A 49,337-nucleotide genomic window follows, 5' to 3' on the forward strand; every position below is an offset into this window, starting at 1 on the left:
TGCGCGAGCGGGATGGTCACGTCGTCGTCGGTGGCGCGGGTCTGTCCGGCGTGCAGGTCGCCGGGGAGCTGGCGCAGGTCGCCGCGGACGACCGCGAGGCGGCGGCGCAGGCGGAGACGGCCGAACAGGAGGAGGTCCGTATCTCACTCGACGAGGCCGACGCGGAGCCCGCGACCGACGAGGCCGTCGACGACGAGTTCGACACCGAGTTCGAGGACTTCGGCGAGTTCGACGCGCTGCCCGAGGAGGGCGTGACCGTGACGCTGCTCGAACAGTTCGACAGCGTCGCGCCGAACTTCCCCGAGCGGTTCCAGCGCGCGGTCCACGACCAGCTCGTCGAGCGCGGCGTCGACGTGCGGACGGGCGCGACGGTCGAGCGCGCGACCGCGGATGCGGTCCACCTGACGGACGGCACGACCATCGAGTACGACCAGTTCATCTGGACCGGCGGCATCCGCGGGCCGGACGCGATGGCGGGCGACCGACCGGTGGTCCGGAGCACGCTCTCGCTCGACCGGACGACGTTCGTGGTCGGCGACGCCGCCCGGATGGTCGACGACGACGGCGAGGCGGCCCCGGCGAGCTCCCAGTCTGCCATCCGCGCTGCCCGCGTCGCTGCGGAGAACATCGACCGGATGGTCGACCACCTGCGCGACGGCGAGGCTGGCGACTTCGACCCGCGGCTCGACCGGTTCGACTTCGATTCACCGGGGTGGCTCGTCTCGGTCGGCGACGGCGCGGTCGCCCAGGTCGGACCGACGGTGTTCACCGGGCGCGCGGCACTGGCGCTGAAGGCGACGGTCGGCGGCGGCTACCTCTCCTCTGTCGGTGCCGTGCGGAACGCCGTCGACCTCGTGAATCGAGAGCTCGGAATCGACCCCGGCGACGAGTGAGAAGCGACCCGGGCTGCGACCGGCTCAGTACGGGATGACCCGGAAGCTCTCCGGCAGGACGAGCCCGAGCGTGAGGAACAGCAACGCGGCCACCCCGGCGCTGATGAGCGCGTAGGGAATCTGTGTCCGACGTGGACCATGTGGTCGCTGCCCGAGGTGGAGGACGCCAGCACCGTCGTGTCGCTGATGGGCGACGTGTGGTCACCGAAGATACCGCCGCTGAACACGGCCCCGAGCACGAGGTGCAGGTTCGCGCCCGTGGCGAAGGCGAGCGGGATGGCGATGGGGAACATGATGCCGTAGGTCGACCACGACGAACCGTCGGAGAAGCTGACGAAGCTGGTCGTCGCGAACACCGCGACCGGGACGATGAACGCGGGGATGTCGCCGAACGTCTCGGTGATGAACGCACCGATGCCGAGCAGGGAGACGGCGTTCTGGATGGACCTCGCGAACATCAGGATGACCGCCGCGAGCAGGATGCCCTTGAACCAGACGAGCGTCGCGTCGGCGCCGTCCTTCAGCGAAGGGACGTTCCCCTGGAGCCGGTACACGATGAATGCGACGGCGAGCGCCGGAACGACCGACAGCCAGCCCGCCTCGATCCCGGTCACCATAGGCTATAAACTCCGAGTTTTGGTAAAGAGTTCCCCGTCCCGTCGACTGCTTCGTTCCGCCCTGGTCTGGCAGTGAGCCGCGAAGCGACCGCCATCGACCGACTAATTAAAGTGAGGTTGTGCTAGATACGACGTAGTGATGTTTCGAGCGAGCTGGGACCGGGCCTGGGGCGAAGACGACCCGACACAGCGGGTAAAGTCGCCATGAGGCTCGTCGTCGTCGCGGGGTCGACGCAGACGGCGACCATCGACGGCATCAGCGCCGCCGGGGCCGACGCGGACGCCCTCCCTCACACACCGAGTGCTGACCTGGAGATCCTGGACTACGGCGAGCCGGTCCAGTCGCCGGTCGTCCCCGTCAGCCCGACGGGCTGTCCCACGCCGGCGGTCGTCACCCGCGCCGTGCGCGAACACGTCGGATTTGACGTGACCGCCGTCGACGCCGGACTGGCGCGACCGACCGCCGCACCGACCGTGGACATCGGGGACGAGCCGGGCGCTGATATCAGGGACGTCGACCCGGTGCCGGACGCGGACCGGCTGTTCGAGCGAGCGCGGTCGTTCGCCGCCGGGCTCCCCGACGACGAAATCGCGGTCGCAGAGACCATCCCCGGGGGCACGACCACGGCGCTCGGCGTGCTGACCGCGCTGGGCGAGCGGCCGGCCGTCTCCTCGTCGCTGCCGGAGAACCCGCTGCCGCGGAAGCGACGTGTCGTCGACGCGGCGCTCGCGACGAGCGACCTCGCGCCCGGTGGTGCAGCCGGCGAACCCGTCCGAGCCGTGCGACGCGTCGGGGACCCCGTACTCGCGGTCGTCGCCGGGGTCGTGGTCGGTGCGAGTGAGGCGGGCACCACGGTCAGGCTCGCCGGGGGAACCCAGCTCGCCGCCGCTGCAGCGCTCGCCCGGCACGCCGGCGTCGGCGGACCGCTGTCGCTCGAGACCACGTCGTTCGTAGCCGACGACGACAGCGCAGGAATCCACGGCCTCGCCGACGACCTCGACCTGATGCTCCGTGCGACCGACCCCGGTTTCACGGCACTGGACCACCCGGCGACGAACGCCTACGTCGCCGGCGAGGCGAAGGAGGGCGTCGGGATGGGCGGGGCACTCGCGATGGCCGCGCGCGACGACCTCCCGATGGCGACGGTCCGGGAGACGATGGTTGCACTCGTCGACGACCTGCTCGCCGCCGGTACCGCCAGGGGGTCACAGTCATGAGGGCCGTCCCGTGAGGGGCCTCGTCGTCGCCGGGACAAGCTCCGGTGTCGGCAAGACCGTCGCGACGCTCGCGACCATCCGCGCGCTCCAGCGTGCGGGCCACGACGTACAGCCGGCGAAGGCCGGAGCGGACTTCATCGACCCGAGCCACCACGCCCAGGTGGCCGGCAAGCCGTCACGCACGCTCGACACCTGGCTCGAAGGCCAGGACGGCTGCCGCCGGAACTACTACCGTGGCGAGGGCGACATCTGCGTCGTCGAGGGCGTCATGGGCATGTACGACGGCGACGTCTCCAGCACGGCGGCGGTCGCGGCCGCCCTCGACCTCCCGGTCGTTCTCGTCGTCGACGCGAGCGCGGGGATGGAGAGCGTCGCCGCCACGGCGCTCGGGTTCCGCACCTACGCCGACGAGCTGTCTATCGACGTGGACGTGGTCGGCGTCCTGGCACAGCGAGCCCACGGCGGCCGCCACGAGCGCGGCATCCGCGACGCGCTCCCCGACGACCTGACGTACCTCGGTCGGGTCCCACCACGGGAGGGGCTCGAGATTCCCGACCGTCACCTCGGACTCCACATGGGCGACGAGGCCCCGGTCGACGACGATGCGCTCGACGAGGCCGCCGACCACGTCCGGACGGACCGGCTCCTCGACCTCGCCCGCGACGCCCGGCGACCGGCGGCGACGGCCGACGGCGAACAGTCCCGCGCCGGCAGCGACCGGCGCCCGACGGTCGCCATCGCCCGCGACGCCGCCTTCCGGTTCGTCTACCCTGCGACGATGGAGCACCTTCGCACGCTCGCGGACGTGACCACCTTCGCCCCGGTCGCCGGTGACGACCTCCCCGACTGCGACGCAGTCTACCTGCCCGGCGGCTACCCGGAGCGCCACGCCGCCGCGCTCTCCGACGCGCCCGCTCTCGGGACGCTCGCCGAGCGCGCCGCCGACGGGATCCCCGTTCTGGGAGAGTGTGGCGGTCTGATGGCGCTAGCACGGTCGCTCACGACCGTCGATGGCGACCGGTACCGGATGGCCGATGTCCTGCCGGCGGCCGTCCGGCTGCACGAGCGCTACCAGGCACTCGACCACGTCGAACTGCGGGCGACGACCGACGGGCCGACCGCGGCAGCGAACGCCCGACTCCGTGGGCACGAGTTCCACTACTCCTCGGCGACGCCGGACAGCGACGCACGGTTCGCCTTCGAGCTGGTACGCGGCGAGGGAATCACCGACGGAAAAGACGGCCTGACCGAGTACCGGACCGTCGGGACCTACTGCCACTGCCACGGCGCAAGCGGCGCGTTCGACCGACTGGTCGAGGCCGCTGCCGGCGACCGCTGAGCGACCGCAGTCGTCGCCGTCGAGAATCGCCCGGATGCCGTCGTGAGCTTTCTCGGTCCCCGTGTCCTCCGGCCCGTCGCGCAAGACGTCGGGGTAGTCTTCGTCGAGGCCGTTCACCGCACCGACGAGACCGTTCCCGAGGCCCAACGTCCGCCAACGCTCGTTCGTGTAGACGACTGTTCCGGCCGCGCCCAGCATCGCGATCTACACCGGCACGAACTCGGCCACCCCGCGAAGTATCTCGTCGGAGACGGGGATTTAAATCGAGCAGCGCCAGAGCGATGAGAGAGACGCCCATTTTCGTCGTTCAGATACGTGTTCTCCCGCGGTTCTCGATTTCGATAGTGCCGGCCGGTCGACGGGTCATGGGTGGTGGGCTCTCTCTCGGAGGATTTAACCGTCGCTCCGACGTATTGAGAGTGTGAGTGAAAACGAAGAGCGGCGAAACCTGCGGATGCCCAACGACGACGAGCTGTTCGCGACAGTGACCGAGCACCTCGGTGGGAACCACGTGCGCGTCCACTGTCAGGACGGCGAGACGCGACTCGGCCGAATCCCCGGCCGGATGAAGTACCGGAACTGGATCGAAGTAGACGACGTCGTCCTCGTCGAGCCGTGGTCCTGGCAGGACGAGAAGGCCAACATCGAATGGCGCTACACCAGCCAGGACGCCGACCAGCTCCGCGCCGAAGGGCACATCCAGTAGACCCGCTGTCGCGTGTCGTCCGGGTGACCGACTTCTCCACCGAAGCCGACCCGAGAGCGACAGCGCCGGCCCCTACTCGTCGCCTCCAGTCGATACTGTTATCGGGTTGAATGGTCGACGGGTCTCATGACAACTCGTTCGAATGTATCGCGACGACGGGTCGTCGCTACCCTGGCTGCCGCGAGCCTCGCCGGTTGCCTCGGCGACAGCGACGGAGCGTCGGACGACGCCACGACCGGGACCACCGACCCTGCCGACACCTCGACTCCCGGAACGACGACCAGCGGACTCCCGACCGAGTCGGACGACTCGAGCGGAGACACCAGCCCTGCCGGCAGCTGTGCCGCCGCGTTCGGCGACACCGACCGCCGGTACGAGCCGGGCGACCGAGAGCTCGCCCACACGTTCGTCTACCCACTCGGCGGCGAGATCGTCGTCACGGACGCCGACGATTTCGGTGGCCCGTTGACCCGCTTTGGCTACCCACCATCCGACGACGGGCAGTACGAGCAGTACCTGAGTGTCCGCGAGCGGGTCGTGGACGACGGACGCGACTCCGGCGCAGCGTACACCGAGTCCGACTCGTGGTCCGCCACGACCGTCACCTACGAGGGCCGCGAGCGGACCGCCGCAGTCAACCGCATCACGGACACACAGGAGATCTGGATCTTCAGCGCCACCGACGGCGATACGACCTACGAGTTCGAGGTCTACGCCGAGCGCGGCACCGGTGACGCCTGCCCGGACGCCTACCGCAGCATCTGCCGCCGTGTCGCGGAGTCGTTCGAACCCCGATAACGTTCCCGAAGACAGGAGGAGTCACCCGACGGGAACGAGCGAACATACTCGCTTTCGGCACGCCCCCCACTGAGACCTACACGGCAGTAATCCCGGCTGTCAGGAGCGCTGGAATGAGAAGGAAGTAGATTGCATAGTCCCCGAAGAAGAGACCGACAAGCGTGAGAACAGCGGTGCGTTTGAACAGCCGACCGCCAAGCGCGTGGGTCCGGTCCCAAACCTCGTCGCTGCTGAGCGTCCACGGCGTCCGAATACCAGCGAACCAGTTCCGCTCGGCGTGTGGCAGGAAGACGCCGACGTAGTAGAACAGGCCAGCCGCGCCAAACAGAATCAGGCCCGTTCGACAGATAATCATCCCTCAGTCTGGTGGTTATCTCATACCAAATGTATGGGCGCTGCAGGAACGCGATTGTCGCGGATAAATCCCTTGCCTGATTGCGTTTTCCATAGTCATCGGAGGTGCTTCCAACGGCGGTTTGCTTTCTCGCGCTCCGAGGCGCGGTCGTAGTGCTTGTCGAGAATGAACTCCGAAGCGTCGAGTCGGTCGGAGACCACTTCACGAGGGACGCCGTCGTTGCGGTACTTCGTCACCCGTGCCTTCCGCACGTCGTGCGGTGACCGGGTCGAAGGGCACTTCGAGGCGTAGGTGTGGTCGACAGCCTCGCACTCGTCGATCTCGCGATTGTGCGGGCACCCGTTGTCAAGCCAGCACGGGCGAGTTACCTTGTAGAGCGTATTGCGGATACAGCTCGTGCTGACCCGTCCTTTTCGCGTCGTAATCAACGGATTCCGGCCATAGTCGTCTTCCTTATCCTTGCGTGGTCCATCGAGGTAGGCCTGAACGATTCGAGCGACACGCGGGGTGATTCGGTTGTAGCGTTCCCCGCCAGTCTGGTTCTTGAGTGGCGTGTCCGTCTCCGGTCTGTGGACGAACTCGACACCCGGCTGATCGCCGTCCAGGTCGATGTCCCGAAGGTCAAGTGCACGAATGCCACCAGTCCGCGCTCCACAGTGCCACAGCAACAGCAGTATGACGTGGGTGCGGCTGGCGTACTCGTAAGTTTCGAGGTATTCGAGAATCGGAGGGACTCGTTCGGGATCGATGCTCGAATCGCTCACGTCCCCACCCTTTTCGATGCTCGGGACGGGCACCTTGTCGTAGAGTTCCTCCGGAACTGCCTCGATGGTCGCCGCGAACTTGAGGAACCGACGAAGCGTGGTCATCGAGGATTTGAGCGTGGTACCAGCGAGCTGGTCGACCTTGCTTCCCGAGTAGTTCCCCTCCCGTCGCCACACGCGGTACTCGTAGAGATCTCGACCGTCGAGGTCAGCCAGGGTTCCCACGTCGTTCTCCTCGCACCACTCGATGAACGGCCGGAGACGGGCAGTCTGTGATGTTCGGGTCCACTGCGCAGTGTCGTCTTTCCGGCTGTCGATGTACAGGTCGACACCCAGCTCGGGAGGTAGCGGATCTAAGTCCTCAGTCATTTGCCCACCCCCGTCGGTCGCGAAGACCGCGCGAAGTGCGACAGGACTGGGACCAACTGTCGACAGGATATGGCGATACGGCTGTCTCGTGCGAGGGTTTAACCCTCGTGCTGTAATCGTCGGACATGGGTTTCGTACCGAAGATACGAGACCCCACGCGGGCCCGATGTGCCTGCATCGGGGGCCGCATTTTCAGACAGACCCTCACTCGGTGAGCTTTGGGTCCGTGTGGAGCCTTCAACAAACAATTGTTTGCTCGGAACTAATAACTGTTAGGTGTGAGGGGCTAACAATTATACTGGAACAACCAGATACACATTTAGCACTGTGTATATCCGGTTTCCACCTGAATCGAGGTGTATGCGGCTGGTCGCTGATTGGATGACAATCGCTGATGACCGGATTCTCGAATTCCTCTCAGAGGAAGGGCCACACCCACCTAGCAGAATGGCGAAAGATTCCCGCATGCGATTCGGAGCCGAGTACATCGGTCGACGGCTCCGTGAACAGCTGGTTCCGCACGGATTAGCTACGAATCTCGGGAATGGTGTCTACTCAATCTCCGAGACTGGACAGGATTACCTCGCCGGAGAAGTAGACGCTGCAGAGCTCGAAGCCGAGTAGCCAGATTCGAGTACGCCCTGGTCAACCCCGGTTCCCGTCATCCATCCCTCGCTGAAATCCCCTTGAAGTGCTGGTTCTCGTCGGATTATCTGTAGTATGTCGAGAAACCAGATCGACCTCGTCGACGTAGTAGCGTTGATTCTCGTCCCGTTCATGGGCGCTATCGCCCTCGGGACCATCGGGATGCAAGTAAACGTGTTCGGGAACTTCGCGTTCTCGGACGTGCTCTGGTCGGCCTCCAGCGTGGAGCTGACCGCCGCCGCGCTCCTCTCTATCGCGGGCACCGTCTGGATTGTCGCCACCAACGAGATCGACGGCAGTAGCTACGAGAACTACGAGCTCTTAATCCTCGCCGTCACTCTCGGTATCGTTCCGGCGTACGTGCTGATTCCGGCTGTCCGGGCTTTCGTCGGCATCGACGCCGTCTCGTTCATCCTCGCGATGGTCCAGTCCGGCGGCGCGATTCTCGTCAGCTACGTCGAGTAACCCCGCTACCCCTACCCATTCATGAGTACCAACCAACCCGCAGAACCCGGCAGAATCGTGCTCCAAGGCTTCGACCCGGATACTACCAAGCAGCTCGAACGCATCATCACCACGGCGGGCATCCGCCAGCGCGTCATCGACCGCCAACCCAACCGGGGTGAGAGTCGTGAGTGATCCGACCGCCCGCCTGGTCGGCCTCGCGTTCTGTGCGGTCGTGCTCGTCGGCTCGCTCGTCTGGTTCGGGGTGAGCCTCGCATGAAGCTCCGGGTCATGGTCATGGCGCTCCTGCTCGTCTCGACCGCCCTTGTCGCACCAGCTGCGGCTACGATGCCCGACGACGATGACGACGGCACCGGCTTCGCCGGAGACCCCTGTGGCCGCGACGTGATCGGTGTCGCCGTCGACATGCTCCAGGGCAACTTCGACAAGTCCACCGAGTGTCGTATCGAGCAGATTCGCCAAGGCAACAAAGAGCAGGAGATGCAGGACATCCACTCTCGTGCTGGAACGCTTGCTGTGTCGTCTGACAGCTTCCTCGACGGCACCACAACAGCCTCGAAAATGCCCGTACTGTGGCGTGGACGAAGGCCGAGGTGGCGACACTGAACGCGTTGGAGAACAACAGTTCGCAGGCAGAGACGCGCGTAGCGGCTCGGAATGCTGTCCGGCGGTACTACAGCCGGATGCTCCAGAACGTGATTGCAGACCGGAACGCGAAGTGGGAAGAGTTCGAGTATCTCGACGAGGTACGACGCAACGAATCCCTCAACAGCAGTACGTTCTACATCGACTGGGCAGCCAATGACGACCGACTTGACCTGAGCATCACCAACCGCACAGTCGTCGACCGCTATAACTACACGCTCCCCAACGGCTCCGTCGTCCAGTTCGCCGCGATGGACGCGAAGGGTGACGGTTCCCACGTCGGCGGCGGTGGCATCGGCCAGTACTACGGCCCGCTCGTCGAAGGTGCGACTCTCGTCGGGAACGACGACTACGGCAATGACGGCGTCGCCAACGTCGACGTGTTCTCCGAATACGACGGCCAGCAGGTCCACGTCTACAACGGCTCGCGCTGGTGGGCCATCGTCACCGAGATCGAGAGCCAGAACCAGCAGATGCTGGACAACATGAACAGCACCGTCAACGGGCTCTACGGCAGCTACGTCCGGGGCGAACTCGACATCGAGGAGTACCAGTCTGTCCAGGCGGCCGCGATGGACAGTAGCCAGAACCTCGACGAGACGGGCTACTCGTTCTACTCCGTCGTCGCGCTCGCCCAGGCCGGAGCGACGACCCCCAACCTGAACACGACGGGCTCGATGACGATCTCGACCGATGAGTTCACCGCGAACAACACCACCGAGGAGCTGACCGGGCTCGCCGTCGGTGACCCGCCGGACGGCTCCGGTAACTGGACCGTCGGCACGACCTACAACCCCGCCAACGGGAACGGCACGCTGACGTTCCACGTCGAAGCCTCCAACCGGAGCGTAGTACTGACTGAACCATTCGAACTCACCGGCGCGACCGACAAGGACGGCGATGCAATCGAAGTGGTCGAAGGCCAGGAGTACAACTACCGCACGAACGACTACGAGGAGCTCGGCGAGAAGCTCGACCGCATGATCGAGCTCCGTCAGGAAGAACAGGAGCGCATCGAAGAAGCCGCTAATGGTGGCAGTGGAGGAGGTATCGGCTGGCCCGATATCGGTGCGGGGGCAGGCTTTGCCCTCGGTGGCGGCGTCGTGATGCTCGCCATCGCCGCCGTGCTCGTCGGCATCGGTGTAAAGCTCTACATCGAGGTGGTCACCCCGTGAAACGGGCCGCGGTCATGGTCATCGCGCTCGTGCTCGTCTCGGCAGGTGCTGTCCCTGGGGTAACCTACGCACAACAAGACGGGGACAACTCGACCGAGATGAACACGACAGTACCGGATGGCCAGAACGCCTCGGCGATTCGCGCCGATCTCGGTGCAGGCGTCACGCTCATCGATATGGAAAAGCGGCCCGGCCGCATCGTGCTCGTACTCCACTCGGAACTACCTGCGACGCTACTCGGGTGGCAGGACAGCATGGGTGCGATGAAGGCCGCCAACGAACGTGGGGGGGACGACCTCGCTGCCGTCGACATGAGCTCCTACGAGCGTCAGGTCTGGCTTGATCGTGGCCGTCAGCGTGTGGTGCTCGACGTCGAGACATGGCGCGGTGCGTCGACCGTCACCGTCTGGACGACTGAGAAGGAATTCGTCATCTCGACGGACCTGCCGTCCGCGAATCCGTTCGGTGCGACCTCGTCGACGGGCGGCTGGCTCGGTGGCTTCGGCGTCGCGGTTTGCATGGTCTCGCTAGCTGCCTGGAAGCACAAGCGGAATCCTCCCCAGGGGGTGCGTGAACTTGAGTGACCGCTACCGCCCCACCTTCGCGAGCCGCTGGGACTACGCCGTCTACCTCCTCGCGGAGTACAAGGTCCCAATCACCCTGACCGTGCTCGCAGTCGGCGTGTGGGCTGCCTGGGCCGTCGAGACCGTCCCCTCGCCACCGCCGGAACTGGTGAACTTCGCCGCACCCGTCGCCATCCTCGCAATCCCCGCCTATGCGGTCGGTGACCGCCTCGCGAAGTGGCTCGACCCCCACGAATGGGTCAAGGTCGGCGTCGCAGACCCCGGTACTGTCGACGGGGACAACTTCGAGACCGCCAAGTACGACGGTAAAGGCGTCGCACCCGACCTCTGGGAGCAGAAGACCGTCACCGGCTACAGTCCACTCCGGCCCGATGATGGAACGTTCGACGCGGTCGTGACTGCGTTCGAGTACTACGACGACATCGAGGAACTGGAGGTTCGCGGCTGCGAGCAAGCCGAACTCCCGCCGTCCGATGCGTGGGAGTCGGCGACTCGCGTCGATGAAATCTACGAGCACCACCACCGGGTGAAGCGAGCGTACAGTCAGCTCAAATCGACCGTCCACAGCTACGCCACGCAGGTTCACGACGCGACCCTTCTACTCGCTGCCAGCGAAGACGAGAAAGCGAACGTCGCGCCCGAGGTGGAGATCCAGGCGCTCATCGACGAGATGGAGAGCGAAGTCGAAGATCTGCCCGAAGCGCCCGCGCCCGACGACGACGGACAGTGGCTTCGGGAGGCGAAGGGCAACCTCGGCGACCTGGACTCGCTCGATGACCATGACCAGATGACCGACGCCGTCGCAGACGGTGGTGAGAATCCGTGAGTCGCGACGAGGGCGGTTCCGGTGAGTGGGCGAGCAGTGAGGCGAAGGACTGGAAAGACGGCCGCCACAAGCGCGAGAACGCTCACGTCCTGCCCCACGCTGGCGAAGTCGGGAACACGAAGACACGACAGACGCTCACCGCGCTGCACGGTGTCTACAAGCGCGCTTACCACCGCGGCTGGATCGACGGCGACTGGCCCGATAGCGTGACCGAGCTGTCGACCTACCGGCGGTGGCGGGGTACCCAGCAGACCGAGGCGTTCGCCCGCGCCGTCGACCAGGGCGACGCGGTCGATCTCCGCCAGCAGGTCGGCAGTCAGAACGACGAAATCGACGTGTCCGGCTGGCGCGACATCGAGCACATTCGCGAGATAGCCGTTCAGCGGCATCTCCGGCTCTACATCTATGGCGAACCCGGTACGGGAAAGACTCGTTCTGGCTCGCTCGTCGCCCGTCACTGGGTCGAGGAGCGCGTCGAAGAAGGCCACCAGGACGCGCTTGTACTCACGAATATCCGAACGCTATCCGACGAACACGAGCGCGTGCGCTGGGTGTCGAACTGGGCGCAGCTGAAAGAGGTGATGCACTCGGAGATGGACGACATTCTCGCCGAGAATACCCGTCCCGTGCTGTTTCTGTTCGACGAAGCGTCGAGTCAGGCGGCCGGTCGGGGCAAGCAGGGCCACGAAGCGAGTACGAAACTCGCGACGCTGGTCTACAAAATCCGGAAGTTTGCGGGCGCTATCGTCATCATCGGCCACGACGGCAAGGACCTCCACCCCGCCGTTCGCGAGCTGTGTACGGTCTGTGAGAAGGAGTCGAAGAAGGTTGCACGGTTCTACGAGACGGTCAAGAACCGGGAAGGCGTCGACCCGATCACGCCGACGGTTACCGGCTGGCCCGACTCCATGTGGCAGCCCAACGACAAGGACCCCGCGCCCTGGTCGTGGGACGATGGTCAGGAGGGCAAATCGGGCGAATCCGACTCGCACATCTCCCAAGAAGACGCGTATCGGGAGTTGGCGATCTGGACCGTCGTCGACGAGAAGACGAGGAATGGCGACGCCGCCCTATCGTTCGACAAAATCGCGCAGAAGCGCCTGAGTGGGATGTATTCGGGCGAATGGTGCCGTCGCCGCTGGAAGGAGTACGACTCCGGCGAGCACGCCGAGACAGTTGCGAACGTACAGGAGGCAATCGCGTGATGGCGAGAACCCACGCGGCAACCAACAACTCGACTCCCCCCGACGTGGTCATACACGCGGGGCCGCTCTCGCTTCGCGTCGAGCGACCGCATGACCATGACCGCGCGCGGCCCCGGCGGCTCGCTATATATAAATCGCGCCCGCGAGGTGCGTTCGCGTGAGTCGGTCCTCGAAGGCGAGCCGGTACGGGTCGCTCGCGGAGAAGCACCTCGCCGACGAGCGCGGGCTGGTGCTCGACGGCCAGCACACGAGCTGGTGCGATGCCCGGTTCCACAACGGCACGCCAGTCGAGATTAAGAGCGCGATGGTGTCGACCGGCTACTTCCAGATCTACCGGAAGTACCACGAGAAGCTCCGTGACGCTGGCGGCTGGTACGGATTCGTCGTCTACCGTGAACACGGCGACGGGATTCGAGTTCTCAAAACGCGAATGGCACGGCCTGAGCGATTGCCACTTCAATCGCTCTGGTCCCCGACTGGTGGACACCGAAACAGCGAGAAAGCTAAAATTAATATTGGAGAAGTTATTTATTAACTTGAAAAAATCAAGTCTCTAAGTATTCTTGGAAGCGCCCGTCTTTGCTACCTATAGTGGTGAGATCGGAGATCGGGGTCGGTGCTTAACCGTAGTTATTTTCTACACGTAGAGGTCATGATAGAGCATAATGGCAAACCCAGGAACAGTCCCAATAAGTATACTATCCATTATTTTATTAGTCGTTCCGGGTCTCTTGGGTTTGGAGCTATACTACCGCTTCTCGAAGAAGACGGAATCACTATCCAGGATTCAATGGATTGTGTATAGTTCACTCCTGAGCATCAGCTCGCTTCTTTTAATATATATTACCACACCACACCATTTCGAATTCATCAATTCAAGTTCGGCCAATATAGTCGGAGCTTGGAATATTGCAACCGAAACTGAGATCTCGGAGCTATCAGTATCAGCGTTAGTCTCTTTTTACGTACTTCACATCTTTGCAGCTGGTACTGCCGGACTTTTGATTGGAATCGTCGACAATAAAGTAATACATCGAGGAGAATCTCTCGATCGTCGAGAGCCATGGCACTACGCATTCGACCTTGTCCCAAATGACCAAGAAGCAGTCGAGGTTATTATGGAAGATCAAACCGTTATTGAAGGAAGATACAATGAGGCTGCATGGGATGAGTCCCGACGCGAGCTATTTCTTGATGATCCCTACGAGATAATATATACGAGTGACGGAGAGCGACGACTCCAGGAGATCGATTTAGGACGTAGTATTATTCTGAAAGAGGAAGCCATATCTTGGGTAGTGTTCACGAAAGAAGACCCAGACCGTGAGAAGGCTTCGGAAATTGATGAATCTCGTGGAGACGCCCATCGTGGAGAAGTTCCCACGCAGAGTTCTCCTGGCTATGAGAGGGAACCCTGGGTGCAGTCTTCACTTAGTGAATTCAGCATTGATGGCGAAGAGACGATTTCAGAAGAAGCAGATAAACTTCTGAGTGATTCCGCTGAATCAGGAAATTCGGAAGATCCAGATAAAATTGAAACAGAGGAAAGCGAGGAGAAGGAAGACAGCTAAATCCCCAAATCTTCTTTTATTTCGCTGTTCTCGGTATAGTCCGGATAGGAGCGATATACATAACGCAATAACCGGTCTAAAGATTGGTCGTTGCGTGATTTTTTGAGCTTTTGGGCATTTCTGAATATATCGTCGACATCGTGATCATCATTTAAAATCGTCTGAATGACCCTTCTGCCACGTGGACTAATAGAGTATTCAAATCGTTCGTTTCCGCTACGGGTGTTTTCTACGCTCTTTTCAATCAATTCCCTACTCTCAAGATCGTCTAACGTCTGATGCAACTCTTTCGAAAAAGGACCGTATTTATCGGGGTCAAAATGGAATTTATCCGGTAATCCGCCCTCTTGCTGGCCAAGGAACACCAACTTCTGAAATCTTGTGACTCCATCAATGGAACGCCGACTATCAACGTACAATAACGCAAGTGGAATCAAGTCAGCATTTACCATATTCAGTCACCCTCAATCTGGGAATCCTCTGGTGTAGTACTAAACTTTGGGGCTATCAACTAAAGTCTGGTCATTGTCCATATTGGTCGAATTCGGGGTATAGGAAGCCCATATACATATTTCTCACAAGTTTCCTGCCTAGAACAAAGGATGGGTAGATGTTAGTGTAGACTGATTCAGTCTCCTTTGAGATACGTCTAACAGGGCCGTGTATCTTCTACGGGTCTAATCCAGTTACTCAGACCGACGGTCACAATCGATATATCGATTTTATCCCCGATTTGAGTCAACAATTTCGGTGATCTCAAACGAAGTGGCTCGCGTCGAGAATATTTCGGCAATTTCGCGCTTCTGCTGCATGGTCAGGTCATCGCGTTCGAGCACGGTCTCGGCGGCACGAACGAGTTGGGGCACGTCCTCGCAGGCAGAGACGACAGCCGTCGTCTTGTTGCAGTCGTAGAAGCGGCTGGCGCGCTCGATGGCGTCTCGTCGATACGCTTTGTCGCCGTCGGTTCGGATTCGCATGGTCGTCTCGTACACACGACCCCCAGAATCCTAGTTTTTTCGAGTGACTGGAACCCCTATTTCGAGGTGATTCGGCTGGTTCGTATCGGCTAGCCGAGTAGAGTACCGGGTTGAGACGACGATGGTCGGGGCTGTGTACACACGACGATCTCCGGCTCGTGTGCATATTCGGGGAAGCGTGTTTGTTGACGTGTGACCCCTGGGGGTCAGACTTTGAAGGACTGTTGACCCCTATTTTAGCAAATTCAGCAGAACCCTATCGCCCGAAAAGCTACCTTTCCACGGCCATGGATACATTGATATGGCTTCCCGTCGGTCCCTGCTCGCGACAGTCGGTGGAACAGCCTCTTTCCTATTTTGCGGTTGTCAAGAAATATCCGGGAACAGAGGCGAGATTGGGACTACGGGCCATCCAACTAGGCGAGATACAGGGGGTCGTAATCAAGCAACCCACCAGACTGATGTGTCGGCTCCCACCGAAACGACAGGCGAACAAACCGATAGCATCCAGACTCATACGTATCCTGAAGAGATTCCATATAGGATAATCGGATATGAGGGTCGCCTGTTGTCTCAGGCCGAAGAATCCTCGAAAAGTGTTTCAATCGTCGCCAGTCCCTCTGACGCAGACGAACTCAATTTCCAAGATGCCGAGTGGGTTTGGCGCGGTGAAAACCTAACTACTGCGGATCTCGAGCAGTTCGTCGAGGGGACGGAGTTTGGCCGAGAGTACATTCTTATGATTCATCGACAAGTTTCGGGGTCTGATGCTAGACTTATCGTTCGTAACATTGATAGGATGACCGAGAGCCACGTTCGCGTCGACATCTCCGTAACCGAGGGGTCTCTGACGAATAGGCCACGGAAGACACTCATGGTCCAGATCCCCGTCGGAACCGCCTCGGCACCACAGTCGGCAACGGTCTACTTTTCGACGCCATATGGGGACGACGTGGCTGGCACCTAAATCAGAACGTAAAGACAATCAGCCGTGCGGGGTTCCACAGAGCTGGAATATTCTCACATTCCCCTCAAACACCCCCACGTCGAGAATGTCACGTAGATTCGGCGATGCGGACGTGGGGGCGGGGCTGAGTATTTTTTCTGCTTTGTGCCCTTGGGCACACTCTCCAAGGGGATGTTCCCGCTACACAGGAACGACCCGCGCGGTCCGCGGCCCGATCTCGAGCTCGACAGCCGACTTCATGACCAGATGACCAACCCAGCTTGCGCTACGGCGCCGTGAAATCGCAACTCAGGTTGGAAAAACAGCACGCAGGATAGTGATGCCTCTCACAGGGACCGCGCTATCGGCGGTATTCGCTGAACCGGACGAGTTCGCTGAACACGCCCGTCCTCCGACTCCCGTCGACACTGGCCGTGACCTTCGCTCCCACCAGGTCGGCCACGTCGTAGCCGCACCGGTTCCACGCCGCGCGTGCCTCCTTCAGCACGTCCTCCATGCGTGGCTCGGCGGTCCGCTTGAAGCTCGACAGCATCGTGTCGATGCGAATGCTCTCTACGCTCCCGTCGTCGCGCACGTCGATCTCCGCGCCGTACTTGTTCAGCCACCGCTGGAACGCCGACGACTCCGCCTGACGGCTGTTCATCCCGAGGATCTTCGCCGCGCGGTCGGCCGCGTTCTTCACCTGATGCTCGGTGCTCTCGATGATACCCTTCAACTCGTCGTGGAACTTCTGGGACGCGAAGCTCACCACACCGTTGTCGTTCTCAAGGACGGAACCGAGCCGCCGGAGCGCGCGGTAGATCGTGCTCACCGAGTGCTCGGTCTCATCGGCGATCTCCTCGTAGTGCTGACCGCCACCGTCCGAGAGGAGCTGGTCGAGCACGTCCACGTCGGCGTCGGTCATGTCCCGAAGCGACGTGACGAGCAGGTGCTCCTGCTCGGCCTCGATCTGTGGCGTCGGGTCATCGTACATCGCGACTGTCTCCTCGCGAATCGCCGGGTGGAAATGGTCGTCTTCGATGTACGTCGTCGGGTCCGGCTCGGTCGGCACGCCGCCCCACTCCAGGAGGTTCAGCAGCGTCTCCTCGATCTCACGCTCGGCGGCCTCCAGGTCACGCCAGATAATCGGCTCGCCACCGTTCCGTTGCTGGTTGATGAGCACACCCACCTTTGGATGATAGAGCGGCTCCTCGGGGTCGCTGTGGACGTGTTTCGGGTGGTAGTGCTTGAACTGGAACCCGTAGCGATGGCTCGGTATCAGCTCGCGCGCGCTGTCCGGGCCGACCCAGAGGCGGTGCATATAGCCGACGATGTCCTCGTTGTCGACCTTGTACTCCAGCTTCGTCCCCCGTTCGTCCGCGAGCAAGTGCATCGCCTGCATCATCGTCCCACTCGCGAGCAGCTTCGACGCCATCGACCGGCGCACCCGCACGTACCGCTCGTAGGCGGTCACCCGCGAGTGCAACGGGCTGGGCTCGTCGGTGAAGTACCGTGAGTTCATCGACAGCCCGGCGTGCGTCGCGACCGCGTCGACGATGCCGTGCAGCAGCTTCGGCACTTCCTCGGGGTCGACGTTGCTCGCCTTCAGCTCGACGTCCACACCCTCGGTACCGAACCGCTTCCACCAGCGTTGACCGAACCCGAGTTCTTCGCCCGTATCTCGGTGTCTCATGTCGGCGAATCGCGGCTCGATGAGAGGGGAGAACTTCCGGCGACCCTCCCCCGTGCAAGTGATGTCCCACGAGTACAGGGCGTCTCCCCCGACGTTGTCGGTGGGACGGGGCGCGATTCCGGTCTTCGAGTAGTTGCACTGAATCTCCCAGCGTTCGCCGTCGATCTCGGTTTCGAACTCGGCGTACCCGTCGAACCGACCGACGATTGCCTTCGCGAGCAGCTGGTACGGACCAAGCCCATAATGGGGGTACTTTAGGTAGCCCTCGAACTCGTGGGCCTGCGTCACCGTCTGCTGGGTCATCGGTCACCCTCCGACTCGTCGGGTGCGGGCCAATCCCAGCGCATCGTCTCGCCGCTCTCGGAGTCGTAGAGCCGAGACGCACGGACGAAGGTCACTCTTCGTCACCTCTGTCGGGGGCAGGCGGGGCACGCTGTCCCTTCCCGATTCGGCGGAGTCGTTGCGAGCAGACCTTACGGTGACCTGCCTCACGACCGCGCAGCGTCTTCGTGCAGCGCGCGCCGCACTCGTCACACCGGAATTCCCGCGACGTAGTCGGTTCCGGCTTCGCACGTTCCCGGTAGCGCAGCTCGTCGGCGGTGATGCCGAGATTGTCTGCGCTCAAGCGTGACACCCCCTGGTTTGCAGAGAGAATCGCCCGACTGCGAGGAGGTCCGTTTGAAACAGCTTGAGACCCGATTTTAGGCCTCGTTCGAAAAATCGGGATTCTGCCGAAAACGAACGTACAGACGGCTCTACGGAGTGTTTGGGTTTGGCAACGAAACGATTAAATTTCGAATGGGCGCTGCAGGATTTGAACCCGCGGCAGCTTGGTCCGAAGCCAAGTACTCTGTCCAGGCTGAGCTAAGCGCCCGTATCTACTGGTAAGAGGACAGTCCCTTTTAACTCCCGCGATTCGAGAGCGGGGGAGGGCGTCACCGTGGGGCGGGAATCTCGACGTCGATTACCGTCACCCTGATGACGACGATGTCGGCCGAACAGCCATACTCGCCGGCGTTATACGTCCAGCCGTTGTCGACGAGGTAGCGGTCCCAGGCGTCCCCGAACTCGCTGTCCGCCACCGAGAGGTTGACGCTCTCGGCGTTCGCGCTGCTGCGCTGTGCGCTGTACAGCACTGTGGAACGGTTGGCACGAGCCTTGATCTGGACGTTCCCGTCCCCGCTCTGGGACGTGACGTCGTCCGCTCTGAGGACGACGAGCGAGACGACCGCGCGGCCGCCCTCGCAGAGGAAGGAGGGCTCGTTGATCATCGCCGAGGCGTCGCCGTCCTGACGGAACACGCCGCCGTTCCCGTAGCCGATGGTGGTGCCGTCGGCCGTGTACAGGAGCGAGCCCGTAGTGTTGGTCCCGTTCCAGAGTGACGTTCCCCCCGAGTCCCGCACACTGATGTTGAACTCGCTCTCCCGACTCAGCTGGATGGTGCCACCCCTGAGCCTGAGTTCGCCGTTGCGGGCGACAGCGCGGCCCTCCTCCACGTCGTCGAACACCGACGAGAACGCGTCGAACGCGCGGGCGGCGTTCGTCTTCTGTTCGGACTCCTGGAAGTCGCTCAGGCTGCTGAACCCGACGCTGTAGACGAGTCCGACCGACGTGATGATGATGGAGAAGACGAGGACGAACGCGAGCACGTCGCTCACCGAGCGGTCGTCGCGAACGGTCATACGCGCACCTCCGAGACCCGCCGGACCGACGGCGGAGCCAGTGCGGGTGGCCGCTGCCCACTGATACTGATCGTCGAGCCGTCGTAGACGACGAAGAAGTCACCGCCGCTGACGCTGCTCGCCGTGATCGGTTCCGTGCTCCGGAACGGGACGATGATCTGCACGTTGGCCTGTGGCGACTCCATCACGAGACAGGCGACGTCCGAATCGCTCTGGTACGTCCCGCACTCCGGAGCGGACGTCCCGTACAGGGAGACCGCGTATCCGGAACCCGACACCTGTGGCGGGTGGTTGGTCTGCAGGACCATGTTCCCGGTCGTACCGCCGGCCTCGTGACCGACGTTCGCGATGTCCTCGGCCATCCGGTTCCCCAGCGTCCTGAGCTCGGTCTGTGCCGCTCCAGTCTTCCGGTCCTCGAGCAGGCCGCTCGCGCCGAGGAGCAACCCCGCGACGAGGACCGTCGTGATGGCGATGGTCAGGATGTGCGTCAGTGCGATGGAGACACCGCGGTCGTCGGTCGGTTGTCGTATCATCGTGTGCTGTTGTAGACGGGGACGGTGACTGTTCGCGTGTACGATGCAGTCGGCGAGCCGTACTCGATGTCGACACCAGCCCCCCAGACGATGTAGCTGTAGTTCGGAGCGGCGGCGGCCGGTGCGCCGACGCTGTCGAACGCAGTCGTGCTCAGATGGGCGTCGTACTGCCCGGTGACGTTACCGGCGTCACGGAACTTCACCTTGTAGCCGTCGGTTCCTGGGACGAACGCCATGTCGTCCGTGAACTCGAACGTGCAGGACGTGCCCTCGATGGAGCCGTTCAGCATGTCGACATCGAACGTCGACCCGACGGCGAGGTCGTCACAGCCCGCTGGTACACTTCCGGTCCCGTCCTCCCAACCTGAAGGGGCCGTGCCCGAACCGGCGTCGACGTAGACGTCGAGACTCCCAGAGTCGTTGACGAACCGGACGACACGCCAGAACTCGCCACTTGATGCATCCCCGCCGAGCGCGGCGAGGTGGAACGCGTCATCGGGAGTCGTTTCGAGGGAGTCCCGTTCGAGCGTCATCTCGAACCGACCGACATCGGAGTAGGTACTGCCGGTCGGAGTCAGGCTCCAGTTCCCCTGGTTGCTCCTATTCTCGAAGTTCGCGGTCGTGTCCTGGTACACACGGACGCCGTAGTCCGTCGCCGGTTCGGTCGCGTTGAACGAGATGTTCGCGACGACCGGGCTAGACTGGGCGTTGAGTTCTTGCCAAACGGCACTCAGGTTGCTGACGTTGCTCTCGACGGCGGCTCCTGCACCAGGTGCTTTGGAGGAGAAGGTCCCGTCGTTCACCCGATATGCCACTCCGGCGACACTGTCACCGCCGGCGTGTCGCACTTGTTCGGCCTGGTTCACCGACGAGACGGTCCCAGTCGAGTCGACGTTCTCGGCGTACAGGCTCGTGTTGAACACGACGACGATACCGAGCACGATGAACGCGATTGCGAGCGCTCCGACGAGGACGATCTGCGCACGCGAGGGATCTTCGTCCAGTCTCACCATACGACCACCCGGATGACGACCACGTTGTAGATGGGGCTGTCCTCGAACTCGTCGGCCTCCGGAATGGGGAAGAAGACGCTATCGTCGTCGTACGCGTCACCGAGGGTGGGACAGTCAGGGTGGCATCGCGTGCCGATGATGCGCTGGTCGTCGTACAACGTGACGGTGTAGGTCGTCGACACTGCCGGCGCGTTGGGGGATCCGCGGTTGACCATCGCCACCTCATCCGTGCTGCTTCCGTTGCGGTAGGAGACGACGATGTTGTACTCCTGCTCCTGTTCGCCGAACGTCTCGTTCAGCATGCTGCCGAACTGGGTCCCGTCCGCGTCACACGTCGTGACGTTCGGGGGCGGATCCACGCCGTACCCACGGTCTTCCGACTGTCCCTCCACAAAGTACGGTTGGGAAGTGTTGTTCCAGTACCGGACATGACAGGAGAGGTCGCCGTCGTCGGCGCTGATTATCATGATGTCGTTCGCGGATGTCCGGAGCTGTTCCTGGATGTCGAGACTCACCGACCCCGACGTCGTCGGGAGGATGACGACCGACTGGAACGCGAAGAGGATGGCCGTCAGTAGCAGTATCGACCCGATGAACCCTTCCAACGTGTACGCCTGTGACCTGTCGTCGTTCATCGTATCACCACACTCGGACCACCAGTACGCATTGGGCGTCGCACACCCCGCCCGAGACGAGAATCACCCTCGTCGTCGAGGCAGCCGGCGTCTGTGAGCGGTAGTCGTCGCCCGCAGTCGCGTCGGTGCTCCCGACCACGGCCATCGACCGTATACCCCCCTCGCTGACGTTCATCACGGTAACGTTGATATCAGCCGACGCGCGCAACCCGAAGTACTCACGGAGTTCGTCCTCGTCGTTGCGGAGGGGTGTTCCGTCACCGTCGAAATCGGCGTTCAACCACGTCTCCAGCTGGGTCGCGTTCAGCGTCCGCGGCTCGCCGTCGACGCCGAAGTCGTTGATCATCGTCCCGGCGACGCGGTCGGACTTGGCAGTGATGTCGTCTCCGACCGGCGACCCGAACGGACTCAGGAGCGTCGGCAGGAAGCCGAACGTGAACCCGACCGTCAGCAGGAAGACGCTGATGCCGACCGCGAAGTCCTGCGTCGTCTGCCCTCGATCCGAGCCGCGTTGCATGGTGTTTCCCGTCGTCTTCATCGTTCTCACGCTACCGCCGCCCACACGACGAGTGCGATGGTCATCAGCACGAGGACGAACTTCATCCCGCTCATGATGTCGGCGTCGCGGATGTAGCCCGCGATGAGTCCCGACAGGAGCGCCTGCATCGTCACCGCGTGGAAGAACAGCAGCGAGAGCCGCCCGGTGTTGATGCTGGAGCCGAGGCTCGCGGTGCCAGCCGAACTACCACCGCCCCCGCCGCCGCTGGCGTCGTTCAGCCCGGTCAGAACGTCGAGGAACTGCGTCTTCAGGATGGCCATGACCGCGAGGAGCGTCAGGTACGTCATCAGGATGATGACGACCTGCATCCGGGTGCGGGACTTGCGCTCGCGCTCGATGTCGTCCTGGTTCTCCGACGCCTGCGCCGCAGTCGTCAGCACGTCCGTGATCTGACTGGAGGCCTCCTGCGCCTTCGAGATGAGCTTGACCGTCCGCGCCATGCGCGGGATGTGGTACTTGTTGTTGAACTCGACGAGCGCGTGTTTCAGGCTCATCCCGTAGTTGACCTTCGCGTGCATCGTCTCGAACTCCGTCGCCATCTTCCCGCTCGTCGTCTCGGAGACCGTCCGGAGCGACTCGAGTAGCGTCTGGCCGGTGTCGTTCGCGCTCGACAGTTTCCGCAGGTTGTCGGAGATGCTGTTCGTAATGACGCTGCGCGACCGGACGTTCCACTCGCGGAACACCGCGAGCGGCAGGACCACGATGTAGGTCGGCATGTAGACGTACATGAACGTCCCCCAGACCGGCTGGTCGATCATCCCGTCCCAGGATGTCGGGACCGCACCCGACACCATCGCGACGACCGTGATCACGAGCACCAGCGGCACCGTCAACGCCATCGTGTACAGCGGGTTGTCCCGGAAGAAGAGGTGTGGTTCTTTGAGCACCTGCATCGTCTCGTAGGTCCCCTCCTTGTTTTTGATGCGGTCGAACATCGAGAACTCGCCCGTGTACTCCTCGACGAGGCCGAGATTCAGCACGCCCGACCCCTTCTGGACGGAGAGTCGGTCGTCGGCGTCGGCAGGGTTGAGGTAGCCGTCGCCCGGCTCGTCTTTCTTGACCGTGGAGACGAGGACGAGGAAGCCAGCACCGGTCATCGGGATGAGTCCGTACACCGTCGCGTACAGCATCATCGGGTCCGCTTCGCCCAGCATCCGCATGATGACCAGGATGATGATGAGCAGCAGTGGGAACAGCGACAGCGTCATGTACATCTCGCCGAACAGCTCCAGCGTCTCCAGGGTCATCTCCTGTTGCTGCTTGGCGGTCCGCATGTGCTTGTCCTTCTTGTCTTTCAGGAAGTTCTCCATGTCACCGCCGGAGTTGACGATGGAGAGCATGTCCGTGAGGAACTGCGCGACCTCGTCGCTCGGGGTCTCCATCGCCTGATTCCGGATCGCCGTCCGGTAGTCCGTGTCGAAGTACTCGGTCTCCTGGACGATGGACTGGAACTCCTTCGCCACCTCGCCGTAGGTGTCCTCGGCCTTCGCCATCGCCTCGAGGATCTCCAGCTGGTTCAGCCCGCCGACCGAGAGCGCGTACATGAACGACACTGCGTCCGTCAGCAGCATGTTGATCTCGCGCTTGCGCGCCGAGGCACGGGAGTAGGGAACCGCAACGAGTGCACCGAACCCCATCGCGAAGCCGATCGACCCGAGGAATAGGCCGGTCACGACGACCAGGGCTGGCACCTTGACCGCGTTGATCAAGTCGACGACCGCCTGGTTCGGAATCGTCGCGCCGAGGATGTTGTCCGTCGGTACGATACCCGTCATGAACAGCAGGTAGCCGATGACGGTCCCGAGTGCCCACAGCGCACCGCCCGAGAGCACGCCGATGCCCAGCGAGCGGGAGAGATACATCTCGACGGTGTCGGCCATCCGGGCCTGCGCGAGCTTCGTCTCCACGTCGGCGACGAAGTCGGAGTTCTCGTCGAACAGCCGCTCGTACAGCGGGTAGAACATGTCCCCGAGCGAGTCGGTGGAGGCGTCGAACCCGCTGCTCTCACCTGCGTCGGTCCGGGACTGGAGGCTCATTCCGCATCACCGGTGCCGCGCTCCTCGTCCTCGGTGTCGTCGAAGACGCTTTCCTCACTGTCCGCTTCGTCCTCCTCGTCATCTGAGGCACCGAAGATGCTGTCTTCGTCGTCGGTGTCGTCGCCGTCGTCGAACATCCCACCGTCTTCATCTGCAGCGTCATCGACGCTGGAGCCGAACATCCCGGCATCGTCCTCGTCGGATTCGGCGTCGTCACTACCGCTGAAGATGCCACCACTCTCGTCACCGAAGATGGAGTCGACTTCCTCGTCGTCCTCCTCGAAGAACTGCTCGTCCTCCCCGCCGAAGAACGCCGCTTCGTCGTCGATGGGGCCGGACTCGTCGGCTTCACCGGCTGCGTCTGCGTCGGAGTCAACAGTTGCCGCCGCATCTCCGTCTGCGTCGGCGCCCGCTGTCGCATCCGAACCTTCGTCACCGACGGTGGCCGCGTCGTCGGTTGGCTCCTCGTCAGTCGGAGTCGATGCGTCCTCGACCGACGCCTCGGTCGTGTCGGACTCGCCCTGGCCTGGTTCTGCCGTGTCCGCAGGCGACCCGGCGTCGAACATCGACTCGCCACCGGAGTCGTCGGTATCCGAGAATATCGGCTCGTCGGCGTCGTCGTCGCCGTCGAACGCCTGCTCGTCCTCGCCTTCGTCCAGTGCCGGGAACTCCGCGCTCACGTCGCTCGCGCTCTCGTCGAGTTCCGGCGTCTCGGTGCCGGAATCGGTCGCGGTCGCGCCGTCGGCCGCCGGTGCCTCGTCGGACGAGTCGTCGGTCGTCGTCTCGTCCCCGGCGCTCGCTCCCGCCTCGAGTTCCGGCGTTCCCTCCGGTGCCGGCTCGGTGCCGCCGGCCGCGGCAGCCTCCGTCTCCGCGTCGCCGGTATCGTCCGAGGTCGAACCCGCACCGAAGCCGGCGTCCTCGCCGAAGTCGAAGCCGTCGCCCTCGTCGCTCAGCCAGGACGGACCCTCCTCGACCTCCTCGTCCGTGCCGGAGAACGAGAAGTCCTCGCCGTCGTCGTCGTCGAGGTCGAACGGGTCTCCGTCGTCGCCGACGGAGCCACCGAAGTCGAAGTCGTCGCCCGGCTCCGCCTCGACCTCGGCTGCCTCTTCCTCCATCCCCGAGCCTGAGATGGCGGACTCGATGCCGAGACCACTCAGTTCCTTGTCACGGTACTCCTCGAACAGGGACTCCTCCGCGCGTTCGAGGATGTCTTGCGCGAGGTTGTACGTCTCGTCGTCGGGGTCCGGCCGAGGGACGAGCTCCTCGTCCTCGGGGTCGACGTCGATGTAGACGGACTCCATCTCGCGCAGGTCTTCGAGGCTCTCCTCGAGCTTCCCGTTCGCGATGAGTGCGAGGATGGTCTCGGGGTCGTTGACGAACGCCTGCACGGTCGCCGCGACCTCGACGTACTTGCTGAGCCCGTTCTTGATGAGGTAGGCGAGAATCACCTGGCGCTGGAACAGCTCGTTCTCCAGCCGCTCGCGGTTCCAGCCACGGTCGAACTCGATCTCCTCGAGGGTGTTCGACTCGCCCATCTTGAGGAACTCGTCGGTCTCCGCCTGCCACTGGTAGACGTCCTGAACGTTGATCTCGTCGTTCTCGGCGTCGTAGTGGTTTATCTCCGTGATGTTACGGTTCCGGCGGACCTTGTTGCCGCTCACACGCGTCTGGGTCTGGATTGACACCAGGTCCAGCGCGGTGAACATCGTCTTCGAGACGTTGATGGGGTCCGTGGTGAACCGCTTCAGGACCTCGCCAACTGAGTCCGCGTGGAACGTGGTGTACGTGGTGTGACCGGTCGACATGACCTGGAACAGCGTCCGGCCCTCCTCACCACGGATCTCACCCATGACGATGTAGTCGGGGCGCTGGCGCAGTGCGGCCTCCAGCAGGTCGAACTCGTCGACGTCACCCTGGCTGTCCTCGCTGAACGAGGGACGGGTGACGCTGGCGATCCAGTTGCGCTGTGGCAGCTCGACCTCGCGGGTGTCCTCGATGGAGACGATCTTCGAGTTCGAGGGGATGAACAGGGAGATCGCGTTCAGGCTCGTCGTCTTCCCGGACGCCGTCCCGCCGGCGAAGATGAGCGACTTGTGGTTCTCGATGCAGAGCCAGAGGAACGCCATCTCGTCCAGCGAGAAGGTGTTCCAGTTGATGAGGTCGATCGGGGTGAACGGGACGTCGTTGAACTGACGGATGGTGTAGTTCGTCCCGTGGTCGGACACCTCGCGGCCGAGCGTGAGCTGGGCACGCGAGCCGTCCGGCAGGGTCGCGTCGACCTGTGGCCGCCGCTTCGAGATACCCTTGCCGGACCGCTGGGCCAGCTTCACCACGAAGTCGTCCAGCTCGTGGTGTCCGTGGAAGATGTTGGAGATGATCTGTTCGTAACCGCTGTGGTAGACGAACACCGGGGAGTTGTGCCCGTTACAGGAGATGTCCTCTACGTTGATGTCGTGCTTGATGGGGTCGATGCGCTCGTAACCGATGAAGTTCCGTTTCAGCAGGTACAGCAGCTTCTCGACCTGGTACTCGTTGAGCGTGTCCGCGTCCTCGGCGACGATGACCGGCTCCGGCCGTGCCTTGATGCCGTCGAGTTCCTCCGCCGTGGGTTCATCGTCTTCCTGTTCGGTGTCGGGGCCCTCCTCCGCGGTGTCGAACATCTGGCGGATCTGTTGGACGATGCCGCCCGCGCCGCCTGACGAACCGCGTCCGCGTGTCGTCCCCGAGAACAGGTCGTAGCGCCGCAGCAACCGCTTGGTCTCGCGGTCGATGACCTCCCGCCGGGCGTCCTCGTCGCCCTCCACGGTGACCTCGTCGTCGGAGTACTTGATGGCCGTCCGGAGCTTGCCGGACATGAACTCCTGGAGGTCGTCCTCGATCTCGTTCATGTACGGCTCGACCGCGTAGTACTTCTTCTCGTTCTCTTTCTCGGAGTGGAAGATGATGACGAACGCGTAGGGTTTGTTCACCCAGTAGCGTTCCTCCTCGCGGAAGTGGAGCTTCTTCTCCCGCGGCACCGCCTTCTCGAGGTCGTACCGGTTGGCGACGGTCGTGTTGCCCGCGTCGGTCGAGAAGAACTCGTCCTCGTCCTCGTGTGTGATGTTGACAGTCCGATCCTCGACGAGGTCGTCGAGCTCCTGTGCGAAGTCGTCGGCCTGACTGAGGATGCCCTCGGTGTCCTCGGCCTCGAAGCCGAGGTACTCCTCCTCGTCGAACTCGACCTTCTCGCCGGCCGAGTCCGTGGGAATGGAACCGTCTTCGTAGTGGTACTCCCACTTGAAGTGCTCCCAGGTCCACTCGTCCTTGACGACCGGCGTGGTCGCAGGGTCGCAGTACGCGGCGAACTCCTGCCAGAGCCGCTTCCCGTTCGCGCCCGCGTAGTCGGTGATTCTCTCCGTCAGTTCGTCCGGGTGATAGCCCAGGTACACCTCGGGATCGAACTCGACCTCGTCCCACGCCGAGCCGTGCGGTGCCGTTGCCACTTCGCCCTCGCTGTTGCCCAGTCCGAGGCGCTCTGAGTCCTCCGTCGTCTGTCGGTTGACGCCAGCGTACAGCGCCGAGACTTCGTTCTCGTACCCGTATTCCTCCATGAAGTCCCGCCACGTGTACTCGCCCACTCTGGTGTCCGAGCCCTCGACCGGACGTTCAGGGGGGCCGTCACCCGACGTAGAGGCCGATTCATCAGTCCCCTCGAACTGATTCGCCTCGGAACCGTCGGCGTCGTTAACAGCCATTGAGTACCCCTTTTCCTACGCGAGCAAAAAACCTTCCACCGATTATCAAATATGAAATCCACCCGGCCATCAGGTCAGAAGGATTAATTATTCTCCCATTACCACGCCGCTTGCTTGCGATTATCGGTCGGCTTCGGTAACTACGTGTCTACTTAATTGCGACACATTAAAGTTAATACCAACTCTCTCGGAGGTGCATTCGTGCTCGAATAGACAGAATTAAGTTCCGGATTGGAACCAGACAGGCCCACCGAATCGAGAGACGGGCGGACGTCAGACGCTCGTATCCAGTTCCAGTTGCTGTCTGGCCAGCCCGCGTTCGCTCGCCCGAACCACGTACGATCCGACACACCCGACTGCAGACATGAGCTGCCACCGAACCACACGTCAGCGACCCGTCCGAACTGCTGCGGCCGGCATGGGGAAACTCGAACCACGCTCGGACGTGCTCGCGCGCGACCTCGCTGCTTCGAATCCGGCGCCCGCTGCCGTCACTCGCCTCCGCTCGTGACAGGCAGCGGGCGTGGTGGGACTCCCACGAGCGAACGGAGTGAGCGAGTGGGCGGTCACCACGGCCGTCGACCGGGCGAAGCGAGAGAGACGGGCGTGGTGGGATTCGAACCCACGGTCTGAAGGTTAGGAACCGTCCGCCCTGTCCACTAGGCCACACGCCCTCGATATCTCGTCTGCGAAAAAAGCCGGTTATTTCGAGTCGGACTCGGTCTCCGTCTCGGGCTCCGTGTCGATCGGGTCCGGCTCGACCGTCGCGTCCGAGCTGGCGGAGCCAGCACTGCTGGAGCCTGCATCGACCTGTGCTCCATCGCGGATCTCTTCGAGTTCTTGTTCGACTTCTTCTCGTCCCTTCTGGAATTCACCCATCGCCTCACCGGTCGAGCGTGCGATCTTCGGAATCTTGTTGGCTCCGAAGAGGAGCACGACCACGAGGAAGATGAGCACGACTTCGGGAGCGCCAAGTCCGCCGACGAACAGCGGTGTGGTTGCAAGTGCCATCTCTACGCGTTGCTTGCCCGCTTGTAATTATAACCTTTTTGCTCGACCCATGTGTGGGACTGGCATGGTTCGGGGATCGAACGGCTCTTTTCGATCCGTCTCCAAACCTCATCGATGGTAGACATAGGCGACGAAGCGCCAGATTTCACTGCACCGGTCGCGAACGGCGGCGTCGAACAGGTCACGCTCTCTGAGCAAGCAAAGCCCGTCGTCCTCGCGTTCTTCCCCGGGGCGTTCACGAGCGTCTGCACTGACGAACTCTGCACGTTCCGCGACCGACTCGGGAACTTCGAGGACGTGGGTGCAACCGTCCTCGGCGTCTCGGTCGACCTGCCCTTCGCACTGAACGAGTTCCGTACGCAGAACGACCTCTCGTTCGGGCTGGTCAGCGACTCGGACCGCGAGATAGTCGACGCGTACGACGTGCGGATGGACTTTGCGGACCTCGGCGTTCCGGGCGTGGCCAAGCGCGCCGTCTTCGTCGTCGATGACGACGGCGAGGTCAGCTACTGCTGGGTCAGTGACGACCCCGGCGTCGAACCGGACTACGACGCGGTCCGTGAGGCCGCCACGGCTGCCGCGTCCGACGCCATCGAGACTGGGGACGACTGAGAACACCCAGTTTCTTTAGTAGTCAGAGAGTCGAGTGCAACGGTATGAGTGACACCGAGGAGACCGAGTCTGCAGGCCGAATCTACCGCCCCAGCGAGGCGCACGCCTTCCCCGACGGTCGACTGAACGACGTGCTCGAGTTCGTCGAGAACGACCCGGAGATCACCACCTACCTGGAGGCCCAGAACGTCAACGCCGTCGACCGGAAGGGGTACAACGACCACGGCTCGAAGCACATCTCCATCGTCCGGCACCGCGCGCTCTGTCTCTACGACCTGCTGAAGCGGGCGGGCATCGAGTTCAACGGCGCACGCCAGCAGGGCCTCGAAGAGGCCGACGAGGCCGTCATCGTCGCGCTGGCGGCGACGCTGCACGACATCGGGCACGTCGTCCACCGCGACTCCCACTCGTATTACTCGATCCCGCTGGCGGCCGACGAGCTCGATCGCATCCTGCCGGAGTTCTACTCGAAACCCGACGCGGTCCGCGTGAAAGGCGAGGTGCTGCACGCCATCCTCTGCCACCACACCGAAGAAGAGCCGCTGACGCGCGAGGCCGGGGTCGTCCGTATCGCGGACGCACTCGACATGGAGCGGGGCCGCTCGCGTATCCCGTACAAGAAGGGTGGCCGCGGCATCGACACGCTCTCCAGCCAGGCCATCAAGAACGTCTCGCTCCAGACCGGTGACGACTACCCCGTCCTCGTCGAGATCGAGATGACGAGTGCGGCCGGCGTCTACCAGGTCGACAACCTGCTGAAGGCAAAGCTCCACGACTCCAAGCTCGAGCAGTTCGTCCGTATCGTCGCCGTGCAGGCCGAGGAAAGGGACGAGCTCGTCGAGCGCATCGAACTCTGAAGAGGCACTCGCTGCCGCGAGTGACGGCCTTTTTGTGCGCCACTGTTTCGGTTCGTAACAGTGAGCTCGGCGGCGACCGGCGGGTCCATCGGCCTGCTCAGGAACCGGGAGTTCCTCGCGCTCGCAGGCACCGCCTTCGCCAGAGCGCAGGCGTACTCGACGGTGCTCATCGCGCTCGCGCTGTACGCGGAGCAGTTCGACACCACCGGCACAGTCGAGGGGCTCTTCGGCACCGCGTTCGCGCTCGCCCAGCTCGTCATCGTCCTCCCGCTCGGCCGCTACATCGACATCGGCAACTCGAAACGCTACCTGCTGGCGGGACTGGTGCTCAACGTCCTCGTCTTCGTCGGGTTCTCCCTGGTCGGGAGCGTCGAACACGTCATCCTCGTCCGCGTCGTCCAGGGCATCGGCGCGAGCCTGCTCTGGCTCACCGGCTCCGCCGTCGTCGGCGAGATATCACCGGCCGACGAGCGCGGGCACTGGCTCGGTGTCTACAACCAGGTCGGAGCGTTCTCCAGCCTCGCCGGCGACATCTTCGGCGGGCTCCTGCTGTACGTCTACGGCTTTCAGGTGGCGTACGCGGCGCTCATCGTCATCACGATGGTCGCTTTCGTTCTCGTGCTGGCCTACCTCCGCGACGAGCCCGGTGGCCGGAAGGACCCCGAGGAGGCGACGGGTATCGAGACGCTCCGGCGGCTCCTGGGCCGGACCGCCATCCGGGCGCTCGTCCTGTTCCGGGTCTCCTTTTCGGTCGGGAAGATGGCGGTCATCATCTTCCTCCCGATCTACGCCCGCACGGCCTTCGGCATCAATCCGCTCGCGATCGGCGGTATCCTCGCCGGCGGGAAGCTGACGAAGTCCGCGCTTCAGGGCTACGTCGGCGCGCTGAACGACCGCTCCGACGACCCGTACCTGTTCATCCTCGGGGGCGCGGTGCTGTACGCGCTCGGGACCATCCTCGTTCCCTACGCCGAAGTCGCCCACCGGGTGTTCCCGACGGTCACGCTCGCGTCGCCAGTCTCCGCGGCGAGCATGACGCTCCCGCCGGCGTTCTTCTCGCTCTTCCTCGCCTACGCAGTGCTCGGTGTCGGCGACAGCGTCCGGCTCCCCGCGAGCATGTCCCTGTTCGTCGAGGAGGGCGAACACTTCGACGCGGTCGCCGGCAGCATGTCCCTGCGCTCCATCGCCTGGAAGCTCGGGCAGGTCTCCGGCCCGGTCCTCGTCGGTGCGATCTGGGACGCGACCTCGGTGTTCGTCGCCTTCGCGGTCGCCGCCGGTGCGTTGTTGCTCTCCGCGCTCGTCTTCGCGGTGCTCTTCAGTGTCGACCCCGCTCCCGGGGGCGCACCCGCCGCCGGGGACTGAACCGAGTCCTGAGTGCCACCGTGTGGCAGAGGATGATGCTCGCCCGGTGTGGTTCCTCGCGTCCAGGTGACCGCTCCCTGTCCGAGCTATGGGACGAAACGGGCCGCGAGTCCGCAGCTTCCGTTCCGCCGGAACGTGGCCCGTCGAACCGCGGGAAACCCGTGCGAGCCTACTTACAGATACGGGCCCTAGGCAGGATAGTTATGGACGAGAGTTTCTCGGCGTCGCTCCGTCGAACCAAGATCGAGACCAGAGTCCAGTACGGTCTCATGTTCCTGTTCGGGTCACTGAGCCTGGTCGCCGCCGTCGCACCACTCGATGAACTCGTCAAAGTAGCCGTGGTCGCGATGCTGTTCGGCTTCACCGCCGGGCTGTGGGTGTCTCACCTCATCCAGCTCGTCCAGGGGGCAATCGCGGACGGAGCGACCGGCCAATGAGTGCCGACGCCGCAACCGGTGACGAGACCAGCAGCTCCGCGTTCCTCACTGGACTCGAGTTCCTGACCGGCCCGGACCCGAACGCCGGGTCGTTCCTCCTGGTCGTCGGGATCGTGACCTGCATGTTCATCGCCGTCTTCCAGCTGGCGCTCTCGCCGCCGGTCTCGAACCTGCTCACGGGTGCCGTACTCGTGGTCGCCATCATCAGCTTCATCCTCGGTGCCATCCTCGACATGTTGGGCCACTTCGATGCGGAGTCGACTGAGACGTAGGGTCAGCGGCTGCTTCCGGGACCAGTTCACGGTTTCGTCCGGGTTGTTTCCAACGCACCGGGCGTGCCGGCTGCCTTCGACCGACCAGAGCCGTCACCGGATGACTGGAACGCGGCGTTCATGTAGGCCGCACCGCTAGCGGGCGTATGACATCCGACGGAGACGGCCGCGAATGGCCGGACCCACCCGGCGTCGGCGAGGAGCGGGGAGAGAACCGGGCCCGACTCCGGTTCAGGCTCGCCTGCTCCGCGGTCGTCGCCGGTCTCCTCGTCGTGCTCTTCTGGGGCTACATCACGGGCTTCCTGCTCGATGCGCTCTGGCCACCACAGGAGCCGTTGACCCGCTGGGCCACACTCGTCCTGCTGCAGGTCGGTGGCTTCCTCATCCTCCCCCTGCTCGTGGGCGGACTCGTGGGCGATGCACTCTACGACAGGCTGCACTGAAACGGCGAAACAGACCGAAAAAAGCCGCAGTTCGGGTTCGCGACCCGTTAGCCGAGGATGTAGCTCAGCGCCGGGTACTTCTCGATGAGCGGTTCACCGCCGAGCTCGTACTGCTCGATGTAGGTGTCCAGACCGAGGATGCGGCCCGCACCGAACGCCGCGACGGCCAGGAACACGAGCATGTACGCGAAGTCGCCGTTGATGACGCCGTGTTCGACGCTCCAGTTCCCGAAGTAGAACATGAGCATCATGAGCGCGCCGAAGAACGCCGCGAGGCGGACCAGCGCACCGACGAGGAGCCCGAGACCGATGAGGAGCTCACCCCACGGGACGGCGATGTTCACGAAGTCCATGAACAACGGCGAGCCCACCATGGCCGAGAACATCCCCTCGAGCGGGTTGCCGTTCGCCGCGGCGACGTTCTCCAGGTAGCCGTTCGCCGTCCATCCGCCGGCTGCGATTTTGTCCCAGCCGGAGTAGAGGAACGCGTACCCCATCATCAGCCGGAGCGCGAGCACGAACCACGCGCTCAGACTGTGTGCCTTGCCCTTGACGGTGATGCCACCGAGTTTGCTCTCGAACGTGTTCGCGTCGGCCGTTATCTGGTTGGTTGCCATCGTTCTTTCCTCCTATACTCCTACAGATGCCCGGAGACGTCGTATATACCGCGTATCGTTCCCGCTCCGCGAGAACAAGAGACGGGACCGTGCTTCGGCCGAAACCGTGCGTTCTGTGTCGCACGGGCCCGGGGGAATGGAACGGCTTTTGTTCGCGCAGGAGAGACCACTGAGGTTGTCATGAACGCCACGCAGGCCGTCCTCGCCACGCTCACCGGCTTCACCGTCGGTGCGCTGTTCAAGTTCGTCGAGATACCCATTCCCGCCCCGCCGAACTTCGCAGGTATCATGGGTATCGTCGGTATCTTCCTCGGCTTCCAAGTGATGTCGGAACTCGGGGTGACCATCGACGACCTGTTCACCGCGCTCGGGCTGTGAGGTCGTCCGTCGGACGACACTGTCCGAACGCCGTCGTATCTGGAAGTGATTACCTGTCGCTGGCCGACGCGTGCTGCCCCATGTCCCGCCATCGACCACCCTCCACACCCCGCAGTAGGCCGGACTCAATGCCACGGGCGAGGCTCTACGTGCTCATCGTCCTTGCCCTGATGACCCTCTGGGCGATGTTCTACTTGCCGACGCCGGAAGGGTCCGGCCTCATCCCGTAGCCGACCGCTGCGTGAGTGCGGTCGACGGTGCGGGTCGAGCCGTCAAAAAATCGACCGGCGAAGTCCGACCGAACAGCCCTCAGTAGGACCGTTCCTTCGGCTCGTACGTCTTGTTCTCGCCCTCGAGGATGGTCGGGCGGTAGAAGATGGTCGGGTCGCCGTCGTTCCACCCGACGAGCGTGTGCTTGAGCCACTTCTCGTCCTTGCGCTCCTGGTGCTCCGCGCGCCAGTGTGCGCCGCGGAACTCCGTGCGGACGAGCGCGCCGAGCGTGATAGTCTCGGCGACGTCGATGAGGTTGCGCGTCTCGATGGTCTGCTGGAGGTCCGTGTTGAACGTCCGCGACGGGTCGTCGACGTAGACGTCCTGGTAGGCCTCCCGAATCTCGCGGATGTCCTGCAGCGCCTGCTTCAGGCCCTCCTCCTCGCGGAACACGTTGACGTTCTGGGTCATCGTCTTCTGGAGGTCCGCGCGGATCTGGGAGTGCTGGACGCCCTCGTCGCGCTCCATCAGCGTCGAGACGCGTTCGCGTTCCGTCTCGACGGTCTGCTCGACGACCGCGTCGGCGTCGGCCGTGACCGCGCCGCCGTCGGCCGCCACACCCGAGGGGCCGCTGTCGATGCCGACCTCGCCGGGCTGGTACGGAAGCTCCGTCTCGTCGTACTCGATGTCGCCGCGCTCGCCGGTCTCGATCTTCGCCTCGGCCATGTCGCCACCGGCGGCGTGCTTGCCGGCACGCGCGCCGAAGACGATGAGTTCGGGCAGGGCGTTGCCACCGAGGCGGTTCGCACCGTGGACCGAGACACAGGCGGTCTCGCCCGCGGCGTAGAGCCCGTCGATGCAGGTGTGACCGTTCTCGTCGGTCTCGATGCCACCCATCTCGTAGTGCTGGCCGGGCTTGACCGGCATGGGCTCTTTCAGCCCGTCGACGCCCTCGAAGTCCTCCGCGAGGTGGAGGATGTTCTCGAGCCGGTCGACGATGCGCTCCTCGCCGAGATGGCGCATGTCGAGCATGACGTACTCGTCCTCGAAGCCGCGGCCCTCGTTGACCTCGGTCAGCTCCGCGCGCGACACCACGTCACGGGAGGCGAGTTCGCCGTCGTTGTTCGCGTAGCCGTGCTCGAACATGAACCGCTCCCCGTCGGCGTTGTAGAGGATACCACCCTCACCACGGACACCCTCGGAGATGAGCACGCCCGTGCTCGGCAGCGTCGTCGGGTGGAACTGGACGAACTCCATGTCCTCCATCGGGACGCCCGCGCGGTAGGCCATCGCGTAGCCGTCGCCGGTGCAGGCGACCGCGTTCGTCGTGTGGTCGAACGCCTGCCCCGGGCCGCCCGTTGCGAGGATGACCCCGTCGTTGGCCTTGAACCCGGCAATCTCGCCGGACTGCACGTCGTAGCCGACGATGCCGTGACAGGAACGGTCCTCAGGCGTCTCCTCGTCGGTGACGGCGAGGTTCATCACGTACCACTCGTCGTACACCTGGATGCCCCGCTTGACGACCTGCTCGTACATCGTGTGCAGCAGGTGGTGTCCCGTCTCGGCACCGGCGTAGGTGGTGCGCGGGAACGAGAGCCCGCCGAACGGTCGCTGGGAGACGCGCCCGTCCTCCTCGCGGGAGAACGGCATCCCCCAGTGTTCGATCTGGAAGACCTCCTCGGGTGCGTCCTGCGCCAGCGTCTCGATTGCGGGGGCGTCGCCGAGGTAGTCCGACCCCTTCATCGTGTCGTAGGCGTGCAGCTCCCAGTCGTCGCCCTCGCGCAGTGCCGCGTTGATGCCACCCTCTGCAGCGCCCGTGTGGCTGCGAACTGGGTGGAGTTTCGTGACGATAGCCACGTCCGCTCCTTCTTCCTGGGCCGCGATGGCGGCGCGGAGTCCCGCGCCACCGCCACCGACCACGATGACGTCGTGTTCGTACATTGTTGATTACCAGAACTTGAGGTTGTTCTTGACCGCCTCGCGCTTGAGCTCCTGGATGTGCTCGGTGAGGGGGATGTCCTTCGGGCAGACCTCGGTACAGGAGAACTGGGTCTGGCACCGCCAGACGCCGTGTTCCTGCTCGAGGATGCGGAGTCGATGCTCCTTCAGCTCCTCCTCGTCCTCCCGCTCGTCCATGTAGAACCGGTAGGCCTTGTTGATGGCCGCCGGTCCGAGGTACTCGTTGTCGCCCGCGGCGACGTTACACGAGGACATGCAAGCCCCACACCAGATGCAGCGCGTGGACATCTTGATCTTCTCCCTGTTCTCACGACTCTGTCGCTGTTCCTCCGACGGTACGTCCTCCGACTGGAAATACGGCTCGACTGCGTGCATCTGGTCGTAGAAGTGCTCCATGTCCACGACGAGGTCCTTGACCACGTCCTGGTGCGGGAGCGGCTCGATGCGGACCGGCTCGGCCATCTCCGAGAGCTGGGTCTTGCAGCAGAGGCGCTGCCGACCGTTGACGAACATCGCGTCGGAGCCACAGACCGCCTGTCGGCACGAGTGCCGGAACGTCAGCGACGAGTCGTAGTGGTCCCGCGCGTACATGAGCGCGTCGAGGACGGTCATCCCCTTCGTGTACGGGACGTAGAAGTCGTCGAAGCGGGGCTCCTGCTTGTCCTCCACCTCGGGGTCGTACCGGAACACCTTGAGGTGGACCGACTCCTCGGCTGCCCGCAGCTCGTCTTCGGCTTTCTTCTCCGACTCGCGGTACTCTCGCTTGGCCGCCTTGTCCGCCATCCGGCGCTCCTGATGGGACTCGCCGGCCGGTTCCGTCTCGGTCTCTGCCTCGGTCTCTGTCTCTGGAACTTGCGTACTCATGCTAAGAACCCGTTCATGTACAGCGCGACTCGCGTCCCCTGTGCGATCAGCAGGAGGCCGGCCAGCCCGAGAATGGCCTTGACGGCCGTCTTGGGCGTGCCGGAGATACCCTGGTTGACGAGGGCGTTGTAGACGCCGTTGACCCCGTGGAACGTCGCCGTCACGAGGAACAGCCACATCGTCGCGAAGTAGCCCACGTCCTGCATCCGCGTCTGCGTGCCCATGAGCGTAATCTCGAACGCGTGGTGGTAGAAGTGGAGCAGGAAGAAGTGGAACGCCAGCACGACGACCAGGAACGCGGCCGTCACGCGCTGGAGGAGCCACATGCGTCCGCCCCGCTCGAAGGAAGTGGGTGCGCCTGCCGACATCTCAGGCACCCCCGATTCCCGCCATGAACGTCGGTACGCTCGCGATGACGATAGCACCGGTCAGCACGAGCGACGCGTAGAACGTCTTATCTTGCGATTCGAGCCCGATGCCGAGGTCGACCAGCAGCAGGCGGATGCCGTTCAGGATGTGGAAGACGGCGACCGCGAGCAGTCCGACCTCGAGCAGTCGGACGATGAACGTGCTCTCGAGCAGCGAGAGCGTGTTGGTGTACACGCTGACCTGCTCGCCTGCGCTGTTGGTCACCATCTCTCCCTGCTGTGCCGGAATTGCCGTACTCAGGACGGCGATGTGGGTGAACAGGTAGCCCACGAGGACCCATCCCGTGAACTTGTGGAAGATCCACGCCCACATGCCGGCCGAGAACTCCTTCCAGCGACTGAAGTCCTCGACGAGGCCACGATTGTAAGACTGGCTCATACTCTCTGTCCGAGGGTTGGACCGTGGGGGTATAGAAGTTACTTCTTTCGCGGCCCCTGCCGGAAGTTGCCCCGAACGGCTCGGTGCGCCAGTGGCGTCAGGACCGTCCCGCGGGGGGTGACTGCTCCTGCTTGACCGCGTGCAGCGTCGTCTGGTCGAGTTCGACGAGGTGACAGAGCGGGTTCCCCGGGTAGACGACCGGGTTCTCCAGCACCCCGACGAGGACGCCCGTGAACGGTGCATCGACGTGGGTCTGGTCCGTCTTGAACGGGCTGGTGATGGTGCAGATGCTGTCGCCCTCGTGGACGAGCGACCCGCACTCGTAGTGCATATCGACCATCCCGCCGACGTCGGCGCGGAGCCACGTCTTCTCGTCGTTCTCCTCGATGACGGTGCGCCAGCCGGGCCAGCGGACCGCCTCGGTGTCGAGCATCCCGTACTCCGCGAGGACGCTCATCACCCCGTCGAGAGCCTTGTCGATGAACTGTCGCTGGAAGCGGTGTGCCTCGCCCATCTCGACGGTGATGGTGGGGACCCCGGCCTCCGTGGCCTCGGTGCGGAGCGAGCCGCTGGGCCCTTCGCTGGAGATGATGACATTCGAGGCGAACGCGTGGGCGACCCGGTTCGCGCCCTCGTGGCCGGTGTCGGCGCGGACGTGGAGCATGTTGGTCCGGCCCCGGGTCGAGGTGTGGAGGTCGATGCCGAAGTCACAGGGCTCGACGAAGTTCGTGAAGATGCGATATGCCATCCGCTTCGCGCTCGTCGACTCCTCGTGCCCGGGGAACGACCGGTTCAGGTCGCGGTCGTAGATCGGGAGGTAGCGCTGCTGGGCGAGGAAGCCGGGAACGTTGAGCACGGGCATGCAGACGAGACAGCCCTGGAGGTCCTCGAGCGGCCACTCGTGGGCGACCTCGCGGACGACCTCGATGCCGTTGAGCTCGTCGCCGTGGGCCGCCGCGGAGAGGAACCCGGTCGGGCCGGGCTGCTCGCCGTTGATGATGGTGACCGGGATTCGGACCGGGTCGCCGAGATACGTCTCGCTGATACCGTACCTGATGTTCGCGGTCTCGCCGGGGTCGACGCGCCCGCCGTTGTAGGTGAAGGGCTCGTTGTCCCCCGAGGGGACCGTGTCCGATGCCATACCTCACCTGCGACGCCCACGGCATAAGAGTGTGTGCGTCCGACGCCACCGCGGAGACGGAGTCCCTGGGTGTAGACTCGATAGCCCGAAAACTGCAGACGGTTGGTTTGCTCTGACTCGAAAGTGGACGAACGACCACTCGTGCTCGCCGTTGGCGGAGTATTATGTCAGTTCCCGTCCAAGGGAACCGTATGCAGATTCGGGATGCAACCGCCGACGACTTCGAGGCGTTACGGGCCGTCGCAGCGGCGTCGCTCCACGACTCCTACCACCACATGCTCGACCCGAAGACGATCGACGAGGCGCTGGAGGAGTGGTACGCGGCCGACCTGCTCGCCCAGCAGCTCGCGGACGACGACGCCGTCCTCCTCGTCGCCGAGGACGACGCCGGCATCGTCGCCTTCTCCCAGAGCGAAATCATGGGGAAGACGCCGGCCGATGGGCGCATCCTCTGGCTCCACGTCCACCCCGACCACCGGGGCCACGGCTACGGCTCGCGGCTGCTGACCCGGACGAAGGAGGCACTGGTCGACCACGGCGCACAGCAGATCTCCGGGGCGGTCCTCGACGGGAACCGGCACGGGAACGAGTTCTACAGGGCCCACGGCTTCGAACGTGCCGGCGACCGCACCGTCACGGTCGCCGACGAGACGCTGACCGAGAACGTGTTCGTCGCCACCGACGAGGAACACGTCGAGTGGGAGTCGCTCGACGAGGTCACGCTCGGGGACGAAACCGCTTACGTGAACTACGCCGAGGCCCACCGCGGCACCGAGGGCCAGTTCTACGAGGCGTACGTCGACGCCGAGCGCGAACGGCGCTACGGGCTGTTCTGTGGGGCCTGCAACTCGTTCGACAACGCCATGGGACCGATGGAAGAGGTCGTCTGCAACAGCTGCGGGAACCGCCGGAAGGCAACGCGCTGGGACGCGGCGTACCTCTGACGGCCCAGAACCGTGCACAGCCGGGGCAGGGCGGCTGGGAACTGGCAACGCTTTTGATGTGGGGTCGAGTGAATCCGTTATGGGTACATCTTCTCCAGTGACCGTGGGGGTTCTCAGTCTCCACAGCAGCAAGGAATCGAAGGCGATCTGCAACGCGGTCGAGGAACTGGGGCACGAGCCGGAGTGGCTCCGCACCGAGAACACCTCGATACGTGTCGGTCCCGAGGGAACCACACTCAAGCCGAACGTGGACGTCATCGCGAACCGGATGCTGCTCTCGAACACCGAACAGCCCTGTGAGGAACTCGGACTGGCGAACACGCTTTCGACGCTGCGACCGATGCTGAACGAGCCGTCGGCGACGCTCCGGGCGACCCACAAGATTGCGAGCGCCGCGGCCCTCGCGGACAACGACATCCAGGTCCCCGAGGCGCTGATGGCGCTCGACAGCGACGAGCTGAACGCTCACCGGGAGGAGTTCGGCGAGGAGGCCGTCTACAAGACCGCCATCGGGACCCACGGCGGCGGCACCTGGAAGGTCGGAGAGGGCGAATCGGTCAACGCGAAGGTCGGGAACCGCTACGCGTTCCTGCAGAAACTCATCGAGCGCGACGGCGAGCGTCACCGCGACATCCGTGTCTACGTCGTCGGCGACAAGGTCGTCGGCGCGATGTACCGCTACGCGCCGGACAACGACTGGCGGACGAACGTCGCACTGGGCGGCGACGTGCAGGACGCGACCGGCGACCTGCCGACCGAGGTCAAGAAGATCGCGAAGCGGTCCACCTCGGTCGTCGGCCTCGACTACGCCGGCGTGGACATCGTCGAGGGCGACGACGGGTGGTTCGTCCTCGAGGTCAACCCCACAGCCGGGTTCAAGGGGCTGTACAAGGCGACCGAGCGGTCGCCCGCGCCGTACATCGCGAAGCTCGCCATCGAGGAGGCCGGCGGCGAGGTCGACGACGAGCGGGTACGCGAGCTCTCAGCGACGCTCGACGACTCGATGCCGGCGTGTGCACCCATCAAGTCGAAGACGAAGAGCGACGAGCCGCTCGTCGTCGGCTACACCGAGGAGGTCGTCGTCTCGGGAACCTCCGGCTCGAAGACGGTCTTCGCGAAGTCGGACACCGGGGCGACCCGGACCAGCATCGACACCCGGCTGGCGGCCGACGTCGGCGCTGGCCCGATCAAGTCGGTGATGCGCGTGAAGTCCGGGAGCCTGAAGCAGGGCAAGTCCCGCCCGGTCGTCGACCTCGTGGTCGGCGTCGGGGGCCAACAGCACACCGTCACCGCGAGCGTCGAGGACCGCTCGCACATGGACTACCCCATCCTCCTCGGCCGGGACATCCTCGAGAACTACCAGGTCGACGTGTCGAAGCGCGTCGACGCCACGGGCGACGACGATGACCGCGAGGAAGAGGAGGAGACGCTCGAGTAGCGTCGCTACCCGTCGATTTCTTCGCTCGCCGGGAGCAGGCTGCGTTCTTCGCCGTACATCTCTGCGATACCGGTCAGTGTAACTGCGAGCGCGAGCGCGGCGGCGACGCCGAGTCCGGGTCCGGCCGTGAGCGGGCCGACACCGGTCGCGAGAACGGCAGTGAGACAGAGCCCGGTCATGCCTATCGAGAGGTAGTACTGTCGCCAGGGCCGTCGGTCGGCATCGTCGTCCATCGTCTCGACATCGAGATAGACGGCCAGTCCGTCACAGTCGTCGCTGAGTCGGAGGTCTCCCTGCGACGAGTCGTACTCGACGAGTCCGAGGTCGTGTAGTTTCGGAAGGTGCGTCTGGTGGAGGGCGATGTACACCCGCTTCCGCTCGTCGGAGGTCACCTGCGCGACGGGTTTGTCAGTCTCGCGCGCGGCGATGTGACGGGCCACCTCCCCCTTCGTGGTCCGGCCGTCCTCCTGTCGGAGCAGGTGGCGCAACGTCTCGCGCCGTCGGTCGTTCGAGAGCGCCTCGAACAGTTCCCCCTTCGACGGCCCTCCCCCTTCTGGTGGTCGGTTCGTCTCGGTCGTGGTGGTCGTAGTCGTGGTTCCCATGGTTCCCCATTCCCTGACAGGTGGGAATGACACTTGTCCAAGTTGTGGCCACCACACTTAATAGTGTGGCTTTATCAGGGATTCGGCCGCATCACCCAATACCAACTTCTTTGCGGCCCTTTTAACAGACATAACCATTGGAATCCGACGAATGGTCAGAAACCTTCGATGCCCGGGCGAAAACGGGGCTTTCGAAGGTTCCCAGGTCGGTTCAGACGAGCGCGCCGACCAGCCAGAGCACTCCCATCCCGACCGCGATGGTCGCGAGCACGTTCTCGGTCCGCCAGGCGACACCTGCGGCGACGGCTGCTGCGATCACCTTCGGGGGCGCTGCGACGACCGCGCCGCTGGGGGCGAGCGCGACGACGGCCGGCACCACCAGCGCGGCGAGCACCGCCGCCGGGACGAGCTCCAGGGTCCGTTCGACACGAGGTGGAACGTCGTCGATCCGGCCGAACAGCAGGACAAAGGAGAGCCGGAGTGCGAGCGTGATGAGGCCGACCGCGACGACGATACCCCACAGCGTCGTCGTATCGTAGCTCATGCGTCTTCCTCCATCTCACCGGGTCGTTCGTCGGCCGGCCAGTCGGTGAACGTGTCGACGAGCACACCGACGGTCAGCCCGGTGAGCGCCGCGGCCACGAGCCCGAGGTCGAGCGGGAGTGCGGCCGCCGGGACGGCCACGCCGCCGGCGACCACGCCGACGAGGCCGCTGAGCTGGTCCTTCAGCGACGGCACGAGCAGCGCGAGGAACGTCAGCGGCACGGCGAACTCCAGCGACAGCCCGGGTGGCACGCTCCCGCCGACGACGACGCCGACGGCCGTCGAGACGACCCAGACAGTCCAGAGACTGAGCGCTGCACCGAGGTAGTACCAGCGACGACGACCGATACCGGTCTCGTCGTCGCGGAACTCCGTGACGGCCACGGCGTAGGACTGGTCGGTCAGCGCGTACGCGGAGAGCCACTTCCACGGCGGCGAGAAGTCACGGAAGTACGGCGCGATGGACGCGCTGTACATCAGGTAGCGGAGGTTGACGACGGCGGCGGTCACGACGACGACGGCGACGGGAGCGCTGTCGCCCACCAGCTCGATGAGTGCGAGCTGGGAGGCGCCGGCGAAGATGACCACTGACATCGCGACAGTCTGGACCGCGCCGAAGCCGGCGTCGATTGCACTGATACCGGTGATGAGTCCGAACGGGACGACGCCGAGCATGAACGGACCGATCGCCCGGGCACCCTCGGCCGCGTCGCTCCGGACGCTCACTCGCGAGTCACCTCGGTATCACGACGGACGCCTGTCATCGTCGGGGCGACGACACCGAGGCAAATAGGTCGTTGGTTCCCGGGTACCTTCGCCGTCTCTGTCGCCGGGACCGGTCGGTCAGGGAGTCTGCTACAGCCCCCGGCCGTCGACGACCTCGACGAGGACTGCACCGCCGGTGTGGGTCGTCTCGTCGAACGATTCGACGCGGACCAGCACCCGCTCGTCGACCAGCGTGGACGGGTCGTCGATACCGGACACCGAGAGCCGCGAGTCGCCGATTCGAAGGAGCGCCTCACCGTTCTGGACGCCGCTGACGAACGCGGTCACCTCGTCGCCGGGGGCGAACGAGGGGGTGGCTGTTCGGAAGCCGATACCGGCGAACACCGCAGAGAGGAAGCTCATACGCGCTCCACCTCGGCGGACTGGCGGTCGTGGACGTACTCGCGACCGTAGCCGGTCCACGCGGCGAAGACGAACACCGCCACGAGGAACCAGCCGTGGAAGACGTACGGCCAGACGGTCACCGGATTGACGACCATCGACTCGGTGAACCAGGGGACGCTCTCGGTCAGGCTCGTCATCGCACCGTACCCCGCGAGCAGGCCGCCACCCCACGGGAAGATGTACCCGAGGGCGGAGGTGTTCGCGTCGAGGATGTTGGCGCGCCGGTAGCCGTTCAGGTTGAACCGCCCACCCAGCCGCGCGATGTACGGCGCGATGGCTATCTCGGCCGCGGTGTTGATGGTAATCGTCCCGTTGACGAGCGCGGTCCCCAGCACCATCGTCAGCTCCGTGCGGCGGACCGTCGTCGCGACCGACCCGATGAGGAAGTCCAGGATGGCCTCGAAGCCGCCGCCGCGGATCATGATCTCCGCGGCCGCGACGATGAGCAGCGTCAGGACGATGAGCGGGAAGAACCCGACCGCGCCGTTGTAGAGCGCGCCACCGACGGCGACGGACTCGTCGGACCCGGCCAGTCGGACGATGGGGAGCCACGTGAGTTCGGAGGCGAGGCTCGTCTCCGCGGGCGCGACGAACACGAGGATGTCGGCCAGCGAGGAGAGGCCGAGGAGGAGGTTCGCTGCGATGGCGGTCAGCAGCCCCCACGAGACGGCCTCGACGATGTGACGACCCTGTATCGCCGTCACGATGACGACGCCCATCGAGACCAGGTGGACGAGGCCGACCGCGTTCGCCTGTTCGGCGAGGCTCGTCCCGGCACCGGTGACTTCGATACCGGACATCGACAGGCCGGCGATGACGTAGGCAACGAACGCGAACACCGCGGCGACGAGCGCGTACTTCAGCCGCGAGGAGACGACGCCGCCGATGTCGGCGTCCTGTGTGACCGCGCTCACGATGGTCGTGTCCGAGACCGGTGCGAGGTTGTCGCCGAACACCGCCCCGGAGAGGATTGCGGCGAACAGCAGCGTCGGGTTCGCGCCGAGCAGGATGCCGGCCGGGAACACGACGGTCGTGAACGTGATCGCGGTCCCGTAGCCGGTCCCGATGCCGGTCGCGAGGAGGGCCGCGAGCACGAACGTCAGGGCCGGGAAGAGGTCTCCGGCGACGCCGGTGACGTCAGCGGCCCAGACGAGGCCGTTCACGAACTGGCCGGCCTGCAGGACGTTCGCGAACATGCCGGCCCAGAGCCACGCGACGACCGCCGTCGCGGCCACGCGCTGTGTCATCCCGTCGAAGATGGTGTCGGCGTAGTCCTTCCACGAGCCCTTCACCAGGAACAGTCCGGCGATGAGGCCGACGAGCATGCCGACGACCAGCCCTTGCGTGTCGCCGACGCCGAGGACGCCGCTCTGGAAGATGGCCCAGACGACGAAGACGGCGAGCGGGATCGCACTCGCGGCACGCCCACCGTAGAACTCCAGGTCGGGTGGCTCCGATTCCTCGATAGCATCGAGCGATTCCGTCTCTTCCATGGAGAAGGCGGTAACTGGCCCACTGGATAAAACAGCACGAAACTATCCGATAGTTTTCGTCTGGCTGTTGTGTGAGCGAGTGCCATCAGCCCAGTTCTCCTCAGATGAGACGGTAACAGGCTCAGCACTCTCTTGGTGCGAGTGAAACCTGCGAGGGTGGTTCGATATTTTATGCTTCGACGGACGTTTCCTTGGGCTAATTTTATGTCTATTATCGAGAGAACTACACTGCCTGGGAAACGCTCGTAAACCGGTGTCAGGTTTGCGGCGGTCTGACTGTGATTGACAGTCAGTCGACGGTCCGCCAGAGGTAGAGCGAGGCGTACGAGCGGTACGGGCGCCAGCGCTCGGCCGTCTCCACCATCTCGCCGCGAGTCAGGTCGTCGCCGTAGAGCGCGGACATCCCGTTCCGGATGCCGAGATCTTCGACCGGGAACACGTCCGAACGCGCGAGACTGAACATGAGCTGCTTCTTAAAAAGTACCACTTGGTTTTTTCTTGGTTGGGTGCGATTCGGTCCATATGGGAGATAAAAGGAAACCACAACTAAACATGACCCTTGACGAAGGGCAGAAAGAGGAATGGAAGGAAGCAGTAGAAGAGGATAATCGATTTTCCTCCCTGAGTCAACTAATCCGTACCTCAGTCGAGAGGGAGCTTTCTGGGGGTCATGACTCAAACCGGGATGGAAAGCAGATAGCAAAGCTTGTTGAGAAAGTCGGTAAGCTGGAAAACCAAATCAATGCCCTTTCGGTCGATTTAGGCGAAATGAGAGGAATAGTTGAGAGTCAACAACCGTCTTACTCTCATCTCAAGAGCGAGGCTTTCGCTGTATTGCCGGATGGAGACATGGCTTCTCCTATGTCTCCCGAAGAAGTAGCTTCAGAGGTTGGGGGACCGGTCGATGCAGAGACGATGGAGGATGTTTTAGACGAGTTAGCTGCTTCAACCGGACAAGTTCGGGCAATATACAGGGAAAACGAAGTAGGGGAGCAAATTCCCCGCTATCGGAAGAAGGGGGATAAGATGCAATGAATTTCCCCGAACCCGTCTCAGAGTGGCTTAAAGATAAAGAACAAGAATACGACTCACAGCACTCCTACAAAACGCGAAAGAGCGACGTTAAGCAGTTCATTGAGTGGTTAGACGATACTGGTAGGGATTGGGAGCCTGTTGAACAAGAACGACACAAGAGGCTCTTACACCGATATTTCCTCTCCCTCAATGGGAATAAAGACGAAAAGGGATATGCCCGGAAAACCGTATCAAGTCGGTGGGCTAGTATCAAGCTCATGTATAGCGAATTTGCGGGTTTCTACGCTTATTTGGATGAAACCCCTTTCGAGAATCTGAAAAAGAAAAGCACGTATCTGCCCGATGCAAACCAGAATGAAGCGAGTAGTTCTAAGCCCTATATCACCAAACAGCAGAAGATTGAGCTAGTCGATAATGTCCCCTCTCCCAAGTTCCGTAATGAAGTTATTATTGAGACGATGTTTCAAACGGGGCTACGGCAAAGCTCTATTGCGAACTTGAAGATTGAGGATGTGAACCTGAAAGAGAACAAGCTTGAGGAATTTTACTGTCCGAAGGTAAACGACACTTTCACCAATTCGTTTTCTGACTCTCTGAATTGGCTACTTGATGAATGGATTAACGGTGGATACCGGGCAGGATACACCGGAGCTAACGAATCGGATTACCTGTTTCTGACTCACCGGAGCGAGAAAATCAGGGACGAAAGGCCGAATATCATTATCAAGAAAGCAGCAGAGAACGCGGGAATTCAAGAGGTTATGTACCAAGATAAGGCCGGAAGGAACCGATACAAAATAACATCTCATGCTATCCGTAGGGGTCATGCAATGTATCTCTGGAAGGAACCCCACGATGTAGACCTTCGGACTATCCAAGGCAGATTAAATCATTCCAGCTTACAAATGACGATGGAATACTTACCAATATCGCCGGATGACGAAGCAGATAAGCTTGAAGGAATCCAATTCTGATTGAGAATCTTAGTTCCTCTTCTGTGTTTTCTTTGGAATTGAGTTTTCGTTTTATTCTTTGTTATAGCAGGGTCGTGGTTTCTCAGCTTGATTCAATGTCCCTTCGTGAAAGGGAGTTGAAGGGGGTCGTGGGGGGTTTTTAACCGATGAAAATGAGATTGTTGGTTAACGACTTTCTTCAAATCGAAGCTCATTCTAAAACAAGAGAGACAGGCATTCAATGGAATCTATTCCCCCTCCTTAATCTGAGAAGGGGTATCCATCGTCCTACTCTATGGGGGTAGGTCTATCAGCATTGTATGTCTCTCAATTGCCTGAGAATCGATTTGAGAGGTTAGGCGAGAGGGATGAATCAGCTTGGGGGAGAAATGCTTAGAAACTATTCTGAGAGCTTTTAGATTATAATCTGATATTCAGAGTCAAGTGAAAAAATTAGAAGGAAAAGCAATTGGACTTCTTCAACAGATTCGATAGAGAGATTCAGCATTTGAAGCAAATTTCTATACCTAAATCTTGGAATTAAATATAATTTCAAGCTTTATTACGAGCAACGAACCGCACTACTGTCTTTCTAACTTAGCATCAAATTTTATACGAGTAATTTTTGTAAAGGGTATTCCCCCTCATCCTACTATAGTATAATAATAATTAATTATAGAGAAGAAGGAGGAAGGAAAGGAAAGGGGGACTATAGGGGGATAGGATAGGATGGAGGAAGAAGTGAGTTATCTATAGTATAGTACTAGTCTAGTATAGAGTACTGTAGATAATACAGACGAACAGCAACAGCATAGATAATAGTAGTATATTAGAGGAATACAGCAAGTAGTAGTAGTATATAGTTTATTGGAGGAAACAGCATCTATATCTTGAAAGAATAGACGAATAGGCTGATAGTGTTGTTCTAACCATAGAAGACTGCCGAGTATCGCAAGGAGCGTAGCGACTGAGAAACGCAGGCAGTCGAAAGAACATTAATTCCATAACTAACACACCGAAAGTTATTTAAGTCTATATCGTTAATATCTATATGAAACAAGTGAAAGAATATGGCTGATGAAGAAATAACTACAATTTCGGTTTCTAAGTCGTTCCGAAATAGACTGAGAAGTAATATTCCGAAGGGGACCACTTACGAATCTTTTCTGAAAGAAGAACTTGAATTATGAGGTATACAAATAGCCACTCCGAGAAAAGCGCAAAGACTGCTAATAGAGAAGAGCTTTCCGATGCATGGTTTGACGAAGAAGACGAAGACGACGACGAAATCACCTGTATTAATGCCAACCGGGTAACGGGAGAAGAGCTTCAATCTTCGTCCGAATCGTCTGGTTCTACTTCTTCGACAAGCTCTTCGAATTCCAGCAACGAAGAGGAAGAGTTAGCCGACGAACCCTTGACTTTCAAGGAAATCGAAGAGCTTGCCGAAGAGAAGGGAGTTAGCCCAACTGAGCTATGGAGGGAAGCTTCCAAGACTGAGGATTCTTCTTCCGGTCTTGAGAAGACCTTTGAAGCGGACCATATCGAGAGAAGTCTTTCCAGAAGGAAGAATAGCGGTTGGACCGAGGGAGGAAGCATAGCTTCTGAGTCTTCTTCTGCCTCTTCGTCTGCTTCTTCGAGTGAACTTTCCTCAAGTGACGATGGAATCGACCTAACCGTATCTGTCGATTCGACCGAGGAACCCACCAAATCCGAGCTTAAAAAGGAAGCTGCCCGCCAATTTGATTCAAGAGGGGGAGTCTGGCAGGAGATTGGAGAGGAGCTTGAGCAAGAGGTAGCTAATTCCCCTGATAGAGTCAAGACTTTGCATGACGGGAAAACTCACGTCTCTATTACGAACCTTGGAGACGATGAAAAGCGAACTGTTCGCACATCGTATCCTCCCCTCAAGGAAGAGCTTGAAAGAGTCGCCAAGGAGACGGATTTAGTAGGAATCAAGGGAGGCTCAGAGGATACAGTAGTGGTTGAGGCTTCTTCCCGGAACGCTGTTAGAGAATATCTGGATTTGGATGACTGAATCTTTCTCCGACAGTCTTGCCGACCTTGCTTCTTCCGAGGGTATGTGTTTACCCCGAGGTCTCGACAGCCGGCACAGCGTGAGCCCGTGAGATCATATCATTGCTGCTGACGACTCGACGAAGCTCTTCGTATGGATTGCGTCCCTGCTGGCGCCACGTCGCCAGCA

General features: G+C 62.4%; 51 protein-coding genes, 2 tRNA genes and 2 pseudogenes (1 of these 55 cut by a window edge). 27 read left to right on the forward strand and 28 right to left on the reverse strand.

The window, feature by feature from the left end; all coding sequences use genetic code 11:
- Positions 1–893 carry the 3' portion of an NAD(P)/FAD-dependent oxidoreductase gene (locus NO978_RS14065; RefSeq protein WP_257300227.1) on the forward strand. 409 nt of this gene lie to the left of the window's left edge, so only the last 893 of its 1,302 coding nucleotides appear in the window; the start codon falls outside the window, past its left edge; its stop codon occupies positions 891–893.
- Here NO978_RS14065 and NO978_RS14070 read toward each other — a convergent pair.
- Positions 812–1,510 (reverse strand): Na+/H+ antiporter NhaC family protein, encoded by a 699-nt coding sequence (locus tag NO978_RS14070; RefSeq protein ID WP_257300228.1) that lies wholly within the window; start codon positions 1,508–1,510, stop codon positions 812–814. The two genes, NO978_RS14065 and NO978_RS14070, sit on opposite strands and share 82 nt — an antisense overlap.
- A gap of 204 nt (positions 1,511–1,714) precedes the next feature.
- Here NO978_RS14070 and NO978_RS14075 point away from each other — a divergent pair, with 204 nt between their 5' ends.
- The 4 genes from NO978_RS14075 to NO978_RS14090 all read left to right on the forward strand — a co-directional run bounded on the left by NO978_RS14075 (position 1,715) and on the right by NO978_RS14090 (position 5,571).
- Positions 1,715–2,728, forward strand: a complete 1,014-nt coding sequence (locus tag NO978_RS14075) for a nicotinate-nucleotide--dimethylbenzimidazole phosphoribosyltransferase (protein ID WP_257300229.1) — start codon at positions 1,715–1,717, stop codon at positions 2,726–2,728.
- Between the two features lie 10 nt (positions 2,729–2,738).
- Positions 2,739–4,067: a cobyrinic acid a,c-diamide synthase gene (locus NO978_RS14080; RefSeq protein ID WP_257300230.1), complete on the forward strand. Its 1,329-nt coding sequence runs from the start codon at positions 2,739–2,741 to the stop codon at positions 4,065–4,067.
- A 421-nt stretch (positions 4,068–4,488) separates the two neighbouring features.
- Positions 4,489–4,773, forward strand: coding sequence for a translation initiation factor eIF-1A (locus NO978_RS14085; RefSeq protein WP_089732944.1), 285 nt, complete (start codon positions 4,489–4,491; stop codon positions 4,771–4,773).
- A 126-nt stretch (positions 4,774–4,899) separates the two neighbouring features.
- Positions 4,900–5,571, forward strand: a complete 672-nt coding sequence (locus tag NO978_RS14090; RefSeq protein ID WP_257300231.1) for a hypothetical protein — start codon at positions 4,900–4,902, stop codon at positions 5,569–5,571.
- A gap of 76 nt (positions 5,572–5,647) precedes the next feature.
- On the opposite strand, the pseudogene NO978_RS14095 reads toward NO978_RS14090, so the two are convergent.
- Together NO978_RS14095 and NO978_RS14100 are read right to left on the reverse strand one after the other, a co-directional pair.
- A pseudogene (locus tag NO978_RS14095) lies at positions 5,648–5,911 on the reverse strand (SdpI family protein); the annotation flags it as partial.
- Between the two features lie 110 nt (positions 5,912–6,021).
- Positions 6,022–7,059, reverse strand: coding sequence for a site-specific integrase (locus NO978_RS14100; protein WP_257300233.1), 1,038 nt, complete (start codon positions 7,057–7,059; stop codon positions 6,022–6,024).
- 360 nt (positions 7,060–7,419) lie between these two features.
- Between NO978_RS14100 and NO978_RS14105 the strand changes: the two genes are divergently transcribed.
- The 10 genes from NO978_RS14105 to NO978_RS14150 all read left to right on the forward strand — a co-directional run bounded on the left by NO978_RS14105 (position 7,420) and on the right by NO978_RS14150 (position 14,175).
- On the forward strand, positions 7,420–7,683 hold the full coding sequence (locus tag NO978_RS14105) for a MarR family transcriptional regulator (RefSeq protein WP_257300234.1): 264 nt from the start codon (positions 7,420–7,422) through the stop codon (positions 7,681–7,683).
- A gap of 96 nt (positions 7,684–7,779) precedes the next feature.
- On the forward strand, positions 7,780–8,169 hold the full coding sequence (locus NO978_RS14110) for a hypothetical protein (RefSeq protein WP_257300235.1): 390 nt from the start codon (positions 7,780–7,782) through the stop codon (positions 8,167–8,169).
- 21 nt (positions 8,170–8,190) lie between these two features.
- Complete coding sequence (locus NO978_RS14115; RefSeq protein WP_257300236.1) at positions 8,191–8,343, forward strand: hypothetical protein; 153 nt, start codon at positions 8,191–8,193, stop codon at positions 8,341–8,343.
- An 81-nt stretch (positions 8,344–8,424) separates the two neighbouring features.
- Entirely contained in the window at positions 8,425–8,775 is a 351-nt protein-coding gene (locus NO978_RS14120; RefSeq protein ID WP_257300237.1) for a hypothetical protein, read from the forward strand.
- Entirely contained in the window at positions 8,763–9,989 is a 1,227-nt protein-coding gene (locus tag NO978_RS14125) for a hypothetical protein (RefSeq protein WP_257300238.1), read from the forward strand. The genes NO978_RS14120 and NO978_RS14125 overlap by 13 nt, the downstream gene beginning before the upstream one ends.
- Positions 9,986–10,573 carry a hypothetical protein gene (locus tag NO978_RS14130; protein WP_257300239.1) on the forward strand — a complete coding sequence of 196 codons (588 nt, stop codon included), beginning with the start codon at positions 9,986–9,988 and terminating at the stop codon, positions 10,571–10,573. The genes NO978_RS14125 and NO978_RS14130 overlap by 4 nt, the downstream gene beginning before the upstream one ends.
- Positions 10,566–11,399 (forward strand): hypothetical protein, encoded by an 834-nt coding sequence (locus NO978_RS14135; RefSeq protein ID WP_257300240.1) that lies wholly within the window; start codon positions 10,566–10,568, stop codon positions 11,397–11,399. The genes NO978_RS14130 and NO978_RS14135 overlap by 8 nt, the downstream gene beginning before the upstream one ends.
- Complete coding sequence (locus NO978_RS14140; RefSeq protein ID WP_257300241.1) at positions 11,396–12,604, forward strand: ATP-binding protein; 1,209 nt, start codon at positions 11,396–11,398, stop codon at positions 12,602–12,604. The genes NO978_RS14135 and NO978_RS14140 overlap by 4 nt, the downstream gene beginning before the upstream one ends.
- 157 nt (positions 12,605–12,761) lie before the next feature.
- Positions 12,762–13,139, forward strand: coding sequence for a hypothetical protein (locus tag NO978_RS14145; protein ID WP_257300242.1), 378 nt, complete (start codon positions 12,762–12,764; stop codon positions 13,137–13,139).
- 130 nt (positions 13,140–13,269) lie between these two features.
- Positions 13,270–14,175, forward strand: coding sequence for a DUF6338 family protein (locus tag NO978_RS14150; RefSeq protein ID WP_257300243.1), 906 nt, complete (start codon positions 13,270–13,272; stop codon positions 14,173–14,175).
- Here the strand turns inward: NO978_RS14150 and NO978_RS14155 are convergent.
- The 13 genes from NO978_RS14155 to tatA all read right to left on the reverse strand — a co-directional run bounded on the left by NO978_RS14155 (position 14,172) and on the right by tatA (position 28,994).
- Positions 14,172–14,627 (reverse strand): hypothetical protein, encoded by a 456-nt coding sequence (locus NO978_RS14155; RefSeq protein ID WP_257300244.1) that lies wholly within the window; start codon positions 14,625–14,627, stop codon positions 14,172–14,174. The genes NO978_RS14150 and NO978_RS14155 overlap by 4 nt on opposite strands.
- A gap of 270 nt (positions 14,628–14,897) precedes the next feature.
- Positions 14,898–15,152, reverse strand: a complete 255-nt coding sequence (locus NO978_RS14160; RefSeq protein ID WP_303647323.1) for a hypothetical protein — start codon at positions 15,150–15,152, stop codon at positions 14,898–14,900.
- Positions 15,153–16,459: 1,307 nt separating this feature from the next.
- On the reverse strand, positions 16,460–18,094 hold the full coding sequence (locus NO978_RS14165) for a hypothetical protein (RefSeq protein ID WP_257300246.1): 1,635 nt from the start codon (positions 18,092–18,094) through the stop codon (positions 16,460–16,462).
- Between the two features lie 496 nt (positions 18,095–18,590).
- A tRNA-Arg gene (locus NO978_RS14170) sits at positions 18,591–18,665 on the reverse strand.
- A 61-nt stretch (positions 18,666–18,726) separates the two neighbouring features.
- A complete protein-coding gene (locus NO978_RS14175; RefSeq protein WP_257300247.1) occupies positions 18,727–19,473 on the reverse strand; it encodes a hypothetical protein in 747 nt (248 codons plus the stop codon).
- The gene (locus NO978_RS14180) at positions 19,470–20,006 is read right to left on the reverse strand and encodes a hypothetical protein (protein WP_257300248.1); all 537 of its coding nucleotides are present in this window, start codon (positions 20,004–20,006) and stop codon (positions 19,470–19,472) included. Before NO978_RS14180 ends, NO978_RS14175 begins: the two co-directional genes overlap by 4 nt.
- Positions 20,003–21,019 carry a hypothetical protein gene (locus NO978_RS14185; protein ID WP_257300249.1) on the reverse strand — a complete coding sequence of 339 codons (1,017 nt, stop codon included), beginning with the start codon at positions 21,017–21,019 and terminating at the stop codon, positions 20,003–20,005. Before NO978_RS14185 ends, NO978_RS14180 begins: the two co-directional genes overlap by 4 nt.
- Entirely contained in the window at positions 21,013–21,654 is a 642-nt protein-coding gene (locus NO978_RS14190) for a hypothetical protein (RefSeq protein WP_257300250.1), read from the reverse strand. The genes NO978_RS14185 and NO978_RS14190 overlap by 7 nt, the downstream gene beginning before the upstream one ends.
- A 4-nt stretch (positions 21,655–21,658) precedes the next feature.
- Complete coding sequence (locus NO978_RS14195; RefSeq protein WP_257300251.1) at positions 21,659–22,171, reverse strand: hypothetical protein; 513 nt, start codon at positions 22,169–22,171, stop codon at positions 21,659–21,661.
- A gap of 26 nt (positions 22,172–22,197) precedes the next feature.
- Positions 22,198–24,249: a type II secretion system F family protein gene (locus tag NO978_RS14200; RefSeq protein WP_257300252.1), complete on the reverse strand. Its 2,052-nt coding sequence runs from the start codon at positions 24,247–24,249 to the stop codon at positions 22,198–22,200.
- Positions 24,246–27,983: an ATPase, T2SS/T4P/T4SS family gene (locus NO978_RS14205; protein ID WP_369684145.1), complete on the reverse strand. Its 3,738-nt coding sequence runs from the start codon at positions 27,981–27,983 to the stop codon at positions 24,246–24,248. Before NO978_RS14205 ends, NO978_RS14200 begins: the two co-directional genes overlap by 4 nt.
- A 601-nt stretch (positions 27,984–28,584) precedes the next feature.
- Positions 28,585–28,657, reverse strand: a tRNA-Arg gene (locus tag NO978_RS14210).
- 28 nt (positions 28,658–28,685) lie between these two features.
- Positions 28,686–28,994 carry a twin-arginine translocase TatA/TatE family subunit gene (tatA, locus tag NO978_RS14215; RefSeq protein WP_257300253.1) on the reverse strand — a complete coding sequence of 103 codons (309 nt, stop codon included), beginning with the start codon at positions 28,992–28,994 and terminating at the stop codon, positions 28,686–28,688.
- 114 nt (positions 28,995–29,108) lie between these two features.
- Between tatA and NO978_RS14220 the strand changes: the two genes are divergently transcribed.
- From NO978_RS14220 to NO978_RS14245, 6 genes are all read left to right on the forward strand, one after another.
- A complete protein-coding gene (locus tag NO978_RS14220) occupies positions 29,109–29,606 on the forward strand; it encodes a redoxin domain-containing protein (RefSeq protein ID WP_257300254.1) in 498 nt (165 codons plus the stop codon).
- A 44-nt stretch (positions 29,607–29,650) separates the two neighbouring features.
- On the forward strand, positions 29,651–30,463 hold the full coding sequence (locus tag NO978_RS14225) for an HD domain-containing protein (protein WP_257300255.1): 813 nt from the start codon (positions 29,651–29,653) through the stop codon (positions 30,461–30,463).
- Positions 30,464–30,523: 60 nt separating this feature from the next.
- Positions 30,524–31,825 carry an MFS transporter gene (locus tag NO978_RS14230; RefSeq protein ID WP_257300256.1) on the forward strand — a complete coding sequence of 434 codons (1,302 nt, stop codon included), beginning with the start codon at positions 30,524–30,526 and terminating at the stop codon, positions 31,823–31,825.
- 203 nt (positions 31,826–32,028) lie between these two features.
- Complete coding sequence (locus NO978_RS14235; RefSeq protein WP_257300257.1) at positions 32,029–32,262, forward strand: hypothetical protein; 234 nt, start codon at positions 32,029–32,031, stop codon at positions 32,260–32,262.
- The gene (locus NO978_RS14240; RefSeq protein ID WP_257300258.1) at positions 32,259–32,534 is read left to right on the forward strand and encodes a hypothetical protein; all 276 of its coding nucleotides are present in this window, start codon (positions 32,259–32,261) and stop codon (positions 32,532–32,534) included. Before NO978_RS14235 ends, NO978_RS14240 begins: the two co-directional genes overlap by 4 nt.
- A 146-nt stretch (positions 32,535–32,680) precedes the next feature.
- Positions 32,681–32,977, forward strand: a complete 297-nt coding sequence (locus NO978_RS14245) for a hypothetical protein (RefSeq protein WP_257300259.1) — start codon at positions 32,681–32,683, stop codon at positions 32,975–32,977.
- Between the two features lie 47 nt (positions 32,978–33,024).
- Here NO978_RS14245 and NO978_RS14250 read toward each other — a convergent pair whose 3' ends face one another.
- Positions 33,025–33,594, reverse strand: a complete 570-nt coding sequence (locus NO978_RS14250) for a DoxX family membrane protein (RefSeq protein WP_257300260.1) — start codon at positions 33,592–33,594, stop codon at positions 33,025–33,027.
- 180 nt (positions 33,595–33,774) lie between these two features.
- On the opposite strand from NO978_RS14250, the gene NO978_RS14255 reads away from it, so the two are divergent.
- On the forward strand, positions 33,775–33,972 hold the full coding sequence (locus tag NO978_RS14255) for a XapX domain-containing protein (protein ID WP_257300261.1): 198 nt from the start codon (positions 33,775–33,777) through the stop codon (positions 33,970–33,972).
- A gap of 309 nt (positions 33,973–34,281) precedes the next feature.
- On the opposite strand, the gene NO978_RS14260 is transcribed toward NO978_RS14255, so the two are convergent.
- The 5 genes from NO978_RS14260 to NO978_RS14280 form a co-directional block, all read right to left on the reverse strand.
- Entirely contained in the window at positions 34,282–36,123 is a 1,842-nt protein-coding gene (locus NO978_RS14260; protein WP_257300262.1) for an FAD-binding protein, read from the reverse strand.
- Between the two features lie 6 nt (positions 36,124–36,129).
- Entirely contained in the window at positions 36,130–37,005 is an 876-nt protein-coding gene (locus NO978_RS14265) for a succinate dehydrogenase/fumarate reductase iron-sulfur subunit (protein WP_257300263.1), read from the reverse strand.
- Positions 37,002–37,373 carry a succinate dehydrogenase gene (locus NO978_RS14270; protein WP_369684146.1) on the reverse strand — a complete coding sequence of 124 codons (372 nt, stop codon included), beginning with the start codon at positions 37,371–37,373 and terminating at the stop codon, positions 37,002–37,004. The genes NO978_RS14265 and NO978_RS14270 overlap by 4 nt, the downstream gene beginning before the upstream one ends.
- Position 37,374: 1 nt before the next feature.
- Complete coding sequence (gene sdhC, locus NO978_RS14275) at positions 37,375–37,812, reverse strand: succinate dehydrogenase, cytochrome b556 subunit (protein WP_257300265.1); 438 nt, start codon at positions 37,810–37,812, stop codon at positions 37,375–37,377.
- A gap of 97 nt (positions 37,813–37,909) precedes the next feature.
- Positions 37,910–38,953: a succinylglutamate desuccinylase/aspartoacylase family protein gene (locus NO978_RS14280; protein ID WP_257300266.1), complete on the reverse strand. Its 1,044-nt coding sequence runs from the start codon at positions 38,951–38,953 to the stop codon at positions 37,910–37,912.
- 191 nt (positions 38,954–39,144) lie between these two features.
- Between NO978_RS14280 and NO978_RS14285 the strand changes: the two genes are divergently transcribed.
- Both NO978_RS14285 and NO978_RS14290 read left to right on the forward strand, forming a co-directional pair.
- Positions 39,145–39,897 (forward strand): GNAT family N-acetyltransferase, encoded by a 753-nt coding sequence (locus NO978_RS14285; protein WP_257300267.1) that lies wholly within the window; start codon positions 39,145–39,147, stop codon positions 39,895–39,897.
- A 79-nt stretch (positions 39,898–39,976) separates the two neighbouring features.
- Positions 39,977–41,335: a RimK family alpha-L-glutamate ligase gene (locus NO978_RS14290; protein ID WP_257300268.1), complete on the forward strand. Its 1,359-nt coding sequence runs from the start codon at positions 39,977–39,979 to the stop codon at positions 41,333–41,335.
- A 5-nt stretch (positions 41,336–41,340) separates the two neighbouring features.
- Here NO978_RS14290 and NO978_RS14295 read toward each other — a convergent pair whose 3' ends face one another.
- From NO978_RS14295 to NO978_RS14320, 6 genes and pseudogenes are all read right to left on the reverse strand, one after another.
- A complete protein-coding gene (locus NO978_RS14295; RefSeq protein WP_257300269.1) occupies positions 41,341–41,937 on the reverse strand; it encodes a hypothetical protein in 597 nt (198 codons plus the stop codon).
- Positions 41,938–42,148: 211 nt separating this feature from the next.
- On the reverse strand, positions 42,149–42,481 hold the full coding sequence (locus NO978_RS14300; RefSeq protein WP_257300270.1) for an AzlD domain-containing protein: 333 nt from the start codon (positions 42,479–42,481) through the stop codon (positions 42,149–42,151).
- The gene (locus NO978_RS14305; RefSeq protein WP_303647325.1) at positions 42,478–43,155 is read right to left on the reverse strand and encodes an AzlC family ABC transporter permease; all 678 of its coding nucleotides are present in this window, start codon (positions 43,153–43,155) and stop codon (positions 42,478–42,480) included. The genes NO978_RS14300 and NO978_RS14305 overlap by 4 nt, the downstream gene beginning before the upstream one ends.
- Before the next feature lie 180 nt (positions 43,156–43,335).
- Positions 43,336–43,608, reverse strand: a complete 273-nt coding sequence (locus NO978_RS14310; protein WP_257300272.1) for a hypothetical protein — start codon at positions 43,606–43,608, stop codon at positions 43,336–43,338.
- On the reverse strand, positions 43,605–45,143 hold the full coding sequence (locus tag NO978_RS14315) for a Na+/H+ antiporter NhaC family protein (RefSeq protein WP_257300273.1): 1,539 nt from the start codon (positions 45,141–45,143) through the stop codon (positions 43,605–43,607). The genes NO978_RS14310 and NO978_RS14315 overlap by 4 nt, the downstream gene beginning before the upstream one ends.
- A 289-nt stretch (positions 45,144–45,432) precedes the next feature.
- A pseudogene (locus tag NO978_RS14320) lies at positions 45,433–45,609 on the reverse strand (DNA-3-methyladenine glycosylase 2 family protein); the annotation flags it as partial.
- Positions 45,610–45,665: 56 nt separating this feature from the next.
- On the opposite strand from NO978_RS14320, the gene NO978_RS14325 reads away from it, so the two are divergent.
- From NO978_RS14325 to NO978_RS14335, 3 genes are all read left to right on the forward strand, one after another.
- A complete protein-coding gene (locus NO978_RS14325) occupies positions 45,666–46,178 on the forward strand; it encodes a hypothetical protein (RefSeq protein ID WP_257300274.1) in 513 nt (170 codons plus the stop codon).
- The gene (locus NO978_RS14330) at positions 46,175–47,152 is read left to right on the forward strand and encodes a site-specific integrase (protein ID WP_257300275.1); all 978 of its coding nucleotides are present in this window, start codon (positions 46,175–46,177) and stop codon (positions 47,150–47,152) included. The genes NO978_RS14325 and NO978_RS14330 overlap by 4 nt, the downstream gene beginning before the upstream one ends.
- Before the next feature lie 1,165 nt (positions 47,153–48,317).
- Positions 48,318–49,169, forward strand: a complete 852-nt coding sequence (locus NO978_RS14335) for a hypothetical protein (RefSeq protein ID WP_257300276.1) — start codon at positions 48,318–48,320, stop codon at positions 49,167–49,169.
- Positions 49,170–49,337: the final 168 nt, after the last annotated feature.

It is taken from the genome of Haloarchaeobius sp. FL176, from assembly GCF_024609245.1.
Classification (GTDB): domain Archaea; phylum Halobacteriota; class Halobacteria; order Halobacteriales; family Natrialbaceae; genus Haloarchaeobius.

Excerpts from the sequence above, each read along its gene's own strand:
- NO978_RS14070 (WP_257300228.1), bottom strand. The coding sequence starts at position 1,510 with ATGGTGACCGGGATCGAGGCGGGCTGGCTGTCGGTCGTTCCGGCGCTC.
- NO978_RS14075 (WP_257300229.1), top strand. The coding sequence starts at position 1,715 with ATGAGGCTCGTCGTCGTCGCGGGGTCGACGCAGACGGCGACCATCGAC.
- NO978_RS14090 (WP_257300231.1), top strand. The coding sequence starts at position 4,900 with ATGACAACTCGTTCGAATGTATCGCGACGACGGGTCGTCGCTACCCTG.
- NO978_RS14100 (WP_257300233.1), bottom strand. The coding sequence starts at position 7,059 with ATGACTGAGGACTTAGATCCGCTACCTCCCGAGCTGGGTGTCGACCTG.
- NO978_RS14105 (WP_257300234.1), top strand. The coding sequence starts at position 7,420 with ATGCGGCTGGTCGCTGATTGGATGACAATCGCTGATGACCGGATTCTC.
- NO978_RS14110 (WP_257300235.1), top strand. The coding sequence starts at position 7,780 with ATGTCGAGAAACCAGATCGACCTCGTCGACGTAGTAGCGTTGATTCTC.
- NO978_RS14115 (WP_257300236.1), top strand. The coding sequence starts at position 8,191 with ATGAGTACCAACCAACCCGCAGAACCCGGCAGAATCGTGCTCCAAGGC.
- NO978_RS14120 (WP_257300237.1), top strand. The coding sequence starts at position 8,425 with ATGAAGCTCCGGGTCATGGTCATGGCGCTCCTGCTCGTCTCGACCGCC.
- NO978_RS14150 (WP_257300243.1), top strand. The coding sequence starts at position 13,270 with ATGGCAAACCCAGGAACAGTCCCAATAAGTATACTATCCATTATTTTA.
- NO978_RS14155 (WP_257300244.1), bottom strand. The coding sequence starts at position 14,627 with ATGGTAAATGCTGACTTGATTCCACTTGCGTTATTGTACGTTGATAGT.
- NO978_RS14160 (WP_303647323.1), bottom strand. The coding sequence starts at position 15,152 with ATGCGAATCCGAACCGACGGCGACAAAGCGTATCGACGAGACGCCATC.
- NO978_RS14165 (WP_257300246.1), bottom strand. The coding sequence starts at position 18,094 with ATGACCCAGCAGACGGTGACGCAGGCCCACGAGTTCGAGGGCTACCTA.
- NO978_RS14175 (WP_257300247.1), bottom strand. The coding sequence starts at position 19,473 with ATGACCGTTCGCGACGACCGCTCGGTGAGCGACGTGCTCGCGTTCGTC.
- NO978_RS14180 (WP_257300248.1), bottom strand. The coding sequence starts at position 20,006 with ATGATACGACAACCGACCGACGACCGCGGTGTCTCCATCGCACTGACG.
- NO978_RS14185 (WP_257300249.1), bottom strand. The coding sequence starts at position 21,019 with ATGGTGAGACTGGACGAAGATCCCTCGCGTGCGCAGATCGTCCTCGTC.
- NO978_RS14190 (WP_257300250.1), bottom strand. The coding sequence starts at position 21,654 with ATGAACGACGACAGGTCACAGGCGTACACGTTGGAAGGGTTCATCGGG.
- NO978_RS14195 (WP_257300251.1), bottom strand. The coding sequence starts at position 22,171 with ATGCAACGCGGCTCGGATCGAGGGCAGACGACGCAGGACTTCGCGGTC.
- NO978_RS14200 (WP_257300252.1), bottom strand. The coding sequence starts at position 24,249 with ATGAGCCTCCAGTCCCGGACCGACGCAGGTGAGAGCAGCGGGTTCGAC.
- NO978_RS14205 (WP_369684145.1), bottom strand. The coding sequence starts at position 27,983 with ATGGCTGTTAACGACGCCGACGGTTCCGAGGCGAATCAGTTCGAGGGG.
- tatA (WP_257300253.1), bottom strand. The coding sequence starts at position 28,994 with ATGGCACTTGCAACCACACCGCTGTTCGTCGGCGGACTTGGCGCTCCC.
- NO978_RS14220 (WP_257300254.1), top strand. The coding sequence starts at position 29,109 with ATGGTAGACATAGGCGACGAAGCGCCAGATTTCACTGCACCGGTCGCG.
- NO978_RS14225 (WP_257300255.1), top strand. The coding sequence starts at position 29,651 with ATGAGTGACACCGAGGAGACCGAGTCTGCAGGCCGAATCTACCGCCCC.
- NO978_RS14235 (WP_257300257.1), top strand. The coding sequence starts at position 32,029 with ATGGACGAGAGTTTCTCGGCGTCGCTCCGTCGAACCAAGATCGAGACC.
- NO978_RS14240 (WP_257300258.1), top strand. The coding sequence starts at position 32,259 with ATGAGTGCCGACGCCGCAACCGGTGACGAGACCAGCAGCTCCGCGTTC.
- NO978_RS14245 (WP_257300259.1), top strand. The coding sequence starts at position 32,681 with ATGACATCCGACGGAGACGGCCGCGAATGGCCGGACCCACCCGGCGTC.
- NO978_RS14250 (WP_257300260.1), bottom strand. The coding sequence starts at position 33,594 with ATGGCAACCAACCAGATAACGGCCGACGCGAACACGTTCGAGAGCAAA.
- NO978_RS14255 (WP_257300261.1), top strand. The coding sequence starts at position 33,775 with ATGAACGCCACGCAGGCCGTCCTCGCCACGCTCACCGGCTTCACCGTC.
- NO978_RS14260 (WP_257300262.1), bottom strand. The coding sequence starts at position 36,123 with ATGTACGAACACGACGTCATCGTGGTCGGTGGCGGTGGCGCGGGACTC.
- NO978_RS14265 (WP_257300263.1), bottom strand. The coding sequence starts at position 37,005 with ATGAGTACGCAAGTTCCAGAGACAGAGACCGAGGCAGAGACCGAGACG.
- NO978_RS14270 (WP_369684146.1), bottom strand. The coding sequence starts at position 37,373 with ATGTCGGCAGGCGCACCCACTTCCTTCGAGCGGGGCGGACGCATGTGG.
- sdhC (WP_257300265.1), bottom strand. The coding sequence starts at position 37,812 with ATGAGCCAGTCTTACAATCGTGGCCTCGTCGAGGACTTCAGTCGCTGG.
- NO978_RS14280 (WP_257300266.1), bottom strand. The coding sequence starts at position 38,953 with ATGGCATCGGACACGGTCCCCTCGGGGGACAACGAGCCCTTCACCTAC.
- NO978_RS14285 (WP_257300267.1), top strand. The coding sequence starts at position 39,145 with ATGCAGATTCGGGATGCAACCGCCGACGACTTCGAGGCGTTACGGGCC.
- NO978_RS14290 (WP_257300268.1), top strand. The coding sequence starts at position 39,977 with ATGGGTACATCTTCTCCAGTGACCGTGGGGGTTCTCAGTCTCCACAGC.
- NO978_RS14295 (WP_257300269.1), bottom strand. The coding sequence starts at position 41,937 with ATGGGAACCACGACTACGACCACCACGACCGAGACGAACCGACCACCA.
- NO978_RS14300 (WP_257300270.1), bottom strand. The coding sequence starts at position 42,481 with ATGAGCTACGATACGACGACGCTGTGGGGTATCGTCGTCGCGGTCGGC.
- NO978_RS14305 (WP_303647325.1), bottom strand. The coding sequence starts at position 43,155 with ATGCTCGGCGTCGTCCCGTTCGGACTCATCACCGGTATCAGTGCAATC.
- NO978_RS14310 (WP_257300272.1), bottom strand. The coding sequence starts at position 43,608 with ATGAGCTTCCTCTCTGCGGTGTTCGCCGGTATCGGCTTCCGAACAGCC.
- NO978_RS14315 (WP_257300273.1), bottom strand. The coding sequence starts at position 45,143 with ATGGAAGAGACGGAATCGCTCGATGCTATCGAGGAATCGGAGCCACCC.
- NO978_RS14325 (WP_257300274.1), top strand. The coding sequence starts at position 45,666 with ATGGGAGATAAAAGGAAACCACAACTAAACATGACCCTTGACGAAGGG.
- NO978_RS14330 (WP_257300275.1), top strand. The coding sequence starts at position 46,175 with ATGAATTTCCCCGAACCCGTCTCAGAGTGGCTTAAAGATAAAGAACAA.
- NO978_RS14335 (WP_257300276.1), top strand. The coding sequence starts at position 48,318 with ATGAGGTATACAAATAGCCACTCCGAGAAAAGCGCAAAGACTGCTAAT.